Source organism: Rhodoferax saidenbachensis, from assembly GCF_031457975.1.
In the GTDB taxonomy this organism is placed as follows: Bacteria; Pseudomonadota; Gammaproteobacteria; order Burkholderiales; family Burkholderiaceae_C; genus Allorhodoferax; species Allorhodoferax saidenbachensis_A.
Genome location: NZ_JAVDXO010000005.1, coordinates 57,672 through 115,342, shown reverse-complemented (window position 1 = coordinate 115,342; position 57,671 = coordinate 57,672). Strand labels below are relative to the sequence as shown.

Genomic DNA, 57,671 nt, shown 5'->3' with positions numbered 1-57,671 from the left:
ACTGTGGTGGCGTGCCCCGCCGGGTGCAGTCTTCCCCGATGCGTCGGCGGAGCCCGACGCCAGCCTGGGTCTGCGGTTCATCACCACGCTGATCGCTCCCTTTGCGCCTGATGAGATGCTATAAAAACAGGAGCTGCTCGCGCAATGTTTGCGGGGGCTAGGGGTCTGAAAGGCTTATAGGCTGCCGAACGCCGCCGCCCACAGTGCCAGGCCGGCGGCACGCTCTTGCTGCACCGCTGCTTCGTCCACCTGGGTGGGCTCTTCGTTCAGCCGGGCCTTGTGCTGGATCTGGCGCAGCACCCGGTAGGCCTGGGCCGCGTTTTCCCCCACGGGCGCAGGCAGCAGGCCGCAGGCCTGGGCGCGCAGCAGCAGGGCGATGTTGCCCACGTTGTCCAGCAGCTCGGGGTGGTCGCAACCTTGTGACAGCACCAGAAACTGCACCGCAAACTCGATGTCCACCATGCCGCCGGGGCTGTGCTTCACGTCAAACTGTGCACCCTTGACGGGGTGGGCGCTGCGCACCTTCTCGCGCATGCTGCCAATCTCCTGGCGCAGCCCCGCCTCTTCGCGCACCGCACCAATCACGGCGGCACGCACCGCGTCAAAGCGGGCCTGCAGCGCCGGTGTGCCCAGCACGCAGCGGGCACGTGTCATGGCCTGGTGTTCCCAGGTCCAGGCGGTGTTGCTGCCGCGCTGCTGCTGGTAGTTGGCATAGGCGTCAAAGCTGGTCACCAGCAGGCCGGAGTTGCCGTTGGGCCGCAGCGCGGTGTCGATCTCGTAGAGGTCACTCTCGCCGGTTTTCACGGTCAGCCAGTTGATGAGCTTGCGCACCAGCGCGGCGTAGACCTCGCCGGCGCGCTCGTCGGCGTCGTCGTAGACAAACACAATGTCCAGGTCCGAGCCGTAGCCCAATTCCTTGCCGCCCAGCTTGCCGTAGGCAATGATGGAAAACTGGTGGTCGGGGCGGTGGCGGTTCTTCAGCCGCTCCCAGCACCAGCGGGTGGTGATGCGCAGCACGCTCTCGGCCAGCGCGCTCAGGTCGTCGGCCACCTGCTCCACGGTCAGCACGCCCTCCACATCGCGCGCCAGTGTGCGGAACACCTCGGCATGGTGGGCGCGGCGCAGCAGGTTCAGCAGGGCCTCATCGTCGTCCTCGGCGCTGCCCTGCAGCGAAGCCATGCGGCGCTCCAGGTCTTGCTCGAAGGCCGTAGCGTCAAAGCGCTCTTCCAGAATGGCGTTGCTGGCCAGTTCGTCAATCACGCCGGGGTGCTTGAGCAGGTAGCGCGCGGGCCAGCGTGCGGCGCCCAGCATGCGCAACAGGCGCTGGTGCACCTTGGGGCGCTCCAGCAGCATGGCCAGGTAGCTCTCGCGGCGCAGCAGCGGCTCCATCCAGTCCACCAGGCGCACGGCGGCGTCTTCGGCCACGCGGCCTTCGGCCAGCCACTGGCCGGTGCGCAGCACCAGGCGGCCCAGGCGCGCCCGCGATTCTTCTTTCAGGGCCAGCACGCGCGGGTGCTCGCGCCAAGAGGCCACGCGCTCCTTGAAAAGCCCTTGCAGCAGCTCCAGCACCGTGTCCAGATCGCTGGGCGTGGCGGCTGCGCCCTTGCCGCTGCAGCTGCCGCGGCATTCCGAGGGGGCGCCGCCCAGCAGGGCGTCAAACTCCTGCGCCACTAGCTCGCGGTGCAGGTCCAGCGTTTGCAGCAGGGCGCAGCCGTCGTGCAGGCCCAGGGTGTTGGCAATCCAGCGCAGGTCGGTCTCGTCGGTGGGCAGCACATGGGTTTGCTGGTCGTCCAGGTACTGGATGCGGTGCTCCACCAGGCGCAAAAACACATAGGCCTGGGCCAGGCCGTCGGCCGTGGCCTGCGGCATCAGCCCGGCCACCACCAGACGCTGCAGCGCGCTCACGGTGGGGCGGGTGCGCAGCTCGGGGTATTGGCCGCCGCGCACCACCTGCAGCAGCTGCACGGTGAATTCAATTTCACGAATACCGCCGCGCGACAGCTTCACATCGTTGCTGCGCTCGGGGCGGCCCGCGCTGCGCTTGGAGGCGTGGTCGCGGATCTGGCGGTGCAGGCCGCGCAGCGAGTCGAACACGTTGTAGTCCAGGTAGCGGCGGAACACAAAGGGCACGACTACGCCGCGCAGCTGCTGCGCGCAGCTGGAGCCAATGGCCTGCTGTGGCGCCACCACCCGGCTTTTTAGCCAGGCAAAGCGCTCCCACTCGCGGCCCTGCACGTGGAAGTACTCCTCCAGCGCGCCCAGCGACACGGCGGGCGGGCCCGAGTTGCCATTGGGGCGCAGCGCCAGGTCCACGCGGAACACAAAGCCGTGTTCGGTGGTGTCTCCCACCATCGCATAGATGGCCTTGACCATCTTGGCAAAAAATTCCTGGTTCGAGATGCGGCCCCGGCCCTCGGCATTACCCGTGGTGTCGCCGTCCTGGTCGTAGATGTAGATCAGGTCAATGTCGCTGGAGACATTGAGTTCGCGTGCGCCCAGCTTGCCCATGCCGATGATGCACAGTTGGCACAACTCGCCTTGCGGGGTCAGGGGTGTGCCGTGGATGGTCTGCAGGGCGGCAAAGCTCTCGTGGTAGGCCACTTCCAGGGCCCACTCGGCCAGTTCGGTCATCAACCGGGTCACGCTGGTCAGGTCGGCCTGGCCGCCGCAATCGAGCTCTACCAGGCGTTCCAGCACCAGCTGGCGCGTGATGCGCAGCGCGGTGGCGGCATCGGGTTGTTGTGCGCGCAGGGCCTGGTACAGCGCCTGTAGCGCGGCACGGTCAGGTACCCCGGGGGGAAGCAAGGAGAGTTGTGCCTCGTAACGGCGCCGAATGCGCTGGCCAAAGCGGGAGCCCTCCAACCAGGGGGAAGACTCAATGCGGGTCATAATTCCTGACATAGTCCCGATGCACGATGAATGATTTGACACCTGTCCCTTCGCCTTGGCTCAAAGCGCTTGCAGTGAGCGCGAAATGGGCGCTTCGCTTGCTTGCGTCAGCATGGATAGCGATGGTCTTGGTGTGGGGGGGATTGCATTTTCTGATTGTGCCGCGAATTGGCGAACTCCGCCCGTGGCTGGAGCAACGGGCCTCCACGGTGCTGGGTGTCACCGTGCGCATCGGTGCCATCGACACCAAATCCAATGGCCTGATTCCCTCGGTCGAGCTGACCGATGTGCGCCTGCTGGACCCGCAGGGGCGCGAGGCTTTGCGGCTGCCCTCTGTTATCGCGGCGCTGTCGCCCCACTCGCTATTGAACCTCGGGTTTGAGCAGCTGTATGTGGACGGCGCCGTGCTGGACATCCGCCGCGCGGCCGACGGCCAGGTCTGGATTGCCGGGCTGCCACTGCCTGCCAGCGATACCCATGACACGACCGCGACCGACTGGGTGTTTTCGCAGACCGAGGTGGCGCTGCGCCACGGCACTGTGCGCTGGACCGACGAGTTGCGCGGCGCTCCGCCGCTGGCGCTCACCAATGTGGATGTGGTGCTGCGCAACCGCCTGCACACCCATTCCATGCGCCTGGACGCCGACCCGCCCGCGCAATGGGGCCAGCGGCTCAGCGTGATGGGCGTATTCAAGCAGCCCCTGCTCTCGGCCGATGCGGGCGATTGGCGCGCCTGGACCGGCCAGCTGTACGCCAACCTCCCGCAGACCGATGTGTCGCTGTTGCGCCCCTATGCCGATGTGGGCGTGGACGTGGCCAAGGGCGTGGGCAGCCTGCGCGTGTGGGCCGATGTGGCGCGCGGCGACGTTCTCGGGGCCACGGCCGATGTGCTGCTGCGCGACGTGGAGGCCACGGTGGACCCCAAGCTGGGCGCGTTGAACCTGACCCGTGTGGCCGGGCGCCTGGGCGCGCGGCGCCTGGACGGAGGTTTTGAGGTGTCCACCGAGTCTCTGGCCTTTGACACCCAGGACGGCTTGCACTGGCCCGGTGGCAATGTGCGGCTGGCCCTGTTTGCAGCTGGCGCCAAGACCCCAGCCCGCGGTGAGTTTTCGGCCGACCGGTTGGACCTGGCGGCCATGGGCGAGATTGCCAAACGCCTGCCGCTGGATGAAGCCTTGCGCGCGCAGATGGGCTACTACAGCCCGCAGGGCCTGGTGGAGAGCCTGCAGGCCAGCTGGCAGGGCACGCCTGAGCAGCCCAGTGTCTATGCGGCCAAGGGGCGGGTGGTGCGCCTAGCACTCAATGCGGGCACGCTGAACGGCGTGCAGACCCAGGGCTTCCGTGGTGCCGACCTGGACTTTGACCTGAACCAGCTGGGTGGCAAAGCCAGTGTGGCCATGCACAAGGGCGAGCTGGACCTGCTGGGCCTGATGGACGAGCCCCTGGTCGCGGTGGACGAGCTCAGCGCCGCGGTGGAGTGGACGCGCAAGGGCGACGACTTGAAGGTGAGCATTTCCAACCTGCATTTCAGCAACGCCGATGGCCAGGCCGATCTGCAGGTGAAATGGCAAACCGCCGACCCCGGCCCGGTGGCCGGCAAGCCCCACAGCCGCTACCCCGGTGTGCTGGACCTGCAGGGCACGGCCAGCCAGGTGGTGGGCACGCGGCTGTACCGCTACCTGCCCAACGTCATCGAAAAAGACGTGCGCACCTACCTGCAAACCGCCATCGTGGGTGGCGTGGCCAATGGGGTGAAGTTCAAGGTCAAGGGCGACCTGGCCAAGTTCCCCTTCACCGATGCCAAGCAGGGCGATTTCCGCATTTCTGGCAATGTGCAAAACGCGAGCTTTGCGTTCGCCCCAGCGTTCCTGTTGCCCAAGGACAGCCTGCCTTGGCCGGTGCTGTCGCAGCTCTCGGGCGAGCTGGTGATCGACCACGAAACCCTGCAGGTCAATGGTGCCAAGGGCGGCTTTGCCAACAGCGCGGGCCTGCGCATCACCAAGGCCGATGCCACCATCAGCCACCTGTTCCAGGGCGCCACGCTGGCCGTGAATGGCGAGGCCACAGGCCCCGTGGCGGAGGTGTTGGGCATTGTGAATAGCTCGCCGCTGGGCGGCATGCTGGGCGGGGCGCTGGCCAAGGCCTCGGCCACCGGCAATGCGGACTACCGACTCAAACTGGGCGTTCCGCTCACCGATGTGAACCGCACCACGGTGCAGGGCCAGGTGACGCTGGCCGGCAACGATCTGCAAATCACCGCCGACACCCCGCGCCTGACGCGTGCGCGCGGCACGCTGGCCTTTACCGAATCGGGCTTCTCCGTTAGCGGTACCCAGGCCCGTGCGCTGGGCGGCGATGTGCGCATTGAGGGCGGTCTGAACATGCACAGCACGCCGCCCGTGCCAGGCTCTACGCGCGTGGCCGCTGCACCGGTACTGCGTATGCAGGGCACCGTTACCTCCGAGGGACTGCGCCAAGCCAAGGAACTGGGTCTGGCCACGCGCCTGGCCGGTTATGCCAACGGCAGCACGTCGTACACCGCGGTGCTGGGCCTGCGCAGCGGCGTGCCCGAGCTGCAGATCAGCAGCCCGCTGACCGGCATGGCCCTGAGCCTGCCAGTACCGTTTGCCAAGACGGCTGAAGCCACACTGCCGGTGCGCCTGGAGACTGCCTTGCTGCGCACCCCACAAGTCGCGGGCGCGCCGGTGCGCTTGCAAGACCAGCTGCAGCTCACCGTGGGCACCCTGGCCTCGGTGATTTACCAGCGAGACATTTCGGGTGCCGACGCACGCGTGCTGCGCGGCGCCATCGCGGTGGGGTTGGCGGCGGACGAATCTGCGCCCCTGCCCGATGAGGGCGTGGTGGCCAACCTGAACGTGTCCGGTGTGGACCTGGATGCCTGGACCGAGGTGTTGTCCCGTTCCACCGGCGAGAGCCCGGCCAGCGGCCCGGCGACGCCTGGCGCGTCGGCCTTCATGGGGTACATGCCTACGGTGATGGCGGTGCGCGCACGGGAACTGCGGCTGTCGGGCCGCAAGCTCAACAACGTGGTGGTTGGCGGCGGGCGCGACGGCCTGGTGTGGCGCGCCAACGTGGATGCCACCGAGCTCAGCGGCTACCTGGAATACCGCCAGCCCACCGGTAGCAATGCCGGGCGCCTGTATGCCCGCCTGGCCCGCCTGGCCGTGGGCCAGAGCACGGCGCAGGATGTGGAAAATCTGCTCGACGAGCAGCCCACCACCATCCCGGCGCTGGACATTGAGGTGGAAGACTTCGACCTGCGGGGCAAGAAGCTGGGGCATGTGGACATCGAAGCGGTGAACCTGGGCACCGCGGGCGCACGCGAATGGCGGCTGAACCGCTTCAACATCCAGACCCCCGAGGCCACCCTGACCGCCAGCGGCAACTGGGCCAATATGAACAGCGCAGCTGGAGCAGGCCGCAGTGCACGCGAACGCCGTCGCACCGTACTGAATTTCAAGCTCGACATCAACGATGCGGGCGAGCTCTTGAACCGTTTCGGCATGACCGGCGTGGTGCGCCGCGGCAAGGGCAAGATCGAGGGCCATGTGGCCTGGCTGGGCTCGCCCATCACCCTGGACTACCCCAGCCTGGCGGGCAACTTCAATGTGAATGTGGAGACCGGCCAGTTCCTCAAGGCCGATCCTGGGATTGCCAAGCTGCTGGGTGTGCTGAGCCTGCAGTCGCTGCCGCGCCGCCTGACGCTGGATTTTCGCGATGTGTTCAGCGAAGGCTTTGCGTTTGACTTCTTCCGCGGCGACATCGCCATTGAGCAGGGCATTGCGCGCACCACCAACTTGCAGATGAAGGGCGTGAACGCCGCTGTGCTGATGGACGGTCAGGCCGACATTGCCAAGGAGACGCAAAACCTGCGCGTGGTGGTGGTGCCCGAGATCAACGCGGGCAGCGCCTCGGTGATCGCTAGCATCATCAACCCCGTGGTGGGGCTGAGCACCTTTTTGGCCCAGCTGATTTTGCGTGGGCCGCTTGTCAACGCGGCGACCCAAGAGTTCACGGTGGATGGGACCTGGCTGGAGCCGCGGGTGACCAAGGTGGAGCGCCGTTAGGGTGCATGTGTTGTGTTGATAGCAGGAGGTGAGAGATGAAAGTTGCTGCCATTCAGATGGTGTCGTCCGGTGTGCTGGCCGACAACCTGGACCATGCGGGCGTGTTGCTGGCCCAGGCCGCCCAGGCCGGTGCCGAGCTGGCCGTGTTGCCCGAGTACTTTTGCCTGATCGGCCAGCGCGACGCGGACAAACTGGCGATCCAGGAAGGCTATGGCAGCGGCCCCATCCAGGACTTTTTGGCGCAGACGGCGCGTTCCCTCGGAATCTGGATTGTGGCTGGCACCCTGCCGTTGCGGGGAGACCAGCCGGACCGTGTATTCAACAGCTCCCTGGCTTACAACCCGCAGGGCCTGTGTGTGGCGCGTTACAACAAGATCCACCTGTTTCGCTACGACAACGGGGTGGAGAGCTACGACGAGTCGCGCGTGCTGGAGCGTGGCAGCACCCCCACCGTGTTTGCATTGCCGTCGCGTGACGGCCACACTTGGCAGGTGGGCATGAGCGTGTGCTATGACATGCGTTTCCCCGAGCTGTACCGCGCCTATGCCCAGCAGGGCGTGGATTTGATCTTGGCGCCCAGCGCCTTCACCCACACCACGGGCCAGGCGCACTGGGAGGTGCTGCTGCGGGCCCGCGCCATTGAGAACCTGTCGTTCGTGGCCGCGGCGGCCCAGGGCGGCGTACACCCCAGTGGGCGGCGCACCTGGGGGCAGACGCTGCTGGTCGACCCCTGGGGCAAGGTGCTGGCCGAGCAGGCGCAAGGCCCGGGGGTGGTGGTGGCCGAGTTGGACTACGCGCACCTGCAGCAGTGCCGGGCGCAGCTGCCGTCCCTGCAGCACCGCGTGTTGTAATGCAAATTGCTATTAAAAAAGGAGCTGCTTGCGCATATTCTGCGGGGGCTAGAGCCTTTATTGAGCCTTATCCTGCGGTGACGCGTCAGTGGACTTCTCTTCTGGGTGGGTGCCAGGCAGTTCACCGCCTTGGCGGCCCGAGAACATGGTCCACCAGATGATGGCGACAAAAATCAGCCCGGCTCCCAGGGCTTCCAGTAGTAGCAATGTCATGGTTCGTGTCCTGGCGTGGTGCGCAATGGCCGCCATTGTAGGAATGCTGGCGGCCTGTGGCAGTGTGCCTCTGCAGGAGCCCACGCCGGTCGAGACGCCGCGCGGTGCGGCGCCGCCAGCGGCCGCGGTGGTGCCAGGCACCTTGGCCCAGCCGCGCGCACGCTGGGTGCCCGTGCCGTGGGCCGAACTTCCAGGCTGGGGCCAGGACAACCTGTTCGAGGCCTGGAACGCCTGGATCAAAAGCTGCGAGAAGCCGCAGGCCCCGCTGGCGTCCCTGTGTTCCGAAGTGCGGCGCCTGAGCATTGGCACCCCCGACGAGCAACGCGCCTGGGTGCAGCAGCGCCTGCAGCCCTACCGCGTGGAGACCTTGCAGGGCGAGGCCACCGGCCTGTTGACCAGCTACTTTGAGCCCGTGATTGAGGCCAGCCGCGTGCCGACGGCCGCCTTTACGGTGCCGCTGTACCAGCCGCCGGCCACGCTGGCCCAGCGCAAGCCTTGGTACACACGGCAGGAAATCGACACCCTACCCGAGGCGCAGGCCGCGCTCAAAGGCCGGGCCCTGGCTTACATGGCCGACCCGGTCGATGCCCTGGTGCTGCAGATCCAGGGCTCGGGCCGCGTGCGCATCACCCAGGCCGATGGCAGCCAGCGCTGGGTACGCCTGGCTTACGCCGGCACCAACGACCAGCCCTACCGCAGCGTAGGCCGCTGGCTGCTGGACCAGGGGCTGGTCAAGGACGCGTCCTGGCCCGGCATCAAGGCCTGGCTGGCGCAGAACCCGGGGCGCCAGCAGGAGCTGCTGTGGAGCAACCCGCGCGTGGTGTTTTTCAAGGAAGAAACTCTCTCGGATCTGGAGGCCGGCTTTGGCCCCCGTGGTGCCCAAGGCGTGGCGTTGACGCCGGGCCGATCCATTGCGGTAGACCCCGGCAGCATTCCCTATGGCACGCCGGTGTGGCTGGCCTCGCCCGGGCCGCAAACCAGCCTGCAAAAACTGGTACTGGCGCAGGACACGGGCAGCGCCATTGCCGGTGCCGTGCGGGCCGACTATTTCGCTGGCTGGGGCGCCGAGGCCGGCGACCTAGCCGGCCGTTTGCGCCAGCCGCTGCAGATGTGGGTGCTCTGGCCGAAATAGGCCGGATGGCGTTACCATGGCGGCACATCAACATTGAAGCCTTCAACAGGACGGACCCCATGAGCAAAGAGATGCGCGAGATTGACGAGCGAACCAACCTGGCTGCCAACAGCATGTTTGAACTGCTGCTGTTTCGCTTGGGTGAGGCCGCCAACAGCGCCGAGCGCCGCGAGCTGTTTGGCATCAACGTCTTCAAGGTGCGAGAGATCCTGGTGATGCCCGAGATCACCGCCATGGTGAATTCGCCCCCCGAGGTCATGGGCGTGGCCAATATCCGCGGCCAGATGATCACCGTCATCAACCTGCCCATGGTGGTGGGTTGCAAGCCCACCAAGGGCTTGGGCATCCTGCTGGTAACCGAGTTTGCACGCACCACCCAGGCGTTTGCCGTGGAAGAGGTCAACGAGATCGTGCGCCTGGAATGGAAGCATGTGCTCTCGGCCGAGAACTCGGGCGGCGGGTTGGTGACCAGCATTGCACGCCTGGACGGTGCCGCCGAAAACACCCGCCTGGCTCAGGTGCTGGATGTGGAACAGATTCTGCGTGATGTGCTGCCCAAGGAAGTCAGCATGGAAGATGTCAAGGGGGTTCCGAAGGTGCGTTTGGACCCCGGCCAGGTCATTCTGGCGGCCGACGATTCGGCCGTGGCCCGCATGATGATCGAGAAGGGTTTCAAGTCCATGGACGTGCCCTACATCATGACCAAAACCGGCAAGGAGGCCTGGGAGCGTTTGCATACCCTGCACGCCGCCGCTACCGCCGAGGGCAAGCACATCAAGGACAAGGTGGCGTTGGTCTTGACCGACCTGGAAATGCCCGAGATGGACGGCTTCACGTTGACCCGCAACATCAAGCAGGATGGCCGCTTCAACCAGATCCCCGTCATCATCCACTCATCGCTCACCGGCTCCACCAACGAAAGCCATGTGAAGAGCGTGGGCGCCGATGCCTACATCGCCAAGTTTGTGGAAGAAGAACTGGCCGCGACGATTCGCGACGTGCTGCACCGCTAAGCGGCGCTTGGCGAGATGTAAAAAGGGGCCTGGCGGCCCCTTTCTACATGCGACATTGCACCAGCCGCGAACCGTGTTCCAGTACAAATTCGCGGAAGGCGCCATTCACGCCGCTGAGCGCGGAGTCGCGCCTGTGCAGCAGGCACCAGTCCAGCATCTTGGGCATGTCTTCCATGTGCAGCACGGCGAGCTTGCCCGCCTCGATCTCCACCTGGAAAGTGTGGGCCGACAGAAAGCTGATGCCCATGCCCGCCATCACCGCCTGCTTGATGGTCTCGTTACCCGACAGCTCCATGGTCACGCGCACCGGCAGCGACTGGGCCTGCAGCAGGTGGTCAAAAAATTGCCGTGTGGCTGAGCCGGGTTCGCGAAAGATGAAGGGCTCGTCGCGCAGCGCATCCCAGTGGATGCGACGTTTCTTGGCCAGCGGGTGGTTAGCCGCCGCCACCACACAGTGCGGGTTTTGTGCAAAGGTTTCGGCCTCTACATCGGCCTCCGACGGCGGGTAGCCTGCAATGGCCACATCGAGCTGGTGGTCCTGCAGCATGGCCAGAATGGTTTCGCGCCGGTCTACCGTCAGCTTGAACTTCACACCTGGCCAGTGCTCGGCAAACGCCATCAACAGCACGGGCGCAAAGTAGTGCGCCGAGGACACCACGCCCAGGTGCAGCAGGCCACCAACGCCGCCCTCGGTGTCGTGGAAGGCACCGAGGGCTTCTTCGGCCATGGTCACCTGGTTCAGGATGCGCCGCGCCTGGCGCAGCATCTCTTCGCCAGCCTGGCTCAGACTCACTTTTTTGCCGGCTTTCACCAGCAGCTGCAGGCCCAGCTCAGCTTCCAACTGCTGCACCTGCATGGACACGGCGGGCTGGGTCACACTCATCTGTTCGGCCGCGCGCGAGTAGCTCAGCTGCGTGGCCACGGCCTCAAACAGGCGCAGCTGGCGCAGCGTCAGATTCTTGAGCCGGTGGTCGCGTTTGCTGCTCTGCGGCTCGGATGCGGGGGTAGGACTTGTGCGGGATTTCCCTAGGGCTTTGCGTGTTGGTGCAGGGGCGGGAGATCGGGTTTTCATCGGTGTTTTCCCTAGGGATTCAACGGGTAGCCGCCCTGTGCCACCGGGGCGACGGGGGGCGTGTGCATGGGCCGGATCGCATTCTAGTGATCTATCAGGTTTTTTGATGCATTTGATAAAAAAGTCTGCGTTGTGCCTATAGCTCATGCTGTCTACAGTCACTCCAATTCCTCGTAACTGCACCGCACATGACCACTCGCTCCCAACCCGTCCCATTTCCTGTCTGGAACCAGGACCACGCCGCCAAGCTGGACGCCGCCAATCTGCTGCTGTACCGCTCCAACCTGCTGGGCTCCGACCTGCGCATCACCAACTACGGCGGTGGCAACACCTCCGCCAAGATCACCCAAAAGGACCCGCTGACCGGCAAAGACGTGTCGGTGCTGTGGGTCAAGGGTTCGGGTGGTGATGTGGGCTCCATGAAGCTGGACGGCTTCTCCACGCTCTACATGGACAAGCTCAACGCGCTGCAAGGCATTTACCGCGGCTCCGACTTTGAAGACGAGATGGTGGGCTACCTGCCGCACTGCACCTTCAACCTGAACCCGCGCGCTGCCAGCATCGACACACCGCTGCACGCCTACTTGCAGTTTGCGCATGTGGACCACATGCACCCCGATTCGGTCATCGCCATTGCGGCCATGGCCCACAGCGAAGCCATCACCAAGGAAGCCTTTGGCGGCACCATTGGCTGGTTGCCCTGGCGCCGTCCCGGCTACGAGCTGGGCCTGCAACTGCAACGCTACGTCGCCGCCCACCCCGGCCTCAAGGGCTTGGTGCTCGGTGGCCACGGCCTCTTCACCTGGGGTGACGATTCCCGCAGCTGCTACGAGAACACCGTGGCCGTGATCGAGCAGGCGCAGACGTGGTTGGCCGAACAGGCCCAGGCCCGCAAGGCCGTGCCCTTCGGTGGCGCCAAGGTCAACGCGCTGGATGTGGCGGCGCAAGACGAGGTCCTGGCTCGCGTGCTGCCCGTGTTGCGTGGTCAGGCCTCGCAAAGCGGCCACAAGCTCTTGCATGTGGATCGCCAGCCCGTGGTCATGGAGTTTGTGAACAGCCAGCAGCTCGAAACGCTGGCAGCCCTGGGCACTTCCTGCCCCGATCACTTCCTGCGCACCAAGATCAAGCCGTTGATCCTGGACGAATCGGTCTACCAGTTGGAAGGTGCCGAGCTATCCAAGGCCATTGCCGCCAAGCTGGCTGACTACCGCGCCGACTACACCGCCTACTACGAGCGCTGCAAGCGCGCCAACAGCCCGGCGTTGCGCGACCCCAATCCCGTCATCATCCTGCTGCCCCGCATCGGCATGGTGGCCATCGCCAAGGACAAGGCCACGGCCCGCATTGCCGGTGAGTTCTATGTGAACGCCATCAACGTGATGCGCGACGCCAACGCCATCGACACCTATGTGGGTCTGCCTGAACAGGAAGCGTTTGACATCGAGTACTGGCTGCTCGAAGAAGCCAAGCTGCAGCGCATGCCCAAAGCCAAACCCCTGGTGGGCAAGGTGGCGCTGGTCACCGGTGGCGCCGGTGGCATTGGCCGCGCGATTGTGGAGCGCCAGCTGCAAGAGGGTGTGTGCGCTGTGCTGCTGGACATTGATGTCGCCGCATTGGAATCCACCGTGGCCGAACTCTCCAAGAAGTTTGGCAAGGACGTGGTGCGCGGCGTGGTGTGTGATGTGACCAGCGAAGAGTCTGTCATCGCGGCGTATGCCCAGGCCGCCATCGAATACGGTGGCGTGGACATTCTGGTGTCCAACGCCGGAATTGCCTCTGCTGCGCCGCTGGAAGACACCACGCTGGCGCTGTGGAACCGCAACCAGAGCATTTTGGCCACGGGTTATTTCCTGGTCGGCCGTGAAGCCTTCCGCCTCATGAAGGCGCAGGCCGTGGGCGGCTCCATGGTCTTCATTGCCAGCAAGAACGGCATGGTGGCCAGCAACCAGGCCGTGGCCTACTGCGCCGCCAAGGCGGCCGAGATACAACTGTCGCGCAGCTTTGCACTCGAAGGCGCGCCGTTGGGTATCCGCTGCAACGTGGTGAACCCCGACGCCGTGATCCGCGGCAGCAAAATCTGGACCGGCACCTGGAGCCAGGAACGTGCTGCGGCCAACAAGGTGAGTGAGGAAGAACTCGAAGCCTTTTACCGCGACCGCTCCATGCTCAAGCGCAGCGTTTTCCCCGAAGACATTGCCGAGGCCACCTACTTTTTGGCCAGCGAACTCGCGGCCAAATCCACCGGCAACATCCTCAACGTGGACGCCGGCAACCTGGCTGCCTTCCCACGCTAAGACCACACGCATTCGAGACACACCATGACACAACAGATCAATACCGGACTGATCGCCGACCACAATGCCCAGGCCGCAGCGCGCGTGAACCTGGACTACGAAACCCTGGGCGAGCAACTGGCCCGCCGCGGCGTGGACATCGCCGTCCTCAAGGCGGACGTGGCGAAGTTCGCCGTGGCCGTGCCCAGCTGGGGCGTGGGCACCGGCGGCACCCGGTTTGCGCGTTTTCCCGGCCTGGGCGAACCGCGCCATGTGTTCGACAAGATCCAGGACTGCGGCGTGATCCAGCAGCTGGTGCGCTGCACGCCCACCGTGTCGCCCCACTTCCCCTGGGACAAGGTGAGTGACTACAAGGAGCTGCGTCAGCACGCAGAGGCGAATGGCGTGGGCTTTGACGCCGTCAACTCCAACACCTTCTCCGACCAGAAAGACCAGCCACTGTCGTACAAGTTTGGCAGCCTGACCCATGCCGACGCTGGCGTACGCGCCCAAGCCGTGGCCCACAACCTGGAATGCATCGAGATCGGCAAGCAGCTCGGCAGCAAGGCGCTGACCGTGTGGATTGGCGACGGTGCCAACTTCCCGGGCCAAAGCCACTTCCGCCGCCAGTTTGAGCGTTACCTGGACAGCAACCGTCAGATTTATGACGCACTCCCCGCCGACTGGCGCATGTTCCTCGAACACAAAATGTTCGAACCTGCGTTCTACGCCACGGTGATCCAGGACTGGGGCTCCAGCCTGTTGGCCGCCCAGACCCTGGGCCCCAAGGCACGCTGCCTGGTGGACCTGGGCCACCACGCGCCCAATACCAACATCGAGATGATCGTGGCGCGCCTGGTGCATGCCCAAAAGCTGGCCGGCTTCCACTTCAACGACAGCAAGTACGGCGACGACGATCTGGACAGCGGCAGCATCAACCCCTTCCAGCTGTTCCTGGTGTTCAACGAACTGGTGGACGCTGCACAAACCGGCGCGGCCGAGTTTGACCCGGCCTACATGCTGGACCAGTCGCACAACGTGACCGACCCCATCGAGAGCCTGATGACCAGCGCCGTGACCGTGCAGCGTTGCTATGCCCAGGCCCTGCTGGTGGACCGCAAGGCACTGACCGCCTACCAGGACAGCAACGATGTGCTGATGGCCGCCCAGACCCTGAAGCAGGCCTTCCACACCGATGTGACGCCCCTGCTGCAAAAGATTCGTATGGATGCGGGCGGCGCTGCCGACCCTGTGGCCGCCTACCGCGCCAGCGGCTACCGCAAACAGATGGCGGCCATCCGCCCTGCCAGCGGCCCCAGCAGCGGCATCGTTTAAGTGCCATTGCCCATGTGCAACGGTGCCTTCCCCATCGAACCCGGTTCACGCCGCCAGCCCCTGGTGTGTGCAGTCGGTATCGAGACCGGCCTTAGTGCCAATTTTTCCCACTAACAATTCCAGGAGACAACGCATGAAGAAACAACTCAAAACCCTGCTGACCATTGCCTTGAGCGCGGCGCTGGTCACACCCGCGTTTGCGGCGGACAAGATCGCCCTCGTGGTGAAGAGCCTGGGCAACGGCTTCTTTGACGCCGCCAACCAAGGTGCGCAAGAAGCCGCCAAGGAACTCAAGAACATCGAGATCATTTACACCGGCCCCGCCAAGGCGACTGCCGAAGGTCAGATAGAAATCGTGAACTCGCTGATCGCGCAAAAGGTCTCCGCCATCGTGATTTCTGCCAACGACCCCGACGCCCTGGCCCCCGTGCTCAAGCGCGCCATGGACCGCGGCATCAAGGTCATTTCGTTTGACTCCGGCGTGCGCAAAGACGGCCGCCTCATGCACCTGAACCCTTCCAGCAACCCGCTGATCGGCGAAAAGCTGGTGAAGATGACGGCGGACGCCATCGGCTCCACCGGTGAAGTGGCCGTGCTGTCCGCCACCGCCCAGGCCACCAACCAAAACATCTGGATCGAGGAAGCCAAGAAGGTGCTGGCCCAGCCCGCCTATAAGGGCCTGAAGCTGGTCAGCGTGGTCTACGGTGACGACCAGACCGACAAGAGCTACCGCGAAGCCCAAGGCCTGTTCAAGAGCTACCCCAATCTGAAGGCCATCATCGCTCCCACCACCGTGGGTGTGGCGGCAGCGGCCAAGGCCGTTCAGGATGAAAAGATGGTCGGGAAAATCTTCGTGACCGGCTTGGGTCTGCCCTCTGAAATGGCTGGCCACGTGAAGAGCGGTGCGGTCAAGTCCTTCGCGATCTGGAACCCCATCGACCTGGGCTACTCCTCCATCTACGCGGCCAGCCAGTTCATCTCTGGCAAGGTCACTGGCAAGGCGGGTGACAAGGTGTCTCTGGGTCGCGTTGGTACCGTGACGCTGGACGACAAGGGCGAAGCCGCCATGTCCGAGCCTTTCACGTACGATGCCTCCAACGTCGAGAAGTTCGCGAAGTTTTTCTAATGAGGCGGCGTGTGCCTGCGCCCCTCGGCGCAGGCCACTGAGGTCGACGGGGCAACCCTGCCTGGTTGGGGTGGCCCCATTTTTTTGGAATGTTGGATTCTCATCATGTCTGATGTATTGCTGAGCCTGCGGACCATCCACAAGCGCTATGGCGCAACCCATGCGCTACGCGGGGTGGACCTGGATTTGCGGGCCGGAGAAGTGCTGGCCCTGGTGGGCGAGAACGGCGCGGGCAAGTCCACGCTGGTCAAGATGCTCACCGGCGTGGTGCCGGTGGACGAAGGCGTGATCACGCTCAACGGCGTGGTGCAAAGTTTTGCTAACGCCCAGGCCTCGCAGGCCGCGGGCATCCTGGCGGTGCACCAGGAAACGGTGATGTTCGAAGAACTCAGCGTGGCCGAAAACATCTACGTAGGGCGCCACCTGATGCACGGCCCCTTTATCGACTGGTCGGCGATGAACACGCAGGCACAGTTGGTGTTGGACCAGATCGGTGCGCGCTTCAAGGCCACCACGCTGGTGAAAGACCTGAGCCTGGCCGAGCGGCATCTGGTGGAAATTGCGCGGGCCCTGTCACAAAAGGCGCTGGTGGTCATTCTGGATGAGCCCACCGCCGCCCTGTCGCAGGCCGAGATCCGCGACTTCTACGGCATCGTGCGCCAGTTGCGCGACCAGGGCGTGGGCGTGATCTTCATCACCCACAAGTTCGACGAAATTTTTGCGGTAGCCGACCGCTACGTGGTGCTGCGCGACGGCGCTGCCGTGGGCAGCGGCGCGATTGCCGATGCGACCGAGCAGGAGCTGGTCAAGCTCATGGCCGGGCGCGCCATTGACCAGATCTACCCGCACATCGCCTCCACCCCCGGCGAGGTGGTGATGACGGTGAAAAACCTGTCGCACCCCACCGAATTCAACAACGTCGCCTTCGAGCTGCGCCGCGGCGAGATTTTGGGCTTCTACGGCCTGGTGGGCTCGGGCCGCAGCGAGGCCATGCTGGCCATCATGGGCCTGAACCCCGCGGCACGTGGCGAGTTTGTGGTGTGCGGCCAGACGCTGCATGCCCGCCGCCCCGGCGACGCGATTGCGGCTGGCATTGCCTATGTGCCCGAAGAGCGCCAGCGCCAGGGCGGCATTCTGGGCTTCTCGGTAGAGCACAACATCAGCCTGGCCGGGCTCTCCCGCTTTGCGCGCGGCGTGTGGCTGTCCAAGGTGCGCGAGTCGGCGCTGTGTCAGCGCATGATCGAACGCCTGCGCATCAAGACCCATTCACCTGACACGCTGTTGTCGGGCCTGTCGGGCGGCAACCAGCAAAAGGTGGTGATCGCCAAGTGGCTGGGGCTGGACCCGCGCATCGTGATTCTGGATGAGCCCACCAAGGGCATCGACGTGGGCGCCAAGCAGGCTGTCTACCAGCTCATTGCCGAGATGGTGGAGCAGGGCTTGGCCGTGATTCTGGTGTCCAGCGAACTGCCCGAGGTGATGCACCTGGCGCACCGCACTATCGTGATGCGCCGTGGCGTGCAAGTGGCGGAATTTGACCGTGCCAACGCGCACGCAGAACAGATCGTGGCCGCGGCCTCGGGCCTGACCGCTGTGCCGGTGCCCCGTGTGGCCGAACCCGCAACGGCGCAGGAGGCGCTTGCAGCATGACATCCCTGAAATCGATACGGCGCGAATGGCTGCTCTTGGCCATCATCGTCGCCATTGCGCTGGCCGTGGGGGCCCGTGCGCCCGTGTTTTTGACCTGGCGCAATGGCATGGACATTGCCAACGACTCGGCCATCCTCGCCATCCTCGTCATGGGCCAGATGCTGGTGCTGTTGACGCGCGGCATTGACCTGTCGGTCGCGTCCAACCTGGCGCTCACCGGCATGGTGTGCGCCCTGATTGGCAAGGCCTGGCCTGGCGCATCGGTACCCGTGTTGCTGGTGTTGGCCTTGGGCGTAGGTGCCTTGCTGGGTGCCGTGAATGGCTGGCTCATCACGCGCTTTGAACTGCCACCCATTGTGGTGACGCTGGGTACCTTGTCGGCCTACCGTGGCGCCATCTTTGTGGCCAGCAAGGGCGCCTGGGTCTCCGACCAGGACATCCATGAAGTAATCAAAGGTTTGCCACGCGAAGTGTGGCTGGGCCTGCCAGCCCTGGTGTGGTTTGCCATGGCCGTGCTGGTGCTGACGGCCGTCTTCCTGAAGCTTCGCCGCGAAGGCCGCGAGATCTACGCACTGGGCGGCAACCCGCATGCGGCAGCCTACGTGGGCATCTCGGCCCGCAAGAGCCTCATGATGGTCTACACGCTGTCGGGCATGCTGGCCGGCCTGGCCGGGCTGCTGTGGGTGGGGCGCTACTCCATTGCCTATACCGAGCTGGCCGCGGGCTATGAGCTGACCGTGGTGGCGGCCTGCGTGATTGGTGGTGTGAGCATCGGCGGTGGCGTGGGCTCAGTCTTGGGCGCGGCACTGGGCGTACTGTTCATTGGCGTGGTCAACGGCGCGCTGCCGGTGATCCAGGTCTCGCCGTTCTGGCAGCAAGCAATTGCGGGTGCCGTGATTTTGATTTCGGTGACGGTGAACGCCCGTGCCGAGCGGCGCGCAGGGCGCCAGATTCTGGAACACAAGGCGACAACACATACAACCTCGCAAGGAGTCGCAGCATGAAGGCCTGGAACACATGGGAGCGGGTGCTGTTGGCCCTTCTGGTTTTGCTGTTGGTGGTGTTCGGGTTTGCGCAGCCGGGTTTCATGACGCCCGACGCACTGGCCGACAGCACGTTCAACTTCAGCGAGAAAGGCATCCTTGCGCTGGCGCTGGCCTTGCTCATCATCACCGGTGAGATTGACCTGTCCATCGCCGCCATCTTGGCCCTCAGTTCGCTGGCCATGGGCTACGCGATGAAGGCCGGTGCCGGCCCGCTGGGCATGACGCTGGCGGCCTTCGTGACGGGCGGTGTGGCCGGTGCTGTGAATGGTGTGCTGGTCACGCGCTACAAGTTGCCCTCCATCGTGGTCACCATCGGCACCTTGTCGCTGTACCGCGGCCTGGCCATGGTGGCGCTGGGCGACCAGGCCATCTCGGGCTACCCCGAGGTGTTCTCCACCTTGGGCAACAGCTATGTGGGCGAGGTGGTCGGCGTGCGCTGGCTCATCATCCCGATCGAATTTGCCATTCTGCTGGTGGGTGCCATCGCGGTGGGCGTCACGCTGCACCGCACGGTGCTGGGCCGCCGCCTGTATGCCATTGGCGCCAACCCCGTGGCCGCGCGCTTCTCGGGTATCGAGGCGGACCGGTATCGCATGGCCCTGTTTGTGTTTGCCGGGCTGATGGCGGCGTTGGCCGCGGTCATGCTGACCGGCCGCATTGGCAGCACCCGCCCCAACATTGCGATGGGCTGGGAGCTAGACGCCATCACGATGGTGATCCTGGGTGGCGTAGCGATTGAAGGTGGCCGCGGCAGCATTGTGGGCACCATGCTGGCCGTGCTGTTGCTGGGCCTGTTCACTTTCGCCATGGGCATGGCCAATGTGACCGGTATCGTGATGAGCATGGTGATTGGCGCACTGCTCATCGTCTCCATGGTGTTGCCGCGTTTGCTCAAGCGCCAGGGAGCGCATGTATGAGTGCAGCATCCACGGAGAAGTACGCGTTCCGTATGTTCCTGAATCCCGGCTGCGTGGCGGAGTACAAAAAACGCCATGACGCAATTTGGCCCGAGCTGTCCGCCTTGCTCAAGGACGCGGGCGTCAGCGACTACAGCATCTACCTGTACGAGGAGCACCACGTGCTGTTTGCCGTGCTGCGTCGCACGGTGGGCCACACCATGGACGCGCTGCCGAACCACCCGGTAATGCAGCGTTGGTGGGCCTATATGGCCGACATCATGCGCGCCAACCCCGATGGTTCCCCGGTAGCCGAGCCGCTGCCTTGCCTGTTCCACATGGAGTGAGGGCGGTGGCCGTGAACGATGCATTGACGCTGGTGATCGACATTGGCAAGAGCCACGCCAAGCTGCTGATGGTGGATGCGCAGGGCTCGGTGGTGGAGCGCCATGGGCGCGACAACGCCAGCGTGCCCTCGCCCCTAGGCTACCCCGCGCTGGATGTGCACGGTCTGGAAGACTGGATGGCGCAGACCCTGCGCGCATCTACCCATACCGCACGCTGTCGCCGCGCCATTGCCTCCACCCACGGCGCCGCGCTGGTGGCGCTGGGCGATGAGGGCCTGGCATGGGCTCCGGTGGACTACGAATTTGATGGCCTGGCGCAGCATCCCCTGTTGGCCCAGGCCTTTGATGCTGCGGCCGATGGCTTTGCGCAGACCCTGTCGCCCGACCTGCCCGCGGGCCTGAACGCCGCGCGCCAGCTTTGTTATGTGCAAAACCTGCACCCTGAGGCCTGGCGGCGTACGCGCTGTCTGTTGCCCTACGCGCAGTACTGGGCCTGGCGCCTGTGCGGTGAGCGGGCTAGCGAGGTCTCATCGCTGGGCTGCCACACACATCTGTGGCGCCCGCAGGAAGGTGGCTTCTCGGCGCTGGCGCAGGCCAAGGGCTGGTCTGCCTTGTTTGCGCCGTTGCGCTCTGCCTGGGAAGTGCTGGGCACCGTGAGCCCTGATATTGCCGAGGCCTGGGGCTTGCCCGCGCACTGCCAGGTGCATGTGGGCGTGCACGACAGTAATGCCTGCCTGGCGCGCTACCTGGATGCGTCTGCGGACCAAGCGTCCGCACTGACCGTGGTGTCGTCCGGCACCTGGACCGTGCTCATGGCGCCCGGCGCGCCCACGGCCAGCCTGCAAGCCGAACGCGACATGCTGGCCAATGTGGATGTGCTGGGCCGCGCCACGCCCACGGCCCGCTTTATGGGTGGGCGCGAATTTGCCGCGCTGCTGGACGGCGCCGCGCCCGATGCGGGCACGTTGGCGGATGTGCAGACTCTGGTGGACTCCGGCACCTTGGCCACGCCCTCGTTTGCCGAGCACGGTGGCCCGTTTATGGGGCGGCAGGGGCAAATCATGCGCGGAGGTCAGCCGCTTGCGGAGGCCTTGCCTGCCAGCCAGCGTGCTGCACTGGCTGCGCTGTATTGCGCGCAGACCACGGCGTGGTTGGTCGATCGCTTGTGGGACGGCGTCGACCTGTCGCGCACCGTGGTGCTGGAAGGGCCGTTGGCCCACAACCCGCTGTACCTGGCGTTGTTGCAGGCGCTGCTGCCGCAGGCGCGGTGTCTGGCCAGCCATGATGCGATGGAGGGCACGGCGCGAGGGGCTTGGCTGTTGTCGCGTTGGGGCAGTTCTGTTGTGTCTGAATTAGCGCCTTTGCAGGCTGCCCGGGTGTCGGGTTTGCAGGCCTACCATGCTCGGTGGTTGGCTGCGTTGTCGGTTTAAGTGGCTTTGTTTTTTAACACCCACTCCCCCAGCCCCTCGCCCCGTCGGCGAGGGGAGCCTTTAACAGCCGTATTTGGTTGCTTCGCGCCGAATACGGGCTACTTACGGTAGGTTGCCACTGCTACTTCACGCAACGGCCCGTGCCAACGGTTGTGGAACTTCGCAGAGAGCAGTGCACCCCGGCTGGCGGCTGCACCCGCCAGTGGCTCCGCGCCAACATCTTTGCTGTCACCCCCAACGCAGGCTTGCGCCGTGGAGATAAATAACCGCTCTAAAGCACCGCACGTAGCTACTCAGCCGACGCGACACAACAAGATATGGCTGTTAAGGCTCCCCTCGCCGACGGGGCGAGGGGCTGGGGGAGTGGGTGTTAAAGAACCTAACGCACCGAAACCCTAACCTGCACCTCAGTCCGCACGAGTCCACTCTGCCGCTGCCCCCCAGTCAACCCGCTTTCACTGGACTGCGAACTCTGCTCCGACTCCCCCACCGTCGTCCACTCATCCAGCGGCAGCGCCAACACGCTGCTGGCGCTGGATGAGGCCACGACGCCGGGAATTGCGTTCCCAGACCGCAGTGCCTGCTGCGCCGCCAGTTCCAGCTCCACCAGCGTGCCGCCGTCCCAGCGTGGCGTGGCGCTAAAACCCGTGCCGGCTTCCAGCAGCACCGTGCCCACGGTAGTGACCACACGGCCATTGCGCACAAAGCCCTGCAGCAGGCGGATGGGCGTGGTGGTTTGCAGGCCCAGACGCACCGGCCGGCCGTTCAGCACCAGCGCCTGCTGCGTGGCCGAGCCGCTGTTGCGCGACTGGTTCATTTGCACGCCACCCCGGTTGCCCAGCTCGACGCCGGCGCGCTGGCTGTCGTCGGACTGCACTTGGCGCACCTCGATGAGCAGGTTGCGCAGCGGCAGCGATGTCGAGTTTGCTATCGAATCAGGAGCTGCTTGCGCATATTCGACGCGGGCTAGAGGCCAGAATGATGCAAAAACCAGGGCGTGGCGGCGGTTCATGGGCGGCTCCGGGATGGGGTGGTGGCGGTGGGCTGGGGCTGCAGATGGCCCAGCGGCAGGGCGCTGCTGGCCTTCACCTCGCCCAGCGAAAAGCTGGTATGCACGTCTTTCACGTTGGGCAGGTTGATCAGCACCTCGCGCGCGAACTGGCTGAAGGTGTTGAGGTCGCGGCTCACCACCTGCAGCTCGAAGGTGCCGGTGCCGCTGATGTAGTGACAGCTGATGACCTCGGGGATCTGGCGGATGGCTTCTTCCAGCGCGTGCAGCACGTCGCCGCTGTTGCGGTTGGCGTCCAGCCGAACAAAGGCCAGCACGCCCAGGCCCATCTTCTGGCGGTTGATCTCGGCGCGGTAGCCGGTGATGAAGCCGCTTTCCTCCAGCGCCTTGACGCGGCGCCAGCAGGGCGCGGCACTCAGGCCCACGCGGTTGGCCAGCTCGGCGTTGCTCAGGCGCCCATCGTTTTGCAGTTCGTTCAGGATGGCGAGGTCAAATCGGTCAAGTGTTTCCATAAATAGCATTATGGAGAAAGATTCGTTCTTTGAAAGCCCTAATGAGGGCAAAGAACGCAAAGACATATCCGCCTTGCAGGCATACACTTTGCCGCAGCTATAACGGAGACAAGCACCATGAATGCACCCCTCAACCGCGACCTGCCCGAGCACATCCGCACGGCGCTGGCGACGGTCACCCTGGACGACAAATACGCGCTGGACTACGGCCGCGCCTTCATGAGCGGGGTGCAAGCCCTGGTCAAACTGCCCATGCTGCAGCGCGTGCGCGACCAGCGTGTGGGCAAGAACACGGCCGGCTTCATCAGTGGCTACCGCGGCTCGCCGCTGGGTACCTACGACCAGTCCCTGGTCAAGGCCGAGAAGTACCTCCAGGCCCACCACATTCACTTCCAGCCCGGCGTCAACGAAGAGCTGGCCGCCACCGCGCTGTGGGGCACGCAGCAGCTGGGCTTTGCCCCGCCCGGCAGCAACAAGTACGACGGCGTGTTCGGCATCTGGTACGGCAAGGGCCCGGGCGTGGACCGCTGCTCCGACGTCTTCAAACACGCCAACATGGCGGGTACCACCCCCTGGGGCGGTGTGATTGCGGTGGCGGGTGACGACCACATCTCCAAGAGCAGCACCGCGGCGCACCAGAGCGACCACATCTTCAAGGCCTGCGGCACGCCCGTGTTCTTCCCGGCCAATGTGCAGGAGATCCTGGACCTGGGCCTGCATGCCTTTGCCATGAGCCGCTTCTCGGGCGTGTGGGCGGGCATGAAGACCATCCAGGAAATTGTCGAGTCCAGCTCCACCGTGATGATCGACCCGGACCGTGTCATCACCCGCGTGCCGGCCGACTTCGAAATTCCCCCGGGTGGCCTGCATATCCGCTGGCCCGACCATGCGCTGGAGCAGGAAGCCCGGCTGATGGACTACAAGTGGTACGCCGCGCTGGCTTACATCCGCGCCAACCGGTTGAACTACAACGTCATCGAAGGCCCGCACGACCGCTTCGGCATCATCGCCAGCGGCAAGGCCTACAACGACACGCGCCAGGCACTGGCCGACCTGGGGCTAGACGACGCGACTTGCCAACGCATCGGCATCCGCCTGCACAAGGTGGGCGTGGTCTGGCCGCTGGAGGCGCAGCTCACGCGCGAATTTGCCACCGGCCTGCAGGAGATTCTGGTGGTGGAAGAAAAACGCCAGGTCATCGAATACCAACTCAAGGAAGAGCTGTACAACTGGCGCGCCGACGTGCGCCCCACGGTGCTGGGCAAGTTCAACGAGGTGGAAACGCCCGACCACTACGGTGCGGGCGGCGAATGGTCCATGCCCAATCCCATGGCCAACACGCTGTTGCGTGCGAATGCCGATCTCAACCCTGCCTTGATTGCGCGTGCCATCGCCCAGCGCATCAAGAAGCTGGGGCTGGACGCCGACACCAGCGCCCGCATCGACGCGCAAATGGCGATCCTGGAAGCCAAGGAACGCGCCATGCACGTGATTGAGCTGTCGGGCACCAAGGGCGCAGACCGCCAGCCCTGGTTCTGCTCGGGCTGCCCGCACAATACCAGCACCAAGGTGCCAGAAGGCTCGCGCGCCATGGCCGGCATTGGCTGCCACTTCATGACCATCTGGATGGACCGCAGTACCGACGGTTTCACGCAGATGGGCGGCGAGGGCGTGCCCTGGGTGGGCCAGCAGCCGTTCACCAACGAGAAGCACATCTTTGCCAACCTGGGCGACGGTACCTACTTCCACAGCGGCCTGCTGGCCGTGCGCCAGAGCATTGCGGCGGGCGTGAATATCACCTACAAAATTCTCTACAACGACGCCGTGGCCATGACCGGTGGTCAGCAGGTGGGCGAGCGGCCCGAAGGACACTCGGTAGTGCAGATAGCCCAGAGCATGCGTGCGGAAGGTGCTATCAAAATCGTAGTGGTCACGGACGAGCCCGAGAAGTACGACGACGTGGTGGGCCTGCCCGAAGGCATTGCGATCGAGCACCGCGACGCGCTGGACCGCATCCAGCGCGAGTTCCGCGAGATCGCGGGCACCACCGTCATCATTTACGACCAGACCTGCGCCACCGAAAAACGCCGCCGCCGCAAGCGCGGAACTCTGGTGGACCCTGCCAAGCGCGTGGTCATCAACGAGCTGGTCTGCGAAGGCTGTGGCGACTGCGGCGTGCAAAGTAACTGCATGAGCGTGGAGCCGCTGGAGACCGAGTTTGGCCGCAAGCGCCAGATCAACCAAAGCACCTGCAACAAGGACTTTTCCTGCGTCAAGGGCTTCTGCCCCAGCTTTGTCACGGTGGAGGGCGGTTCGCTCAAAAAAGCCGCCAAGCCCAAAGCGGGCGAGTCCCAGGTCGCCTCCTGGCCGGCCCTGCCCGAGCCGCAGATTCCTGACTTGGCCACGGCCACCGGCGGCGTCTGGGGCACTATCGTTGCCGGCGTCGGCGGCACCGGCGTCATCACCATCGGCCAGCTGCTGGGCGTGGCAGCCCACCTGGAAGGCAAGGGCATCGTCACGCAGGACGCCGGTGGCCTGGCGCAAAAGGGCGGCGCCACCTGGAGCCATGTGCTCATTGGTGCCAGCCAGGACGCCATTCGCACCACCCGCGTGGGCACGGCCTCGGCCGACCTGGTGCTGGGCTGCGACCCCATTGTGGTGGCGGGCAAGGAAACGCTGGTGCGCATGCGCCCGGGCCGCACCCATGTGGCGCTCAACACCAACAGCGCACCCACTGCAGCGTTTGTGAAGAACGCCAATTGGACCAACCCGGGCGAGCAATGCGTGGCCGACATCGCCAAGACCGTGGGGGAGGGCCATGTGGGCGTGTTCGACGCCGATGCCGCCGCCACCCATCTGCTGGGTGACAGCATCTACACCAACCCCATGATGCTGGGCTACGCCTGGCAAAAGGGCTGGATCCCGTTGGGGCTGGCCTCGCTTATGCGCGCTATCGAGCTCAACGCCGTAGCCGTGGCCAACAACAAGGCGGCGTTTGAGTGGGGCCGCCGTGCCGCGGTGGACTGGCCAGCCGTGCAGCGCGCCATCAACCCCGGCCAGGTGATTGCCTTTACGCCGCGCCAGCACCAGTCGCTGGATGCCTTGGTACATAAGCGCGTGGAGTTTTTGACCGGCTACCAGAATGCCGCCTACGCGCAAAGCTATGCCGATTTTGTGGCCAAGGTCCGCGCGGCCGAGGCATCCGCGGTGGGCGGCGACAAGCAACCTTTGGCAGAGGCTGTGGCCCGCTACCTGTTCAAACTCATGGCCTACAAGGACGAGTACGAGGTAGCCCGCCTGCACACCGACACGGCCTTCCGCGCCAAGGTGGAGGGCATGTTCGAGGGCGACTTCAAACTGGCCTACCACCTGGCGCCGCCCTTGCTGGCCTGCAAGAACGACCTGGGCGAGCTGCAGAAAGCGCGCTTTGGCAGCTGGATGCGCGTGGCCTTTGGGCTGCTCGCGCCGCTGAAGGTGCTGCGCGGCACGGCGTTGGACGTGTTCGGTTACAGCCACGAGCGCCGCGAGGAGCGCGCCCTGGTGGGCGAGTATCGCCAAGCTATCGAATCGTTGCTGCCCACGCTGGGCGCGGGTAACCGCGATGCCGCCGCGGCCTTTGCGCGCGTACCGGAGCAGATCCGCGGGTTTGGCCATGTCAAGGCGCGCCACCTGCTCGCAGCGCGCCAGCAATGGACGGTGTTGCTGGAAAAGTACCGCCAGACGCCCGCTGTCAAGCAAACCCAGGTCGCCTAGGGCCTTGCCCGCCCGGCTCGGGCGGGCCTTTCCCCCCGCTTACAATGACCGGTTGCCCACCTTGGGTCGGCATGGCCGTGCGCGGCCGCCCCTGAGGCGAAGGCGCTTTTGTATGTGGTCCATTTTTGTGGAGTTTGCCTGTGTTTATTTCTTCTGCTTTTGCCCAAACCGCCCCTGCCGCCGCCGGCGGTGACATGCAATCCACCCTGATGAGCATGTTGCCTCTGGTGCTGATGTTTGTGGTGCTGTATTTCGTGATGATCCGCCCCCAGATGAAGAAGCAAAAAGACCACCGCGCCATGATCGACGCGCTGGCCAAGGGCGACGAGGTCGTGACCGCCGGCGGCGTGCTCGGCAAGGTCAGCAAGATGGGGGACAGCTATGTGGGCCTGGAAGTGGCCAATGGCGTGGAAGTGCAAGTGCAGCGCAGCGCCGTGGTGCAAGTGCTGCCCAAGGGTTCCATCAAGTAATTTCTCTCAAAGCGACGCGCGATCATGAACCGTTACCCGGTGTGGAAGTACGCGATCATCTTGATCGCGCTCGTGGTGGGTGGCTTGTACGCCCTGCCGAATGTGTTTGGTGAATCCCCTGCCGTGCAGGTATCGGTGGCCAAGGCCAGCCTCAAGCTCGACACCGTGGCCCTTGCCAAGGTCGAAGAGGTTCTGAAAACGGCCGGTCTGGCGCCCGAGGCGCTGAGCCTGGATGGCACCTCCATCAAGGCCCGCTTCGCCGATACCGATGCCCAGCTCAAGGCCAAGGACGCGCTGCAAAAGGCGCTGAACCCCGATGCGGCCGATCCCGCTTATGTGGTGGCGCTGAACCTGCTGTCGCGTTCGCCTGCGTGGCTGACTTCGCTGCGCGCGTCGCCCATGTACCTGGGGCTGGACTTGCGCGGTGGTGTGCATTTCATGCTGCAGGTGGACATGCAGGCCGCGCTAACCAAGAAGGCCGAGTCGTTGGCCGGTGACATCCGCACCACCCTGCGTGAAAAAAATGTGCGCCATAGCGGCATCACCCGCAACGCCCAGACCATCGAAATCCGGTTCCGCGATGCGGCGACGGCCGAGGCCGCCAAGCGCATCATCCAGGACCAGTTTGCCGACCTCGACACTGTGGAAACCGCCGACGGTACCGACGTGAAGATGGTCGCCTCCATCAAGCCCGTGGCCGCTCGCGCCGTGCAGACCCAAGCGCTCAAGCAAAACATCACCACCCTGCACAACCGGATCAACGAACTCGGCGTGGCCGAACCCGTGATCCAGCAGCAGGGTCTGGACCGCATCGTGGTGCAACTGCCTGGTGTGCAGGACACAGCCAAGGCCAAGGACATTTTGGGCCGCACCGCCACGCTGGAAATCCGTATGGTGGACGAAGGCTCCGAGGCACGTGCTGCCGAGTCCGGCGCCGGCGCGGTGCCGTTTGGCTCTGAACGTTACCTGGAGCGCAATGGCCAGGGCGTGGTGGTCAAGAAGCAGGTCATCTTGACCGGTGAAAACCTGACCGATGCCCAACCCGGCTTTGACAGCCAGACGCAGGAACCCACGGTCAACCTGTCGCTGGACGCCAAGGGCTCGCGCATCTTCCGCGACGTGACGCGCGAGAACATCGGCAAGCGCATGGCCATTCTCTTGTTTGAAAAAGGCAAGGGTGAAGTGGTGACGGCACCGGTGATCCGCTCTGAAATCGGCGGCGGTCGTGTGCAAATCTCGGGCCGCATGACCACCGTGGAAGCGGCTGATACAGCCCTGTTGCTGCGCGCTGGCTCCCTGGCCGCGCCCATGGAAATCATCGAAGAACGCACGATTGGCCCCAGCTTGGGTGCCGAGAACATTGCCAAGGGTTTCCATAGCGTGACCTGGGGTTTCTTGGCCGTGGCGGTCTTCATGTGCGTGTACTACATGCTGTTTGGTGTGATTTCCAGTATCGCGCTGGCCTTCAACCTGTTGCTGCTGGTGGCCGTGCTGTCCATGCTGCAGGCCACGCTGACCTTGCCCGGCATGGCCGCCATGGCGCTGGTGCTGGGGATGGCGATTGACGCCAACGTGCTGATCAACGAACGCGTGCGCGAAGAGCTGCGCAACGGAGCCTCGCCGCAGGCCGCCATCCACGCCGGCTACGACCGCGCCTGGGCCACCATCATCGACTCCAACGTCACCACCCTGATCGCCGGTCTGGCCTTGCTGGCCTTCGGTTCTGGTCCGGTCCGCGGCTTTGCAGTAGTGCATTGCCTGGGTATTTTGACCAGCATGTTCTCCGGGGTCTTCTTCTCCCGGGGCGTGGTCAATTTGTGGTACGGTAGGCAAAAGAAGCTCAAGACTGTGTCGATCGGCACGGTGTGGCGGCCTGATTCCGGCAATCAGGTGACGACCAACTAAAGGGAAACGGGCATGGAATTCTTCAAAATTCGCCGCGACATTCCGTTCATGCGGAATGCCTTGGTGTTCAATCTGATTTCGCTGGTCACTTTCGTGGCCGCGGTGTTTTTCCTCTTTACCCGCCATCTGCACCTGTCGGTCGAATTCACCGGCGGCACCTTGATGGAGGTGAGCTACTCCCAGCCCGCCGACCTGAACGCGATCCGCAGTGCCGTGGACAAGCTGGGCATCAACGATGTGCAGGTGCAGAACTTCGGTACTGCCCAGGACGTGCTGATCCGCATGCCTGTGCAAAAGGGCAGCACCTCCAGCCAGCAAAGTGACAAGGTGCTGGAAGCGCTCAAGGCCAGCGACCCCTCGGCCACGCTGCGCCGCACCGAGTTTGTCGGTCCCCAGGTGGGGGATGAGTTGGCGGCCGACGGTCTCAAGGCTCTGGCCTTTGTGGTGGCCGGCATCATGATCTATCTGGCCGTACGCTTTGAATGGAAGTTTGCGGTGGCGGCCATCATCGCCAACTTGCACGATGTGGTCATCATCCTGGGCTTCTTCGCTTTCTTCCAGTGGGAATTTTCGCTGCCCGTGCTGGCGGCGGTGCTGGCGGTGCTGGGCTACTCGGTGAACGAATCGGTGGTGATCTTTGACCGGATTCGCGAGAATTTCCGGCGTTATCGCAAGATGAACACCGAAGAGATCATCGACAACGCGATCACCTCCACGATCAGCCGCACCATCATCACCCACGGAGCCACGCAGATGATGGTTCTGTCCATGCTGCTGTTCGGTGGTGCCACGCTGCACTACTTTGCCCTGGCGCTGACCATCGGCATTTTGTTTGGTATCTATTCTTCGGTTTTTGTGGCCGCGGCCATTGCCATGTGGCTGGGCATCCAGCGGGAAGACCTGGTCAAGGGCGGTCCCAAGAAGGAAACCGACCCCAACGATCCCAATGCAGGCGCAACGGTTTAAGCGATAAAAAATCATGGCAAGCGGACCCGCTTTTTCTCCCCGATTGCAACTCGCCCGCGCGGTGCGTGAGCGCTTTTTGGCGGAAGCGGGCAAAGCCGCGCTGGAAATTACCGGTGCCGTGCAGGAGCGTCTGACGACGTTGATGGACGAGTTGGCGAATGCCCGCGAATCCCAGACGCGCCGCGACACCTGGATGGCCTACAAGCGCTGCCGCCCCCTGTGGCTGGACGCGACCATGAAGGCCTGGCGCGAATGTCTGGATCCCGCTAAGCAGAAGAAAGCGGCCTCGCTGGAAAGTGCGGGCCTGGAGCTGGTGGGCACCGACGTGGTGGAGAACAAGATTCTGGCGTCTCGCCTGGTGCTGGCCGTCAATGAGAAAGTGCTGCCCCAGCTCGATGACCTGCGGGTGCGCATCAAGTACCTCGAAGGCACGGAAGACCTGGAAGGCAACGACCTGCTGCGCCCCGAGGTACTGGTGCTGCTGATGGTAGAGCAATGGGCGCAGTCTGGCATGCCCGGCGAGTCCTGGCCCATGGTGAACGATGTGGTCCAGAAGCTGCTAATCGAGCGGCTCGTGATTGCCTACAAGAATGCCAACGACGTACTGATCAGTAAGGGCGTGATGCCCACCATTGAGCTGAAAGACCGTGTCAAGGCGCCGGTGCGCCAGATGGGGGCCAACCGCCCTCGCCCCCCGGCACCGGGTGCCCAGCCGCAGCAACCCCAACCAGGAGAGATGGGGCCGAGCGGTTATGGCGATGTGGGCGGCTATGGCGGCGGTCCCCAGGGTGGTGGGTACCAGCAAGCCTATGCCCCCACAGGTCACGCAGGTCTGGATGGTGGCAATGGTGCTGCTCCAGCCTATGGGGGTGGCCATGCGCGTGCCGATGCCTCTGGTCCTGGAGCTGCCGGAGGCAGTGCGCCGCGTTCCGGTGGTGGTTTTTTTGGCGGGCGCCTCGGCTGGGGCGGTGGCGGCAATGCCGCTCCCGCTGGGCCGGCACAGGCAGCAGTGACTGGCCCGCAAGGCGTGACGCCTTCTACGCCCACGCCCTTCTGGCGCCAATCGTCAGGCTCCAACAGCATGCCGGGCCAGGCCTACGGCGCGTCGGAAGAAACCCGCATGCTGACCACCAACACGCCCATCGCCCGCGCCCGTAGCCGAGCGCAGGGCATGATTGGCCAGATCCGTCGGTTGTTTGTCAGCCATGGAGGCGGTGATTTTGTGGGCACGGCCCATCACACGCCTTCGCCCGCATTGGCTGCGGCCATGGCGCCGCGCATGGACGGTGGCGGTGGCATGTCCTATGCTGCTGGCGGCACGTTGTATGAAGATTACAGTCCCGCGGGCGTAGTCCGCGTGGCCAGCGACTTGCGTGAAAAGTCCGCTGAGCTGAAGAAAAAAGCAGAAACCAAGGGCGAGAAAGCCACGATCGAGATCGTGGCCCTGATGTTCCAGGCCATCTTGGCTGAGGAGCGCATTCCCCCCGGCATCCGCGTGTGGTTTGCGCGTCTGCAAATGCCGGTGCTGCGTGTGGCGCTGGAAGATCCGGACTTCTTTGGCACGGCCGACCATCCAGCGCGCCAACTGATCGACCGCATGGGTTCCGTGGTCATGGGCTTTGACGCTGCTGGCGTGCAGGGCAAGGCCATGGAAAACGAGATCAAGCGCATTGTGCAGGTGATCGAGCAGTACCCCGAGACGGGCAAAAAGGTCTACCAGATCGTGTTTGAGGAGTTCCAGAAATTCCTCTCCAAGTTCCTTACCGAAAAGGGCCCGACCCAGAAGGTGGTGAGCGTGGCGCAGCAGGTCGAGCAAAAAGAGACCCTGGCCATCCAGTACACCATTGAGATGCGCAACATGTTGAAAGACATGCCCGTGCGCGACGAGATCCGTGACTTCCTGTTCAAGGTCTGGGCGGAGGTGCTGGCCGTGGCCGCGGTGCGCAAGGGCCCGCAGCATGCCGACACGCTGGTGCTGAAAAAATCGGCGACCGACCTGATCTGGGCCGCTAGCGCCAAGCCCAACCGCGCGGATCGTGCCAAGGTGATTCAGGATCTGCCCAATTTGCTGCTGCGCCTGCGTTCCGGCATGACCCTGTTGGCCATGGCGCCCAGCGAGCAGGAGGGCCATGTGAAGCGCATCAGCGACACCTTGGCCGATGCCTTCATGTCCAAGACCCAGGCGATTCCACAGGCCAAAATCGATGCCATGGCGCAGCGCCTAGGCAATCTGGAAGACTTTGTGAGCGAAGACGGCATGGGCGACTTGCCGCTGGATGCCGAAAGCATCGAGATGATGCTGGGCATCGATGCCTCCGCGCTGGAGGTGGTGGCCAATGGCGGCTCCAAACCCACGGCCGCCATGCTGGCCTGGGCACAGGAACTGCAGCTGGGTTCGTGGTTCACGCTGGACCACAACAACCAAATCACCCAGGTGCAGTTTGCCTGGCGCAGTGACCGCAAACACCTGAACCTGTTTGCTGCGACTTCCGGCAAGAGCTTCCTGATTCAAGGTGGGCGGTTGGCGGCCTACCTGCAGGCCGGCTTGCTGTTGCCACAGGAAGAAGAAGCGCTGACCGTGCGTGCCACGCGCGACGCGCTGGCCAAGCTAGAAGCCAACCCGGAACGCTTGCTGGCTTGAGCGCCGCCCTGCGGGGCGCGCAAGCTAGTCAGTGCGCGACGCGGTCGCTGGGGTTGTCACACAACTCGTCGAGCACCAAAGCGTCGGGTTCCAATCCGAAGCTCCAGAACACCATCAAAATAATCGTTTTCAGGTCGTCCAGGGCCACCGGGCTGCCGGGTGCGGCCATGGCGCGGTCGATGACAACCTCGCGCATGTGGGCGGGCAGTACGCCGTTGGATTCCAGAAAACTGATGAAGCCCAGGCATTGCGGGCCCAGGTGGTTTTGCTCGTACTGCGGGTAGATGCGCACGCTGGAGGCCAGCGGCAGGCGCACCCAAGGATCCGCCGGTACGGTAGGCAGAGCCTCCGGCACTGGTCGGGCCCCGCGCGACGCGGTGCTCAGGCCATTGAGCCAGGCCATGGCCTCCTCAATTTCGTCGGCCTCAAAGCCCACCGCGCTGAGTTTGCGCTGGAGATGCGCCGGCTCGGGGTAGCCCTCATCGGCATAGTAGTTTTCGTAAACGAAGACAAGCACTTCAAACATGGAAGCCAATATAGCGCAGAAAAAACGGCTTCGCGTCAGCGGGTGAAACTGCCCCTCTTTTCTCTCGATTGAAGGCTTGGGCGGGGCTTGGCGGCTTAGGCCTGGCCCATGCGCTGGAACAGCCCACCCGGCAGGCGTGCCACCTGGCCCTGCAGCTCCAGGCCCATCAGCAGGGCCTGCAGGCTGGCGGTGTCCAGGCCGGTGCGGGCTTGCAGCGCGTCCAGACCGCTGGGGTCATAGCCCATGGCTTCCAAGAGGGAGTCTTCAGCACCATTTAGGGGGGTAGCCCCCGTGGAATCTGCGCGAGCAGCTCCTGAATTAATAGCGCCTGACAGGCCGCCGGGAAGTTGCAGTTCTTCCAGAATGTCCTGGGCGCACTCCACCAGCTTGGCGCCCTGCTTGATGAGCGCATGGCAGCCGCGCGCCTGGGTGGCGTGGATGGAGCCCGGGATGGCGAACACATCTTTGCCTTGCTCCACCGCCAGGCGTGCGGTGATGAGCGAGCCAGACTTGAGTGCGGCCTCCACCACCAGCGTGCCGCGTGCGAGCCCGGCAATGATGCGGTTGCGCCGTGGGAAGTTGGCGGACAGGGGCGGCGTGCCCAGCGGGTATTCGCTGAGCAGCAGCCCGCGCTGGGCAATGCGGTGCGCCAGGTCGAAATGGTCTTTGGGGTAAACCCGGTCTAGGCCGGTGCCCACCACCGCGATCGTGGCCAGTTGACCGTCGGCTGCACCGTCCAGCGCGCCCTCGTGGGCGGCACCATCCACCCCAAGCGCCAGGCCCGACACCACAGTCAGGCCGGCTTCCGCCAAGGCTTGCGAGAACTGCCGAGCATTGGCCCTACCTTGCGGCGTGGGGTTGCGGCTGCCCACCACGGCTATGCCAGTGGCGGCGCACTGGGCCAAACCCCGCCATTGCCCTGCAGCACCCATGGCATAGAGCAGCAGGGGCGGGTCTTCCATGTCCAGCAGTGCTTGGGGGTAGTCTGGATCGCCCAGAGTCAGCACCCGGCGTTGCGCGGGCTGGGCGGCCAGCCAGGCCAAGGTCGTTTGTAGTTGCTCCGCTAGCTCGGGCGGTTCCTGCAGCAGCCCCGCAGCCTGGCGGGCGCTCACACAGGCTTCGAGTACGGCGGGGGATTGGGCAAACACCTGCTGCGGCAGACCAAAGGCCGCCAGCAGCTTGCGCGCCGTGCCATTGCCCACGCCGGGGCTGAGCTGCAGGCGCAGCCAAGCGCTGAGTTCGTCGGGCTCCACGGCGTTAGCGGCCTGGTGCTGGTGTCTTGCTTCTTACTTGGGGTTGACCAGACGGTCACCCACACGCACGCTGTCGGTGATCTCCAGGATCAGCGCGTAGGACAGGCGGTCATAGGTGCGGAACACCATGAGCAGGCCGTTGCGCTCGTCGGGCAGCTTCATCAACGGGTGGGCGGGGTCTGATTTGTCGACCACGCGGGCGCCGTCTTTCAGGATGGCCAGCACATGGCCGGGTTCCATGCCGTCACGCTTGCCGCGGTTGATCGCGACGACCTGACTCTGGCCGGCATTGGCCACCGCGTTCCCGTAGACCGAAACGATGCGGCCCGTGGTCTGGGTACCGGGCGCGTGGGGCACGTAGGTGGTGAGTTCGCGCGGGGGCTCTGGCAGCATGCGGTCGCCGACGCGGATTTCTTCTTTGGCCGCGACGATATCGATGGTGGCGGGCACGATAGCGCTGACCGTCTTACCTTCTTCGCCCTCGACTTCGGCGGTGGTCTCGCCGCGCACCAAGGTGGCCTTGCCGACGTACTGGGCTTCGTAGCCCAGGATCTCGGCGGTGGTCGGGTCTTTGAGCGGGGTGGCGTTGCGGAACACGCGGAACAGCTGTTGTTCTTTGCTTTGGTCGTCCAGCAGCGGGCCGCCGTTGGAGCCGCGGGCATAGGCACGGTCACCGCGGGTCAGCAGCACGCGCCCTTCTTGGGCGGAGACGATGCGCGGCGCGGCCTTCAGGCCAGCTTCGTCGACCACGATGGGCTCGGCCAGAAAGGCTTCGATGATGCGGGACTTGAGCGTGGGCAGGGCCTGGTCGGCCAGCGATTCAAAACGGGTACGGGGGCTGACGCGTACCGTGTCGGTGGGGGCGTCGCCACCCGAGCCGGCCACCCGCAGCGTGGCCATGCCGTCTTTGCGCTCCAGCACCAGCACCTGGCCGGGGTAGATGCGGTGGGGGTTCTTGATGTCGTTGAGGTTCATGCCCCAGAGTTCGGGCCAGCGCCAGGGGCTCTTGAGGTAGAGGGTGGAGATGGCCCACAGGGTGTCGCCGCTCTTGACGGTGTAACGGTCGGGGGCGTTGGCGGCCAGTTCGCTCAGCGGTACACCTTTTTGGGCCACTTCGTTGGCGGTTTGCTTCTGGGCGGCAGAAATGGGAAAGTTCTGTGCCCAGGTCGCGTTGCCGGCCAAAGTGGCCAGTGCAGCCAGAGCGGCGATGGCCACGCTGGATTTCGCCTTGAGGTGTGTCGTCATAAGGTGCGAATCTGTGAAGGAACTTGATAATTTACGCGCGATTTTGCGCTCAAGCCCTTGATTCGGCAACGTTTTTAGCCCTTTGGTGCTGCGAGGGAACCCAAAAGTGGCGAAAATAGCCACATCTTTGAAGATCTTCCTATGGCTTTACTTCCGATTCTTTGCTACCCCGACCCCAAACTCCACACCGTGGCCAAGTCCATCCCGGTGGTGGACGCGCGCATCCAGCAGTTGGCCACGGACATGCTGGAGACCATGTACGACGCCAAAGGCATTGGTCTGGCGGCCACGCAGATCGATGTGCACGAACGCCTGATCGTCATCGACGTGTCAGAAGAGCGCGACCAGCCCATGGTGCTGATCAACCCTGAGTTTGTATGGACCAGCCCCACCACCCACCTGAATGAAGAGGGCTGCCTGTCGGTGCCCGGCATTTACGACGGTGTGACCCGCTTTGACGCGGTGCATGTGAAGGCGCTGGACGAAAAGGGCAACAGCCGCGTGATCGAGGCTGACGGCCTGCTGGCCGTGTGCGTGCAGCACGAGATGGACCATTTGCTGGGCAAGGTGTTTGTGGAATACCTGTCGCCGCTCAAGCGCAACCGCATCAAGACCAAGATGATCAAGGCCCAGCGCGAGGAATCGCGCTAAGTGACCCAGACCGTTGGCCCGGCAGCGCGGCCCCTGCGCGTCATCTTTGCCGGTACGCCGGAGTTTGCCCGCGTGGCGCTGGAGCGGCTGCACGCTGCAGGTCACACCGTCGCGCTGGTGCTGAGCCAGCCCGACCGCCCCGCCGGGCGCGGCATGAAGCTGCAGGCCTCGGCAGTCAAGCAGTTTGCAATCGAGCACGCCATTCCTGTCGCCCAGCCGCGCAGCTTGCGCCTGGACGGTAAATACCCCGAAGACGCCGCAGCGGCGCGCCAGGCGATTGCCGATGCGCAGGCCGACGTAATGGTGGTCGCTGCCTACGGCCTCATCCTGCCGCAATGGGTGCTGGATGACATGGCGGAAGCTGGCAAATTCGGCTGTCTGAACATCCACGGATCGTTGCTGCCGCGCTGGCGCGGCGCGGCACCGATTCACCGCGCCATCGAGTTGGGCGATGCCGAAACCGGTGTCACCATCATGCAGATGGACGTGGGGTTGGACACGGGCGACATGCTGCTCAAACAGAGCCTGCCGATTGCGGACAGCGACACCACGGCCACGCTGCACGACAAGGTGGCCGACCTGGGCGCCGACATGGTAGTGCAGGCGCTGGACCTAGCCGCGCAGGGCGCGCTGCGGCCTGTGAAGCAGCCCGATGTGGGCGTGACCTACGCCCACAAGATCGAGAAGCACGAGGCGCCCATCGACTGGCGCCTGGACGCTGCAGCTATCGTGCGCCGCGTGCGGGCCTTCAACCCGTTCCCGGGCGCCAGCACGGTACTGAATGGCGAAGTCATCAAGGTCTGGGGCGCCCACGTGGGCGAAGGCGGCTGCACTGCAGAATATGGACAAATAGTGGCTCTAGCCCCCGAAAGTATTGCGGTGGCAGCTATGAATTCCATAGCGGTTTTGACCGAGCTGCAGCGCCCCGGCGGCAAGCGCTTGCCCGCAGCAGAGTTCTTGCGCGGCTGCCCGCTGCAGGTCGGCCAGCGGTTTGAGCTGCCAGCGGCGCCCGAGGCTCCCTGATGTTTTTCCTGCGCAGCAACTACACGCACCCCGAGTTCCGCCGCGGCTTTACCGACATGCTCAGTGTGTCGCCCGGCATTGCGGCCTGGGGGCTGATGACGGGCGTGGCCATGGTCAAGTCCGGCATGAGTACGGTAGAGGCGCTGTTCATGGCGCTCACCGTGTTTGCCGGCAGCTCGCAACTGGCGGCGGTGCCGCTGCTGATGGCCGGGGCGCCCATGTGGGTGATTCTGGTGACCGGCTTCTGTGTGAACCTGCGCTTTGTGGTGTTCAGCGCGCACATGCGGCCCTACCTGATGCACTTGCCGCGCTGGCAGCGCCTGGTTACGGGCTACCTGTCGGCCGACCTGACGTATGTGCTGTTTGTCAAACAGTTCACCAAGCCCGCTACGGACGAGGCGGGCCGTACCGCGCAAATGGCCTACCTGGCGGGTAACGGTGGCATCAACTGGTTCAGCTGGACCGTTAGCAGCGTGCTGGGCGTGGTGCTGGCCAATTTTGTGCCTACGTCCTGGGGCCTGGGCTTTGCGGGCATTTTGGCGCTGGTGGGCATGATGGCTTCGTTGGCCACCAGCCGCTTGCGCTGGGTGTCGGCCGGGGTGGCAGGGGCTGCGGGTGTGGCAGCATTTGCGCTGCCGCTCAAGCTCAACATCCTGGTGGCGATTGCGGTGGCCGTGGCGGTGTGCCTGCTGCTGGACAAGCGCCCGGACACCTCGCACCCACCGCACCACCCCGCAGCGCAACCGCCCAAGGACCCTGCATGAACTGGGACACTTTCTTTGTGGGTACCACCGACGGCTGGACCCTGCTGACCACGCTGGGGCTGGCCTGCATCACCGTGATTGCGCGCTCGTTTTTCTTCATCACCGACAAGGACTGGTCGCTGCCCGCCTGGGCCCAGCGCGGCTTGCAATACGCGCCCATTGCCGCGTTGTCAGCGGTCATCGTGCCCGAGATCGTGATGACCAAGGGTGTGCCCATTCACACGCTGCAGGACGCGCGGCTCTACGCCGTGGCCGCCGGCCTGGCCTTCTTTGTCTGGCGCCGCGGCGCGGGCCAAGCGGTGCTCGGCACCATCGTGTCCGGCATGGCCGTCTACCTGCCCCTGCACATTGGCCTCGGTTGGTAGAGATAGTGCCCCCACGCTCCGCCGCTGCGCGGGTCGCTGCCCCCCGAGGGGACTAACTCGCCTTGGGGCGGCCCGGCGGCGAGTTCCGTTGCCGTTACGTGCGGTCCCTGTCCTGCGCCACTTCTACAATGCCGGGTGTTGCCGCACCCCGCGCGCGCTTTCTACTACCTGAGGTTTCCCCCATGCAAGTGATCCGTTTTTCTGACCTGATTGCCCAAGGCAAAGTCGCTGGCAAGCGCGTGTTCATCCGTGCCGACCTGAACGTGCCGCAGGACGATGCCGGCAACATCACCGAAGATACGCGCGTGCGCGCCAGCGTGCCCGCCATCCAGATGGCGCTGGACGCAGGTGCCGCCGTCATGGTGACCAGCCACTTGGGCCGCCCCACGGAAGGCGAATTCAAACCCGCCGACTCGCTGGCCCCCGTGGCCAAGCGCATGGGCGAGCTCATGGGCCGCGAGATTCCCGTGGTCGCCAACTGGACCGATGGCGTGGACGTGAAGCCGGGTCAACTGGTGATGCTGGAAAACTGCCGCGTCAACAAGGGTGAAAAGAAGAACAACGAAGACCTGGCCAAGAAAATGGCTGCGCTGTGCGATATCTTTGTGCACGACGCTTTTGGCACCGCGCACCGCGCAGAGGCCTCCACCTACGGCATCGCCCAGTTCGCCCCGATCGCCTGTGCCGGCCCGCTGTTGGCCGCGGAAATGGATGCCATCAGCAAGGCCCTGTTGGCCCCCAAGCGCCCGCTGGTCGCCATCGTGGCCGGCTCCAAGGTGTCCACCAAGCTCACCATTCTGAAGAGCCTGGCCGAGAACGTGGACCAGCTCATCGTGGGCGGCGGCATTGCCAACACCTTTATGCTGGCCGCCGGCCTGAAGATCGGCAAAAGCCTGGCCGAACCCGACTTGCTGGACCAGGCCAAGGCCGTGATCGAAGCCATGAAGGCGCGCGGCGCGGCCGTGCCCATCCCCACCGACGTGGTGACCGCCAAGACCTTCTCTGCCGACGCCGTGGCCACTGTCAAGGCCGCCACCGATGTGGCCGATGACGATTTGATTCTGGACATTGGCCCGCAAACCGCCCAGGCCCTGGCCGACCAACTCAAGAAGGCCGGCACCATTGTCTGGAACGGCCCCGTGGGCGTGTTCGAGTTCGCCGCGTTTGAGAACGGCACCAAGGTGATTGCCCAGGCGATTGCCGAAAGCAGCGCCTTCAGCATCGCTGGTGGTGGCGACACGCTGGCCGCCATTGCCAAGTACGGCATCGAGAAGCAGGTGGGCTACATCAGCACCGGCGGTGGTGCCTTCCTGGAAGTACTGGAAGGCAAAACCCTGCCTGCGTTCGAGATTCTGACAAAGCGCGCTGCAGGTTGATTTGCTATGAAATTGGGAGCTGCTTGCGCAGTTCCCACGGGGGCTAGAGTGGCATTGGTGCTGTATTCAGGCTGGCGTAGCGTACCTGGCCGCGGCCGCTGTGTTTGGCCTGTTGCAGCTGCTGGGTCGCCAGGGCCAGCAGGTCACCGGCCTGGCCGCTGTGCGGGCTCACGCGGGTGCCCAGGCCCACGCTGACCGACACCACATCGCTGCCATCGGCGCCGCCACGCGGCAACTTCAATTGGCGTACGCGACGTTCCATCTCTTGCGCCAGCGCCAGCGCATCCTCGTGGGAGGTGTCGGGCAGCAGGCAGGCAAATTCCTCACCACCAAAGCGCGCCACCACATCGGCCGGGCGGCGCAGCACGGCTTTCAGCGTGACCGCAATCAGACGCAAACAATCGTCCCCGGCCTGGTGGCCGTGGCGTTCGTTGTAGGCGCCAAAGTGGTCCACATCCAACAGCACCAACGACAGCGACAAGCCACTGCGCGCCGCACGCGCCCACTCGGTGGCCAGCTGCTGGTCAAAGTAGCGGCGGTTGAACACGCCAGACAACCCATCCAGCAGCACCAGTTTCTTCAGCAGGTCGGACTGGAACTTCAGCGTCAGGTGCGTGTGCACGCGGGCGCGCACCACGGCCGGGTTCACGGGTTTGGAGATGAAGTCCACCGCGCCCAGGCCCAGGCCATGGGTTTCCTGGCCCGCATCAGGCCGCGCGGTGACAAAGATGATGGGGATGTGCGAGGTGGACTCTTGCGCCTTGAGCTGGCGGCACACCGCAAAGCCGTCCATGCCGGGCATCAGCACGTCCAGCAGCACCAGGTCGGGCGGGTTGCTTTGGCATACGGCCAGCGCCTGTTCGCCCGAGGTGGCCATGAACACCTGGTAGTCCTCCGCGAACGCCTGCACCAGCAGTTGGATGTTGATGGGCTGGTCGTCCACCACCAACAGCTTGGGCTTGCCGTGCGTGCTGTCCAGCAGCGCAGCGGTGTGGGTGGCGGGGGCATTCATGGGAAATGGCAAGCAAGCGGGGGGCGGGGGAGCCATTCAACCACGGGCAGCGGTTTTGTGCCCTCGGGGCTAACCCCTGCTCGTCTTTTCTTGTGCCTGCCATGTAACCAAGGTACAAACAAGCATGTGAAAATAGGTAACTCACCCTAGGAGACAGTTTCATGCCCAGTCGCGCTACCAAAATCGTTGCCACCCTCGGACCCGCCTCCAGCGATCCCGCATTGCTGGAGCAAATGATCCGTGCCGGCGTCAACGTGGTGCGCTTGAACTTCAGCCACGGCAAGGCCCAAGACCACATCGACCGCGCGCGCCTAGTGCGCGAGGCCGCGCAGCGCGCTGGCCGCGAAGTGGCCATCATGGCCGACCTGCAGGGCCCCAAGATCCGCGTGGGCAAGTTCGCCGAAGGCAAGGTGTTCCTGGAGCCCGGTCAAAAATTCATTCTGGATGCGGCCCGTGTGGAGCTGGGCGACATCAACGCCGTGGGTCTGGACTACAAGGCCTTGCCTTCTGAAGTGAGTGCTGGCGATGTGCTCTTGCTCAATGACGGCTTGATCGTGATCACCGTGGACGCGGTGAAGGGCGAGCAGGTGCACACCACCGTCAAGCTGGGTGGCGAGCTGTCCAACAACAAGGGCATCAACAAGCAGGGTGGCGGCCTCACCGCCCCCGCGTTGACCGGCAAGGACATGGAAGACATCCGCACTGCGATGAGCTTCCAGGCGGACTATGTGGCCGTGAGCTTCCCCAAGAACGCCACCGACATGGAGATGGCGCGCCAGCTCTGCAATGTGGCCGCAGCCGAGTACAACCACAAGCCCGGCCTGATCGCCAAGATCGAACGTGCGGAAGCCATCCCCAAGTTGCTGGAAATCCTGTTGGCGTCGGACGGCATCATGGTGGCCCGCGGTGACCTGGCCGTGGAAGTTGGTAACGCGGCGGTACCCGCACTGCAAAAGCACATGATCAAGCTGGCCCGTGAGCACGACAAGGTCGTCATCACCGCCACGCAGATGATGGAATCCATGATCACCAACCCCGTGCCCACGCGCGCCGAGGTGAGCGACGTGGCCAATGCCGTGCTGGACGGTACCGACGCTGTGATGCTGTCCGCCGAGACCGCCGCCGGCAAGTACCCGCTGGAAACCGTGATCGAAATGGCCAAGATCTGCCTGGCCGCCGAAGGCAGCGAGCATGTGAAGCTGGATGCCGATTTCACCGGCAAGACCTTCACCCGCATCGACCAGTCCATCGCCATGGGCGCGCTGTTCACAGCCCACCACCTGGGTGCCAAAGCGATCGTGGCCATGACCGACAGCGGCAGCACTGCGCTGTGGATGAGCCGCCACCTGATCCATGTGCCCATCTACGCGCTGACCCCCAAGGTCACCACCCAGCGCAAGATGACGCTGTACCGCAATGTGCGCCCGCTCTTGATGGGTTCCAGCGCCGACCGCGATACCGCGCTGCTGGAAGCCGAAAAGCACCTGAAGACCCGTGGCATTGTGCAAAAGGGCGAGATCTACGCCATCACCTGCGGTGAGCCCATGGGCGCACCGGGTGGTACCAATATGCTGAAGATCTGCGCGGTGAACTAGACCCATTCAACGTTTTCTCAAGGGACCTGCGGGTCCCTTTTTTACGTCCAGACTCGGGTTAACCCTCGGGAGTTAGAATCCAGCAACGGTACAAGTTACCAAGCGGTTACCAAATCTGCCGCTGCGAGTTTTCAACTTCCTGGGGACATCCATGGCACTCGTTTCGATGCGCGAGCTTCTCGACCACGCGGCAACGCACAACTACGCGATTCCGGCGTTCAACGTCAACAACCTGGAGCAAGTCCAGGCCATCATGGAGGCCGCCAAGGAAACCGGCGCCCCCGTGATCATGCAGGCCAGCGCTGGCGCCCGCAAATACGCGGGCGAGCATTTTCTCCGGCATCTGATCCAGGCCGCGGTGGAAAGCTACCCGACGATTCCCGTGGTCATGCACCAGGACCATGGCCAAAGCCCCGCCGTGTGCCAGGGCGCCATTGACCTGGGCTTCAGCTCCGTGATGATGGATGGATCGCTGGAAGCCGATGGCAAAACCATCGCCAGCTACGAATACAACGTCGAAGTCACCCGCAAGGTGGTGGACATGGCCCACAAGTTGGGCGTGACAGTGGAAGGCGAACTCGGCTGCCTGGGATCGCTGGAAACCATGAAGGGCGACAAGGAAGACGGTCACGGCACCGACGCCACCATGACCCGCGAGCAGTTGCTGACCGACCCCGAAGAAGCCGCTGATTTTGTCAAGCGCACGCAACTGGATGCGCTGGCGATTGCCATTGGCACCAGCCATGGCGCCTACAAGTTCACGCGCCAGCCCACGGGCGACATCCTGGCGATTGAGCGCATCAAGGAAATCCACCGTCGCATCCCTAACACCCACCTGGTCATGCACGGCTCCAGCGCCGTGCCGCAAGACCTGCTGGCCGCTATCAACCAGTATGGCGGCAAGATGCCCCAGACCTGGGGTGTGCCTGTGGAAGAGGTGCAACGCGCCATTCCGTTTGGCGTGCGCAAGGTCAATATCGACACCGACATCCGCATGGCCATGACCGCTGCGGTGCGCAAGTTCCTGGTCGAAAACCCAGAAAAGTTTGACGCCCGCGAATGGCTCAAACCCGCCCGTGAAGCCGCCAAGCAGTTATGCAAACAGCGCTACATGGAGTTCGGCTGCGAAGGCCAGGCCGCCAGTATTAAGGGCCACAGCCTCCAGGTTGTGGCGGGGCAGTACGCGCGTGGAGAGTTGGCGCAAGTCGTCCAGTAACCCGTCGTTCCCGTAACTTGCGATAATCGAGGGCTCTGCCTCCCGGCGTGGGGGCAGAGCCCTTTTACTTGTTGGATGCCATGACCTCTGCCTTGCACACCTCTGCCCTGTCCCTTCCCCTGCTTGCCCGTGGCAAGGTGCGTGACAACTACGCCGTGGGCGACGACCGCATCCTCATGGTCGCCAGCGACCGCCTCTCCGCGTTTGACGTGATCATGGGGGAGCCGATTCCCGGCAAGGGCGCGCTGCTCACGCAGATGGCGCTGTTCTGGTTCGAGAAGCTGGGCCCCAACGGCGCCAACATCTGCCCCAACCACTTGACTGGCGATGCGCCCGAAAGCGTGGTGCTGCCGTCCGAAGTGGCCCAGGTCACCGGCCGCTCCATGCTGGTCAAACGTCTCAAGCCTTTGCCGGTGGAAGCAGTGGTGCGCGGCTACCTGGCCGGCAGCGGCTGGAAGGAATACCAGGAAAACGGCGCCGTGTGTGGCGTGAAGCTGCCCGCAGGCCTGAAGAACGCCAGCAAGCTGCCCGAACCCATTTACACCCCCGCTGCCAAGGCTGCGGTGGGCGACCACGACGAGAACATTACCTTCGAGAAGACCGTAGAAATGATTGGTTTGGACCTGGCCACGCAAATCCGTGACCTCAGCATCCAGATTTACAAGGCCGCGGCAGAAATCGCGCTGACCAAGGGCATCATCATTGCCGACACCAAGTTCGAGTTTGGCCTGGACAAAGACGGCACGCTGACGCTGATGGACGAGGTACTGACCCCTGATTCCAGCCGCTTCTGGCCACAAGAGAGCTACCAGGAAGGCACCAACCCGCCCAGCTACGACAAACAGTTTGTGCGTGACTGGCTGGAGCAGGCGCTGGTGGACGGTAAGCCCTGGAGCAAGACGCCCCCGGCCCCCCGTGTGCCCAACGAGGTGATTGCCAAGACCGCCGCCAAATACCAGGAAGCGCTGACCCGTCTGACGGCCTGAGCGGAAGCCCCTCCAGGCCGTATGCGTCGCACGCCCTTGGCAGCCCAGCGCCCCGCTTCAGGCTGGCGCTGCCTGTTCCTGTGATGCCGATGCTTCTTTGGGGGGATGCCTCCTTTCTGGCCAACCCCTACCCGGCCTACCAGGCCTTGCGCGAAGCAGGCCCGATCCACTGGAGCACCGAATTTTTTGGCGGAGCTTGGCTGCTCACCCGCCATGCGGATGTGGAGCAGGTGCTGCGCGACCCACGCTTCTCGGCCCAGCGCACCGGCGGCTGGGTCACCGGCCGCGAGCAGGCGCGTGGCGAACTGGCTGGCTTTCAGCAGCTGTTTGCGCGCGCCATGCTGTTTCTGGATGCACCCGACCACGGCCGCATCCGCAAGGTGCTGAACGCGGGCTTCAAACCCGCGGTGCTGCAGGCCCTGGCGCCTTTTATCGAAGACACGGTGGTCGAGCTGCTGGATGCGGTGCAGGGGGCGCCATCGTTTGACGTGATGTTGGCCCTGGCCCGGCCTCTGCCCACTCGCGTCATTGGCCACATGATGGGCATTGAGGATGCGGCCAACGCCGACTTCGCGGTTTGGTCCGACGACCTGGCCAGCTTCATTGGTGCCCCACTGCCCACCCATGCCCAAGCGCGTCGCGCCCAGGCCAGCCTGCTGGCCATGGGCCGCTATTTTGAAGACCTTCTGGCACGTCGCCGCGCGCAGCCCGGCGATGATTTGGTGAGCCGCCTATTGCAGGCCGAAGCGGCCGGCGAGATTCATAACCATGCAGAACTGCTGGCCCAGTGCGCCATGCTGCTGTTCGCGGGCCACGAGACCACGCGCAACCTGCTGGGCAATGGCCTGCAGGCCCTGCTAAGCCACCCGGACCAGTGGCAGCGGCTGCAGCAGGAGCCCGCACTGCTGCCAGGTGCCGTGCGTGAGCTGCTGCGCTTTGATAGCCCGGTGCAGTACACGGGCCGCCGCGTCACCACCACGCTGGTGCTGCACGGCCAGACCCTGCGCCGCGGCGACCTGGTGGTGCCGCTCATCGGTGCGGCCAATCGCGACCCAGCGCGCCACCCGCAGCCAGACCGGCTGGACATTGTCGGGCGCGATGGCGGTTCGGTGTCGTTTGGCTCGGGCCCCCATGTGTGCATAGGCGCCATGCTCACCCGCATGGAGACCGAAATCGCCTTTCGCCAACTGCTGCAGCGCTTGCCCGGCCTGCGCCTAGCTGACGCGCAGCCCCAGTGGGCCGCCAACCCAGCCTACCGCGGCCTGAACCATTTGCATGTAGTAACCGGCTAACACCCACCACCGCGCGGCGGCGCCAACAATGGCCTCCCCAACACAATGAGGAGACTGACATGGCGGGCAAGAAAATTTTGATGATTTGCGGTGACTACTGCGAAGACTACGAAACCATGGTGCCGTTCCAGGCGCTGCTGGCCGTGGGCCACACCGTGCATGCGGTGTGCCCCGACAAAAAGGCAGGCGACCACATCAAGACGGCCATTCACGACTTTGAGGGCGCGCAGACCTATAGCGAGAAGCCCGGCCATAACTTCACGCTGAACGCCAGTTTTGCCGATGTGAAGCCGGAGGCCTACGACGCGCTGGTGATCCCCGGTGGCCGCGGCCCCGAGTACCTGCGCACCTATCCTGCGGTGGTGGCTGCCGTGAAGCATTTTTTCGACGCCAACAAACCTGTGGCCGCGGTGTGCCACGGTGCCCAATTGCTGGCGGGGGCTGGTGTGCTGCAGGGCCGCACCTGCTCGGCCTACCCGGCTTGCCGGGTGGAGGTGGAGATGGCGGGCGGCACCTATGCTGACATTGCCATCGACGCGGCCCACACCGACGGCAACCTGGTATCGGCGCCGGCCTGGCCGGCACACCCTGCCTGGATCGCACAGTTCCTGGCGCTACTGGGTACGCGTATCTCCCATTGACGGTCTGGGGGTTGGCCCGCACCATGCAGATCAGCCTCTTGAGGAGACAGCCCATGTGCCAAGTGTTCATCAGTGCCGACCCCACGCTTTATGAGAGCCGCACCCGCTCGGTGCGGCTGCACGGCGTGGCCACCAGTATCAAACTTGAGAACCTGTTCTGGCAGGTGCTGGACGAGATCGCCACGCGCGACGGCATGAGTGTGCCGCAGCTCTGCACCAAGCTGTATGACGAACTGGTGGAGGAGCGTGGCGAGGTGGACAACTTCGCGTCCTTCTTGCGCGTGTGTTGCGGCCGTTACATGGCGCTGCAGCTCAGCGGCGGCATTCCGCAGGACGTGGACATTCCCATCCGCAGCCTGAACGCTGAGCGCGTGCTGGCCACTGAGCGTTATCCCGCTGCCAGCGGGGCGCCGCACCGCCAGGCCGCCTGACAGATTCTTGACCCAGCGCAAACGCGGGCAGGAACCTTGGCCGTCCAATGCGGTCTATCCCACAGGCCGCAGACCCGCACGCTGGTCACACCATGGCAGCCAGTGGCGACACGTCGCCTTCCAGCGTAGCCTATGAAGCGGCCAATACCAAGATGCACAAGGACATGTCGGTGGCCCTGACGGGTGACGCAGACCGCGACTTTTGGGCTGGAATGATTCCTCACCACCAGGGTGCCATCGACATGGCCGAGGTGGTACTGCAGTACGGCAAAGACCCCAAGGTGAAGCAACTGGCCCGCAACATCATTCGCGCGCAAAAGCAGGAGATTGCGATGATGACCGCGTGGTTGAAGGCGAAAGAGGCTGCCAAGTAGTCCTGCTACTCCAGAGGAACGGCGGGCGCACGCAGCGGCAGGGTAATGTCGAAGTGGGCCCCTTGGCCCACCTGGCTGCGGACTTCGATTTTCCCACCCAGGGTGTGTTCGACCAGGCTGTGGGTGATGCTCAAGCCCAGGCCGGATCCACCCCGGCCAAAGCGGGTAGAGAAAAATGGATCGAACACGCGTTGGATGTTCTCGGGGGCGATGCCCACGCCGTCGTCTTCCACCGCCAGCCGAACCCAACCCGGTGACTGCATGTGGGCTTGAATGCGGATGTGCCCCTGCACCCGTCCGTCCAGCCCGTGGATCACCGCGTTGTTGATCAAGTTCATGAGCACCTGCTCCAGCGCCCCAGGGTGGCTGTGCAACTCTATGTCGTCGGGGATGGTGCGTTCCAGCGTCACCGCGGTCTTTTTCAGGGTGGGGGAGAGCAGCAGCAGCGTTTCCTCCACCACCGACGCCAGCAAAAAATTGCGCGGTTGAGAGCTCGACTGGTCGATTGCCACCTGCTTGAAGCTCGAAATCAAATGTGCTGTGCGCACCAGGTTGCGCTCGACCAGGTCTGAGCCGTTGCCAATGGCATCGAGAAAGTGCTGCAGGTCCGTGCGCGTGATGCCCTTGCTGACTTGTTCTGCAAAGGCAAGGCATTGATCTTTCAGGGTCGTGGCGGCCAGCATGGCATTGCCGATGGGGGTATTGAGCTCATGCGCCACACCTGCCACCAGCGCGCCCAGTGCGGCCATCTTTTCCGAATTCACCAGCATGCGCTGGTTCTCCAGCAAGGCCTGGTTGGCACGCTCCAGATCGGTGGTGTGTTGCTCCAGCATGGCCTCTGCACGGGTGCGTTCCGTAATGTCATCGGCTACGCAGAGAATGTAGGCGGGCTGGTGCTGCTCGTCGTAAATCGGAATTTTCCGGGTGTGCAGGTACCGGATCCCGAAGCCAGGCACCTCGGTTCTTTCGACAGGTATCTCCAGTGGAATGCCGGATTCCATCACCGCACGGTCTTCCAGCCAATACCGTTTGGCGTCTTCTTCGCCAAACAGGTCAAACACCGTTTTGGCCAGGTGTTGGTCGCGTGGGACGCCTAGCCAGGCCTCGCGGGCCTTGTTCACACGGATGTACCGGTAGTCCTTGGCCTCCTTCACGTAGAGCATGGTGGGGATGTTGTCCACCAGCGTCTCCAAAAACGCGTTGCTTTGCTTTTGCTCCTGGTTGCGGGTGACCAGATCCTGGGTGATGCTGGGAAAGATGCTGAGTGCGCGCAGCGCCGCATCGCCCAAGTTTTCGGGCAGGATGATTTCCGTGTCCAGCACCACCTGGTGGTTCTGCGGTCTAATGCCTTGGACCATCTGCAGCGCAGCCTGGATGGCTGTCTCGGCCATGCGGCCCAGCGGCTGGTGAACCGAGGCATGCATGCGGCCTTGGGCGATGGCCACCAGCCCTTCGGGCATGGCGTCGAAGCCCGTGACCAGCACCTTGTGGACCAGGCCCGCTTGGATCAGCACCTCGTTGACGCCCAGTGAAGCCTCGTCGCTGGTGGTCAGGATGGCGACGAGGTCGGGGTGCTGGGCCAAGGCCTCGCGCGCCAGGGCCATGCCCTGGGTGCGCAGGTCGGTTTCCGAACTCCAGTCCAGCGCGCCATCAAACACCAGACCAATGTTCGGGTACTTCTTCAGCGCGCTCAGAAAGCCTTGGGTGCGCAGGCGCCCGGCTTCCATGCGCTGGTCGCCCTGCAGGTAAGCAATCTTGCCTTTGCCCTCCAAATGCCTGCACACATAGTCCGCCATGGCGAACTGGCCCGCAAAGTTGTCGGCGCTGATGGTTAAAAAAGGGTCTTCTCCGCCCGGGGAACCGTCCACGGCAATCACATGCATGCCCTGCTTGCGTGCCTCCTGCAAAACCGCAATCAGGTCAGGTTGCTCGGTGGCAACGGGTCGCACGATGAGGACCTGGATGCCCTCCTGCAGCAGCTGTCGGATTTCTGCGATCTGACCCTGCAGAGAGCGAACAGGCCGGTTCAGCAGCTCAATGCCCAGCGGCTTGCTGCAGATCTGCAGGTGGTAATGGAAATACGTCCAGCACAGGGCATTGAGGTGCACAAAGCCGATACGGACAGGTGGTTGCATCGAAGGAGAGCAAGGGGATGCTGTGGTGTGCGAAATGCCTGATGAACCGTACTGCAAATCTGCCCCTTTCGCAACAGGGTGCCCCCGGGGGGACACCATCTCGGGCTTAGTTCAGCGCCATGCTGAGCTTGCGCCGGTAGGTGGCTACCAACTGGGCCTGCGGGTCGGTCTCTGCCACCACTTTGCCCACCACCTCAATGCCACCGGCGGTCTTGCCCGCATCGGCCGGGTTGGCCTTGGGTTTAGGCGGGGTCAGCAGCTCCAGGATGGCCACAAAGGTCTTGCGCGGCACAGCATCGCCCCAGGCCTTGTCACGCATGATGATTTCCAGCAGTTCGTCCATGGCGCCAGTCCAGTCGCCCGCCACCATGAGCACGCGGGCCTTGGCCAGGCGGGTGTCGAAGTCACGCTTGTTGGTGGCAATCAGGGCGTCAAACTGGTCGGGCGTCCACAGGCCACGGTCGTCGGTGACCACGAACTTGATGGCATCCAGAAACTGGCCCAGCGCTTCAAAGCGCAGCTGGCGCGGAATCTCGGTGAGCTTGGGCGCCAACGCGGCCTCGGCATCTTCCAGCAGGTCGTTTTCGATCAGCAGCTTCACATAGTCGTAGCGCGCGTCGTCATTGCCGGGGTTGATGGTCAGCGCCTCCAGCAGCTTGTTCAACGCGGCTTGCGGATCACCGGCAGCCGCCAGGGCCTGGGCGTCTTCGGCGTCGGCCTCGGCTTCCAGCGCTGCCTCAGTCGGCACATGTTTGTCCAGAAACTCCTTGATCTTGCTCTCGGGAATGGCGCCCATGAAACCGTCGGCCGGCTTGCCGTTGACCATGAGTACGCAGGTGGGAATGCTGCGGATGCCAAAGGCCTGGGCCAGTTGCTGTTCCTGGTCCGAATCAATTTTGACCAGTTTGAAGCGGCCAGCGTACTCTTCTTCCACTTTTTCGAGCAGCGGGCCAATGACCTTGCAGGGACCGCACCAGGGTGCCCAGAAGTCCACCAGAACGGGGATCTGGTGGGAGGCCGCGACGACTTCGGCCTCAAAGTTTTCGATGGTGACGTTGATCATTTGGGGTAGCTCGGGGTGAAAAAGTAAAATTCAATTCTGGCCAAGTGCGCAAACCCTGCGCCGCCAGCCCACCTGGCGCTCTGCAAAGCGCATTTCTGCACTATGAAAACCATTCAAATCGGCGTCGTCATGGGTTCCAGCTCCGACTGGGACACCATGCAGCACGCAGTCGATATTCTCCAGCAGTTTGGCATTGGCTTTGAAGCCAAGGTGGTTTCTGCCCACCGCATGCCCGACGACATGTTCGCCTACGCCGAACTGGCTGCCGAGCGCGGCCTGCAGGCGATCATCGCCGGTGCCGGTGGTGCCGCCCACCTGCCGGGCATGCTGGCGGCCAAAACCACGGTGCCCGTGCTGGGCGTGCCGGTGCAAAGCAAGGCGTTGTCGGGTGTGGATTCGCTGCACAGCATTGTGCAAATGCCCAAAGGCATCCCCGTGGCCACCTTTGCCATTGGCCCTGCCGGTGCGGCCAACGCGGCGCTGTTTGCCGTGGCCATGCTGGCGGTGAACAACGTCGACATGCGCATGGAGCTGGAGGCTTTCCGCCGTGACCAGACCCAAAAGGCGCAGAGCATGACCCTGCCGATTACGGGCAGCGAGCAATGATGGAGAAGTCCGACATCTTGGCATTGGGCGGGCCCAAAGAGGTGACGCTGGGCGTCATGGGCGGCGGCCAACTGGGCCGCATGTTTGCCCACGCCGCGCAGCAAATGGGTTTTTTCACCGCGGTGCTGGACCCGGATGCCAACAGCCCGGCGGGCCGCATCAGCCACCACCACATTCAGACGGAGTACACCGACCCCGCGGGTCTGGCCCGGCTGGCCGAAGTGTCGGCCGCCATCACCACTGAATTCGAGAACGTTCCGGCCCAGGCACTGCAGCAACTGGCGCACACCCGCCCCGTCGCCCCCAGTGGCGCAGCCGTGGCCATTGCCCAGGACCGTGCGGCCGAGAAGGCGCACTTTGTGAAGTGCGGCGTGCCTTGCGCGCCCTATGCGGTGATTGAAACGGCGCAGCAATTGGCGGCCGTGGATGCGAACCTGCTCCCTGGCATCCTCAAGACCGCCCGCATGGGCTACGACGGCAAGGGCCAGGTGCGCGTGAAGACGCCGGCCGAGCTGGCCGCCGCCTGGGCGGATCTGGGCGGCGTGTCCTGCGTGCTGGAGAAGATGCTGCCGCTGGCCCTGGAGTGCTCGGTCATCGTGGCGCGTGCGTCCGACGGCAGCTGCGTGAACCTGCCGGTGCAGCGCAATTTGCACCGCGACGGCATTCTGGTGGTGACTGAGGTGTATGAAGGAAATCTGCCTCCAGCCCTCGTGGAACGTGCGGTGGCTGCTGCAAAATCGATAGCAAAAGGCGTGCAGTACGTCGGCGTGTTGTGCGTGGAATTCTTTGTGCTGGACGAGTCGCACCCCGCATCTGCCGGCTTGGGTGGCCTGGTGGTGAACGAGATGGCGCCGCGCCCGCACAACAGCGGCCACTACAGCATGGACGCCTGTGATGTCTCGCAGTTCGACCTGCAGGTGCGCACGTTGGCGGGCCTGCCGCTGGTGCAGCCGCGCCAGCACAGCCCGGCCATCATGCTGAACCTGCTGGGCGATATCTGGCCGAATGAAGGGCGTGATGGGGGAGTGCCGGACTGGGCCGCCGTGCTAGCCCTGCCCGGCACCCACTTGCACCTGTACGGCAAGCTGGACGCCAAAAAGGGCCGCAAGATGGGCCACCTGAACATCACCGGTGCCACGGTGGCACAGGTGCGTGCCACGGCGCTGGAGGCGGCGCGCATTCTCGGCATCGCCGCGTTCTGAGCCACCAGCGCCATGATTGTTTCGGCCTACCTGTTCGCTGACGGCGTGGAGCTTGCTCCTGATTCCATAGCTGCTGGCGCAGAGGTTGTGCGGGCTGGCGGCTTAATGGGCATGCCAACCGAGACGGTGTATGGCTTGGGCGCCGATGCGTCCAACCCCGTCGCCGTCGGCAAAATCTTTGCCGCCAAGGGCCGGCCGGCTGACCACCCGCTGATCGTGCATGTGGCCGCGTTTGACGGTGGCATGGGCGGCGTGGCGCACTACTGCACCAAGGTGCCGGCCTTTGCGCAGCAACTCATGTCGGCCTTCTGGCCCGGCCCGCTGACGCTGATCCTGCCGCGCCGCGATGGCGTCGGCGAGGCTGCCGCGGGCGGGCAAAACAGCATCGGCCTGCGCTGCCCGGCGCACCCGGTGGCGCAAGCGCTGCTGGCGGCGCTGCGCAAGCCAGCAGAGGGTGAAACAGAAGTCTGGGGCATTGCCGCACCCAGTGCCAACAAGTTTGGCCGCGTGAGCCCCACCACGGCCGAGCATGTGCACGCCGAGTTTGGTGACGATTTGCTGATCCTGGACGGCGGCCCCTGCGAGGTGGGTATCGAATCCACCATCATTGACTGCACGCGCGGTGCACCGGTGTTGTTGCGCCCGGGTTCCATCACTGCGGCGCAGGTGGAGGCCGCGTGCGGCCGCCAGTTGCTATCAAAAGAGGAGCTGGACGCACAGAGTCAACCTGGGCCACGGGCCTCTGGGACACTGGAGTCGCACTACGCCCCCAGTGCCACCGTGCGGTTGATGGATGCCAAAGCGCTGCAGGCCGCGCTGGACCTGCTGGCCAGCGCCCAGGCGCCTGATGCCCGTCCCACCATCGCGCTGTACCACCGCAGCCCGCTCAAGGTGCGCTCGCCCTTGGTCAGCACGCACCGCATGCCCAACCACGCTCAACCCGCGGCGCATGAGCTGTTCGCAAAGCTGCGAGAAATGGACGCCCAGGGCGTCAAACTGATCTGGGTGGAGACGCCGCCGGAGAGCCCTGAATGGGACGGCGTGCGCGACCGACTTACACGCGCAGCAGCGCATTGAGGTCCTCCTGCAACAGTCAGCACGCCGCTTCAGCTTGCCACGGCGCATGATTTACGTCACATTGCGCGTATCCATGAAATCGACACTGAAATCTTTGTTCAAGACCGATAGCCCCGACGTTACAGAGTTGCTGAAGGCCATTCAAGCGAATCCCGCAGATGATTCGATGGCGCGGTTCATGCCAGAGCCTGCCTGGCAGGTGTTGGCTGGGTATCTGGATGTGGAAAGTATCCAGCGCGGCCATATCCTGACCGCCATGGGCGCCCTGGATCGCACCGTGTATTTTCTGGAGTCCGGCACCCTACGCATTCACTACAGTAAAGATCCGGGACAGGTGGTGGTTGCCACCCTTCGTGCTGGCAGTGTGGTGGGAGAGGGCGCATTCTTTTCCCAGTTGGAGCGCAACGCCACGGTTCAGGCCATGACCCTATGCCGGGTATGGAGTCTGACCCCCGCGCGCTTTGAGGATCTGCGCAAACAGAATGTTGATGTCGCGCTGTCCCTGGTGATGGCTTTGGGGGCCGCAGTGGCTTCCCGCATGCTGGATGTGACCAAACGGGCTGTTGTCACCTGAGTCGTCGCGGTTATTCGGTTGGTGGTGGGCCGGTGGGAAGGGTGGCGCTTTGGCCCAACGCCTCATCGGTCAATAACTCCGCCACCAACCCAACCCACCAGTCACGACGTTTTTGGGCTGCTTGGATGGCATGGTCATCCATCTCGGAAAACAGGGTTTTGATGCTCAAACCCTCACACACTTCCAGAAAATCGGTCGAGGCCTGTGCCAATTGTTCTGGGCGCATGCGCCGCAGTACGGACAGCAACATGGCAGAGTCAATGGCGACGGTCATGCGCAGGCTGGTGAGATCCGTCCGAAGTTGGGAGACCGTGTCCATGGCAATACCTTGTGAAATCTCAGGGGCCCTGCATCATCGATGCGCAGGTTTGCATATGCATACCTGTACCCGCAAGTGTGGCTCAAGAGTCGCCATACTGCGCTTCCCACACGCGCCGTCGCAAGTCCTTCGACTTCAGGGTGCTGATAAATCCATCTCTGTAGAGTTCCAACGCATCGCCTTCTATGGACCGCGCAGGCGTCTGCTCCCACCCGGAAGGAATGCGTATATTGCTCAAGTCCTGGGCCAATCCGGCATCCAGTGCGCTTAGTTCGGTGAACCAGCCCTTGAGGGCATCCGACGCTGGTCCATAGCAATACTTATTGCCTCGGCAGCTATGGGCATGGTTGGTGCTCGCCACAAACTTCTTGACGGCTTCCTCGGCCAATCCGGTGTAGTTCTCTGCAGTCATGGACATTTCGTTGGCGATTGCGACGAACTCTTCAAAGAACTGTCCTGTACGGTTGCTGTACTTGGCGGTCACACATTTCATGTGCATCAGGAAAGCCCCGTATAGCTTGTCGGGGAAGCTGGCTTGCTCCAGGGTCTCGTGCGCTTGCTCCCACTCCTCCAGATTGGCGATGTAATCGTCGATCTCCTTTTTGGCAAAGGTCCGCAATGTGCCAATACGTTCGCCCACAGATTGCTGACGCATGCCTGTGAGGCCTAGCGTTTTGCCGGTTGCCAACTTATGTTCGTTCCAGGCTGCATTGGCTACTTCCAGCGCGACTTTGACCACCGCCGTGGCAATCATCATCCCGTGCTGTGCCGTAAAACCTTTGGAAAACGTGAGGGGGTCCAGCAGACTTTTTGCCGTGTCCTGATTGCCCTGCGCATTCGTCTGGTTGGCAGCCTTGGCAAGATCTTCGGCATCGGCGCCCGCATACTTGATTTGCCATGCCTCTGACTGGGTTCCATTCAAAAAGCTGGTGAGATAAGCGCTACCAACGGTAATGCCTACCCCCTTTATCGTTGATCCCGCAGTAACCGCGGCATCGCCCCACGAGCTTGGAACGTCAGGAATAGCAACGACGGCGGCCAGATATTCCTTGGACATATCTCTTGTGATCTCATAGCCAGCTTGCAGATAGGCCCTTTTCTGCTCGGCAATGTATTTCACAACGACGTCATTTTTGACTTTCTCGAATTTGTCCTTGTTGGTGCGCCGCAGAAGTTCCAGCGCCATATCCGTCTGCAGGCCGACGGGCCACGCGTCCTTGATGTAGTCCGGGATCATTTGATAGATCCATTCCGCGTAGTCCTTGGTATGCCCTAGGCGTCGTCCTGCGTAGTGTTGAATGCCTTCATTCTTGATGGCGGTGTTAAAAGCGTCGTAGATTGCCTTGCAGTTAACCTGATTGTTCGCCGTATGGTTTCTCTGGATGAGCTGCCAGGCTCCCTTAAGCAGTTTTCGTTCATCCGCTTCATACTGGCTTGTGACCAGCGCGGTATACATGATGAATTCGTCCACCATGGCGGCTGTTTCGCGCAGGGTCTCAAAGCGGTTGTCGACGAGCTTCATGGTTTCCCACAGCTCCACCGCATCGTTGCAATGCAGCAGGCGGACGTGGCCAGTTTCAGGCCCCTGACTTTTTGCCCGCGTGGGGCCGAAGGTTCCTTGCGTCCAAGCGCTGTCAACTTTGGGGGAATTGATGAATTTCTTGAGCCGCAAGAAGTCGACATCCAGATTGGCCAGGGCGTTGTAGACATCGGTCAGCCCCTGTTTGGACAACATGTTCTTGACGTCGCCAACGACCTCGGAATACCCTTCATTGAGTTTTTTGGACTCAAAGGGGTCTGGGGTCCCGTCGCTCTTGCTGCCCTGGATGGTTTCGGTCGTCATCAGGGTCAGTCCGGCTTTCTTCTTCTTTTCGTACTTGCCTTTGGATCGGCTCCTGGACCATCGGTCCCAGGCCGTGCTGAGCCCTAGACCGACCACACTGCCGGCCAGAGCCACCGCCGCCGCAATCGGTCCACCCAGCACTGCGATGGTGGCGGTCAGTATGAATGTGGTGGCATTCATCGCCATGAATCGCTTTTGTGTGTCGAGGTAGCGCCCAATGCGCCTGGCTGTGTCGTGCCGTCCAATCGTGATGGATTGGCCTGCTTTTACCTTTTCTTCCACACCATGTGTAAGTGTTGTGAAGCGTATTTCGTCTGCTGGGGTTGGCATTCCGCCCTCCAAGTGCGTCAGCGGGGCACTTTAGCATTGGATATACGCGAGTGGAATAGAAAATCGACGGAGTATTGAGCGCTTTTGCGATCGAATTTGCAGCATTCGGCCTTGTTACAGATGCTGCATGATGTTTTAATAGTTACTATTAGTTGCATAGCAAGGAAGAGTGGTGTACAAAGCCTCTCCTCGGATGCTGCGTTTTTGCGCTTCATTTTGTTGTGGTGACGATTGCGGTCCCTTGTGACTACGTTTTTTAACCTTTTTGAGGGGAATCTATGTCTGATAGTTTGCAAAATTGGGTGGGTCGCAACCGTCCACCACGGGTCCAAATCACCTATGACGTTGAAATTGGCGACGCGGTAGAAAAGAAAGAGCTGCCCATGGTGGTGGGCTTGCTGGCCGACCTGTCTGGTCAGCCAGCCATTGCCCTGCCCAAGATGAAGGACCGCCGATTTGTCGAAATCGACCGTGACAACTTCAACGGCATCATGGCCAAAATCGCACCCCGGCTGGACCTCTCCGTTCCCGATGCGATGAAGGGTGAAGGCAATATCAAGGTCGAACTCAATTTCAAAGAGTACGACGATTTCCACCCGGAAGCCATTGTTCGCCAGGTTCCCCGTCTGGCTAAATTGCTGGAAGCACGCCAGCAATTGCGCGACTTGCTGGCCAAACTCGACGGCAACGATGAGCTCGACAGCCTCCTTGAAAACATCGTCCAAAGCACGGAAGAGCTCAAAACGATCCAGTCCCAGGCCAATGCCGATGCACCAGCGTCGGACGCCTCTTCGTCTTAACAGCTTTTAGGTTCGTGCAAGCGCACGTGCTTCAACATTTGGAACGGTGATTGACATGGCAACTACACAAGAAACGGGTGGCGCAGGCGCCGCCGGCACCACCAGCGAACTGGGTCTTCTGGACCGCATCGTGGTGGAGGGCAATATGGCGGTGGAGCCTTCCCAAAACCCCTACGCAAAGAAATTGATCGGCCAGTTTGCCTCGCAGATTCTGGACGAAGGCATGAAAACCAGCCCGGACAAGGGCGTGGTCGCAATGATCAACGAGCGGATTGCAGAGATCGACACGCTGCTGTCTGACCAGCTCAATGCCATCATGCATGACAGCGCATTCCAGAAATTGGAAGCCTCGTGG

At 63.5% G+C, this 57,671-nt stretch carries 49 protein-coding genes (2 of these 49 cut by a window edge); 36 read left to right on the top strand and 13 right to left on the bottom strand.

Annotated features, from left to right (window positions below; translation table 11 throughout):
* Positions 1-124 carry the final stretch of a phospholipase D-like domain-containing protein gene (locus tag J2X15_RS12295; RefSeq protein ID WP_310343231.1) on the top strand. It extends 1,544 nt beyond the left edge of the window, so 124 of the gene's 1,668 nt are visible here — the last part of the coding sequence; its start codon lies off the left edge, out of view; it ends in the stop codon at positions 122-124.
* A 50-nt stretch (positions 125-174) separates the two neighbouring features.
* Here the strand turns inward: J2X15_RS12295 and glnE are convergent, their stop codons facing one another.
* Positions 175-2,889 (bottom strand): bifunctional [glutamate--ammonia ligase]-adenylyl-L-tyrosine phosphorylase/[glutamate--ammonia-ligase] adenylyltransferase, encoded by a 2,715-nt coding sequence (glnE, locus tag J2X15_RS12290; protein WP_310343229.1) that lies wholly within the window; start codon positions 2,887-2,889, stop codon positions 175-177.
* Positions 2,890-2,915: 26 nt separating this feature from the next.
* Here glnE and J2X15_RS12285 point away from each other — a divergent pair, with 26 nt between their 5' ends.
* A complete protein-coding gene (locus tag J2X15_RS12285) occupies positions 2,916-6,977 on the top strand; it encodes a YhdP family protein (RefSeq protein ID WP_310343228.1) in 4,062 nt (1,353 codons plus the stop codon).
* Between the two features lie 35 nt (positions 6,978-7,012).
* On the top strand, positions 7,013-7,828 hold the full coding sequence (locus J2X15_RS12280; RefSeq protein ID WP_310343226.1) for a carbon-nitrogen hydrolase family protein: 816 nt from the start codon (positions 7,013-7,015) through the stop codon (positions 7,826-7,828).
* Positions 7,829-7,885: 57 nt separating this feature from the next.
* On the opposite strand, the gene J2X15_RS12275 is transcribed toward J2X15_RS12280, so the two are convergent.
* Positions 7,886-8,041 carry a hypothetical protein gene (locus tag J2X15_RS12275; RefSeq protein ID WP_310343224.1) on the bottom strand — a complete coding sequence of 52 codons (156 nt, stop codon included), beginning with the start codon at positions 8,039-8,041 and terminating at the stop codon, positions 7,886-7,888.
* Between J2X15_RS12275 and mltA the strand changes: the two genes are divergently transcribed.
* Entirely contained in the window at positions 7,974-9,173 is a 1,200-nt protein-coding gene (mltA, locus tag J2X15_RS12270) for a murein transglycosylase A (RefSeq protein WP_310343222.1), read from the top strand. The two genes, J2X15_RS12275 and mltA, sit on opposite strands and share 68 nt — an antisense overlap.
* A gap of 59 nt (positions 9,174-9,232) precedes the next feature.
* The gene (locus tag J2X15_RS12265; RefSeq protein ID WP_310343219.1) at positions 9,233-10,186 is read left to right on the top strand and encodes a chemotaxis protein; all 954 of its coding nucleotides are present in this window, start codon (positions 9,233-9,235) and stop codon (positions 10,184-10,186) included.
* A 43-nt stretch (positions 10,187-10,229) separates the two neighbouring features.
* Here J2X15_RS12265 and J2X15_RS12260 read toward each other — a convergent pair whose 3' ends face one another.
* Positions 10,230-11,258 carry a LysR substrate-binding domain-containing protein gene (locus J2X15_RS12260; protein ID WP_310343217.1) on the bottom strand — a complete coding sequence of 343 codons (1,029 nt, stop codon included), beginning with the start codon at positions 11,256-11,258 and terminating at the stop codon, positions 10,230-10,232.
* A gap of 188 nt (positions 11,259-11,446) precedes the next feature.
* Here J2X15_RS12260 and J2X15_RS12255 point away from each other — a divergent pair, with 188 nt between their 5' ends.
* The 8 genes from J2X15_RS12255 (at position 11,447) to J2X15_RS12220 (ending at position 21,361) form a co-directional block, all read left to right on the top strand.
* Positions 11,447-13,552: a bifunctional rhamnulose-1-phosphate aldolase/short-chain dehydrogenase gene (locus J2X15_RS12255; protein WP_310343214.1), complete on the top strand. Its 2,106-nt coding sequence runs from the start codon at positions 11,447-11,449 to the stop codon at positions 13,550-13,552.
* 24 nt (positions 13,553-13,576) lie between these two features.
* Positions 13,577-14,866 (top strand): L-rhamnose catabolism isomerase, encoded by a 1,290-nt coding sequence (gene rhaI / locus J2X15_RS12250; RefSeq protein ID WP_310343212.1) that lies wholly within the window; start codon positions 13,577-13,579, stop codon positions 14,864-14,866.
* 133 nt (positions 14,867-14,999) lie between these two features.
* A complete protein-coding gene (gene rhaS / locus J2X15_RS12245) occupies positions 15,000-15,992 on the top strand; it encodes a rhamnose ABC transporter substrate-binding protein (protein ID WP_310343210.1) in 993 nt (330 codons plus the stop codon).
* Between the two features lie 105 nt (positions 15,993-16,097).
* Positions 16,098-17,642 (top strand): sugar ABC transporter ATP-binding protein, encoded by a 1,545-nt coding sequence (locus tag J2X15_RS12240; protein ID WP_310343208.1) that lies wholly within the window; start codon positions 16,098-16,100, stop codon positions 17,640-17,642.
* Positions 17,639-18,646, top strand: a complete 1,008-nt coding sequence (locus J2X15_RS12235; RefSeq protein ID WP_310343207.1) for an ABC transporter permease — start codon at positions 17,639-17,641, stop codon at positions 18,644-18,646. Before J2X15_RS12240 ends, J2X15_RS12235 begins: the two co-directional genes overlap by 4 nt.
* A complete protein-coding gene (locus tag J2X15_RS12230; protein ID WP_310343205.1) occupies positions 18,643-19,605 on the top strand; it encodes an ABC transporter permease in 963 nt (320 codons plus the stop codon). Before J2X15_RS12235 ends, J2X15_RS12230 begins: the two co-directional genes overlap by 4 nt.
* Complete coding sequence (gene rhaM / locus J2X15_RS12225) at positions 19,602-19,931, top strand: L-rhamnose mutarotase (protein ID WP_310343202.1); 330 nt, start codon at positions 19,602-19,604, stop codon at positions 19,929-19,931. The genes J2X15_RS12230 and rhaM overlap by 4 nt, the downstream gene beginning before the upstream one ends.
* 11 nt (positions 19,932-19,942) lie before the next feature.
* A complete protein-coding gene (locus J2X15_RS12220; protein WP_310343199.1) occupies positions 19,943-21,361 on the top strand; it encodes an L-fuculose kinase in 1,419 nt (472 codons plus the stop codon).
* Positions 21,362-21,740: 379 nt separating this feature from the next.
* Here J2X15_RS12220 and J2X15_RS12215 read toward each other — a convergent pair whose 3' ends face one another.
* Positions 21,741-22,373: a hypothetical protein gene (locus J2X15_RS12215; RefSeq protein WP_310343197.1), complete on the bottom strand. Its 633-nt coding sequence runs from the start codon at positions 22,371-22,373 to the stop codon at positions 21,741-21,743.
* Complete coding sequence (locus tag J2X15_RS12210) at positions 22,370-22,882, bottom strand: Lrp/AsnC family transcriptional regulator (RefSeq protein ID WP_310343195.1); 513 nt, start codon at positions 22,880-22,882, stop codon at positions 22,370-22,372. The genes J2X15_RS12215 and J2X15_RS12210 overlap by 4 nt, the downstream gene beginning before the upstream one ends.
* Before the next feature lie 117 nt (positions 22,883-22,999).
* Between J2X15_RS12210 and J2X15_RS12205 the strand changes: the two genes are divergently transcribed.
* The 5 genes from J2X15_RS12205 to J2X15_RS12185 all read left to right on the top strand — a co-directional run bounded on the left by J2X15_RS12205 (position 23,000) and on the right by J2X15_RS12185 (position 32,617).
* On the top strand, positions 23,000-26,635 hold the full coding sequence (locus J2X15_RS12205; protein WP_310343192.1) for an indolepyruvate ferredoxin oxidoreductase family protein: 3,636 nt from the start codon (positions 23,000-23,002) through the stop codon (positions 26,633-26,635).
* Between the two features lie 140 nt (positions 26,636-26,775).
* Positions 26,776-27,105, top strand: a complete 330-nt coding sequence (gene yajC / locus J2X15_RS12200) for a preprotein translocase subunit YajC (RefSeq protein ID WP_310343189.1) — start codon at positions 26,776-26,778, stop codon at positions 27,103-27,105.
* A gap of 24 nt (positions 27,106-27,129) precedes the next feature.
* On the top strand, positions 27,130-29,010 hold the full coding sequence (gene secD, locus J2X15_RS12195) for a protein translocase subunit SecD (RefSeq protein WP_310343187.1): 1,881 nt from the start codon (positions 27,130-27,132) through the stop codon (positions 29,008-29,010).
* Positions 29,011-29,022: 12 nt separating this feature from the next.
* On the top strand, positions 29,023-29,976 hold the full coding sequence (gene secF, locus J2X15_RS12190; RefSeq protein WP_310343185.1) for a protein translocase subunit SecF: 954 nt from the start codon (positions 29,023-29,025) through the stop codon (positions 29,974-29,976).
* Positions 29,977-29,989: 13 nt separating this feature from the next.
* Positions 29,990-32,617 (top strand): DUF1631 family protein, encoded by a 2,628-nt coding sequence (locus tag J2X15_RS12185; RefSeq protein ID WP_310343182.1) that lies wholly within the window; start codon positions 29,990-29,992, stop codon positions 32,615-32,617.
* 28 nt (positions 32,618-32,645) lie between these two features.
* On the opposite strand, the gene J2X15_RS12180 is transcribed toward J2X15_RS12185, so the two are convergent.
* From J2X15_RS12180 to J2X15_RS12170, 3 genes are all read right to left on the bottom strand, one after another.
* Positions 32,646-33,143, bottom strand: a complete 498-nt coding sequence (locus tag J2X15_RS12180; protein ID WP_310343181.1) for a Smg family protein — start codon at positions 33,141-33,143, stop codon at positions 32,646-32,648.
* Positions 33,144-33,238: 95 nt separating this feature from the next.
* The gene (gene dprA / locus J2X15_RS12175) at positions 33,239-34,396 is read right to left on the bottom strand and encodes a DNA-processing protein DprA (protein ID WP_310343178.1); all 1,158 of its coding nucleotides are present in this window, start codon (positions 34,394-34,396) and stop codon (positions 33,239-33,241) included.
* A gap of 33 nt (positions 34,397-34,429) precedes the next feature.
* Positions 34,430-35,641 (bottom strand): LysM peptidoglycan-binding domain-containing protein, encoded by a 1,212-nt coding sequence (locus J2X15_RS12170; protein WP_310343176.1) that lies wholly within the window; start codon positions 35,639-35,641, stop codon positions 34,430-34,432.
* Between the two features lie 141 nt (positions 35,642-35,782).
* Between J2X15_RS12170 and def the strand changes: the two genes are divergently transcribed.
* The 5 genes from def (at position 35,783) to J2X15_RS12145 (ending at position 39,820) form a co-directional block, all read left to right on the top strand.
* Positions 35,783-36,292: a peptide deformylase gene (def, locus tag J2X15_RS12165; RefSeq protein ID WP_310343174.1), complete on the top strand. Its 510-nt coding sequence runs from the start codon at positions 35,783-35,785 to the stop codon at positions 36,290-36,292.
* A 33-nt stretch (positions 36,293-36,325) separates the two neighbouring features.
* Positions 36,326-37,315: a methionyl-tRNA formyltransferase gene (fmt, locus tag J2X15_RS12160; RefSeq protein ID WP_310343599.1), complete on the top strand. Its 990-nt coding sequence runs from the start codon at positions 36,326-36,328 to the stop codon at positions 37,313-37,315.
* Complete coding sequence (locus J2X15_RS12155; RefSeq protein ID WP_310343172.1) at positions 37,315-38,079, top strand: AzlC family ABC transporter permease; 765 nt, start codon at positions 37,315-37,317, stop codon at positions 38,077-38,079. Before fmt ends, J2X15_RS12155 begins: the two co-directional genes overlap by 1 nt.
* Positions 38,076-38,444 (top strand): AzlD domain-containing protein, encoded by a 369-nt coding sequence (locus J2X15_RS12150; protein ID WP_310343170.1) that lies wholly within the window; start codon positions 38,076-38,078, stop codon positions 38,442-38,444. The genes J2X15_RS12155 and J2X15_RS12150 overlap by 4 nt, the downstream gene beginning before the upstream one ends.
* 182 nt (positions 38,445-38,626) lie before the next feature.
* The gene (locus J2X15_RS12145) at positions 38,627-39,820 is read left to right on the top strand and encodes a phosphoglycerate kinase (RefSeq protein ID WP_310343169.1); all 1,194 of its coding nucleotides are present in this window, start codon (positions 38,627-38,629) and stop codon (positions 39,818-39,820) included.
* 43 nt (positions 39,821-39,863) lie between these two features.
* Here the strand turns inward: J2X15_RS12145 and J2X15_RS12140 are convergent, their stop codons facing one another.
* A complete protein-coding gene (locus J2X15_RS12140; RefSeq protein ID WP_310343166.1) occupies positions 39,864-40,832 on the bottom strand; it encodes a diguanylate cyclase domain-containing protein in 969 nt (322 codons plus the stop codon).
* Positions 40,833-40,993: 161 nt separating this feature from the next.
* On the opposite strand from J2X15_RS12140, the gene pyk reads away from it, so the two are divergent.
* The 7 genes from pyk (at position 40,994) to copM (ending at position 47,367) form a co-directional block, all read left to right on the top strand.
* Positions 40,994-42,427, top strand: a complete 1,434-nt coding sequence (pyk, locus tag J2X15_RS12135) for a pyruvate kinase (RefSeq protein ID WP_310343163.1) — start codon at positions 40,994-40,996, stop codon at positions 42,425-42,427.
* A 151-nt stretch (positions 42,428-42,578) separates the two neighbouring features.
* Entirely contained in the window at positions 42,579-43,643 is a 1,065-nt protein-coding gene (gene fba / locus J2X15_RS12130; protein WP_310343162.1) for a class II fructose-bisphosphate aldolase, read from the top strand.
* An 80-nt stretch (positions 43,644-43,723) separates the two neighbouring features.
* Positions 43,724-44,629 carry a phosphoribosylaminoimidazolesuccinocarboxamide synthase gene (locus tag J2X15_RS12125; RefSeq protein WP_310343160.1) on the top strand — a complete coding sequence of 302 codons (906 nt, stop codon included), beginning with the start codon at positions 43,724-43,726 and terminating at the stop codon, positions 44,627-44,629.
* 83 nt (positions 44,630-44,712) lie between these two features.
* Positions 44,713-45,921, top strand: a complete 1,209-nt coding sequence (locus J2X15_RS12120) for a cytochrome P450 (protein ID WP_310343159.1) — start codon at positions 44,713-44,715, stop codon at positions 45,919-45,921.
* Between the two features lie 59 nt (positions 45,922-45,980).
* Entirely contained in the window at positions 45,981-46,562 is a 582-nt protein-coding gene (locus J2X15_RS12115; protein WP_310343158.1) for a DJ-1/PfpI family protein, read from the top strand.
* A 53-nt stretch (positions 46,563-46,615) separates the two neighbouring features.
* On the top strand, positions 46,616-46,993 hold the full coding sequence (locus J2X15_RS12110; protein WP_310343157.1) for a ribbon-helix-helix domain-containing protein: 378 nt from the start codon (positions 46,616-46,618) through the stop codon (positions 46,991-46,993).
* Between the two features lie 92 nt (positions 46,994-47,085).
* Positions 47,086-47,367: a CopM family metallochaperone gene (gene copM, locus J2X15_RS12105; protein WP_310343156.1), complete on the top strand. Its 282-nt coding sequence runs from the start codon at positions 47,086-47,088 to the stop codon at positions 47,365-47,367.
* A gap of 5 nt (positions 47,368-47,372) precedes the next feature.
* On the opposite strand, the gene J2X15_RS12100 is transcribed toward copM, so the two are convergent.
* A complete protein-coding gene (locus tag J2X15_RS12100; RefSeq protein WP_310343154.1) occupies positions 47,373-49,502 on the bottom strand; it encodes a substrate-binding domain-containing protein in 2,130 nt (709 codons plus the stop codon).
* A gap of 106 nt (positions 49,503-49,608) precedes the next feature.
* A complete protein-coding gene (gene trxA, locus J2X15_RS12095; RefSeq protein WP_310343152.1) occupies positions 49,609-50,565 on the bottom strand; it encodes a thioredoxin in 957 nt (318 codons plus the stop codon).
* 102 nt (positions 50,566-50,667) lie between these two features.
* Here trxA and purE point away from each other — a divergent pair, with 102 nt between their 5' ends.
* Genes purE through J2X15_RS12075 form a run of 4 tightly spaced genes read left to right on the top strand, consistent with a single transcriptional unit; the run spans position 50,668 to position 54,024 of the window.
* Positions 50,668-51,171 (top strand): 5-(carboxyamino)imidazole ribonucleotide mutase, encoded by a 504-nt coding sequence (gene purE, locus J2X15_RS12090; RefSeq protein ID WP_310343150.1) that lies wholly within the window; start codon positions 50,668-50,670, stop codon positions 51,169-51,171.
* Positions 51,171-52,373 carry a 5-(carboxyamino)imidazole ribonucleotide synthase gene (locus tag J2X15_RS12085; RefSeq protein ID WP_310343597.1) on the top strand — a complete coding sequence of 401 codons (1,203 nt, stop codon included), beginning with the start codon at positions 51,171-51,173 and terminating at the stop codon, positions 52,371-52,373. Before purE ends, J2X15_RS12085 begins: the two co-directional genes overlap by 1 nt.
* A 12-nt stretch (positions 52,374-52,385) precedes the next feature.
* The gene (locus tag J2X15_RS12080) at positions 52,386-53,450 is read left to right on the top strand and encodes an L-threonylcarbamoyladenylate synthase (RefSeq protein ID WP_310343148.1); all 1,065 of its coding nucleotides are present in this window, start codon (positions 52,386-52,388) and stop codon (positions 53,448-53,450) included.
* 46 nt (positions 53,451-53,496) lie between these two features.
* Positions 53,497-54,024, top strand: coding sequence for a Crp/Fnr family transcriptional regulator (locus J2X15_RS12075; protein ID WP_310343146.1), 528 nt, complete (start codon positions 53,497-53,499; stop codon positions 54,022-54,024).
* Between the two features lie 10 nt (positions 54,025-54,034).
* Here J2X15_RS12075 and J2X15_RS12070 read toward each other — a convergent pair whose 3' ends face one another.
* Positions 54,035-54,343, bottom strand: coding sequence for a hypothetical protein (locus tag J2X15_RS12070; RefSeq protein ID WP_310343143.1), 309 nt, complete (start codon positions 54,341-54,343; stop codon positions 54,035-54,037).
* An 82-nt stretch (positions 54,344-54,425) separates the two neighbouring features.
* Positions 54,426-56,516, bottom strand: a complete 2,091-nt coding sequence (locus tag J2X15_RS12065; RefSeq protein WP_310343141.1) for a hypothetical protein — start codon at positions 56,514-56,516, stop codon at positions 54,426-54,428.
* Between the two features lie 278 nt (positions 56,517-56,794).
* Here J2X15_RS12065 and tssB point away from each other — a divergent pair, with 278 nt between their 5' ends.
* Both tssB and tssC read left to right on the top strand, forming a co-directional pair.
* Positions 56,795-57,316, top strand: a complete 522-nt coding sequence (tssB, locus tag J2X15_RS12060) for a type VI secretion system contractile sheath small subunit (protein ID WP_310343140.1) — start codon at positions 56,795-56,797, stop codon at positions 57,314-57,316.
* A 55-nt stretch (positions 57,317-57,371) separates the two neighbouring features.
* On the top strand, positions 57,372-57,671 hold the 5' end (the start) of the coding sequence (gene tssC, locus J2X15_RS12055) for a type VI secretion system contractile sheath large subunit (RefSeq protein WP_310343137.1). It continues 1,191 nt past the right edge of the window; only the first 300 of its 1,491 coding nucleotides appear in the window; the start codon lies at positions 57,372-57,374; its stop codon lies beyond the right edge, outside the window.

Coding starts and splice junctions, on each gene's coding strand:
- purE (WP_310343150.1), top strand. CDS start 50,668: ATGAAAACCATTCAAATCGGCGTCGTCATGGGTTCCAGCTCCGACTGG.
- J2X15_RS12235 (WP_310343207.1), top strand. CDS start 17,639: ATGACATCCCTGAAATCGATACGGCGCGAATGGCTGCTCTTGGCCATC.
- rhaM (WP_310343202.1), top strand. CDS start 19,602: ATGAGTGCAGCATCCACGGAGAAGTACGCGTTCCGTATGTTCCTGAAT.
- J2X15_RS12255 (WP_310343214.1), top strand. CDS start 11,447: ATGACCACTCGCTCCCAACCCGTCCCATTTCCTGTCTGGAACCAGGAC.
- J2X15_RS12180 (WP_310343181.1), bottom strand. CDS start 33,143: ATGTTTGAAGTGCTTGTCTTCGTTTACGAAAACTACTATGCCGATGAG.
- J2X15_RS12285 (WP_310343228.1), top strand. CDS start 2,916: ATGAATGATTTGACACCTGTCCCTTCGCCTTGGCTCAAAGCGCTTGCA.
- J2X15_RS12070 (WP_310343143.1), bottom strand. CDS start 54,343: ATGGACACGGTCTCCCAACTTCGGACGGATCTCACCAGCCTGCGCATG.
- J2X15_RS12170 (WP_310343176.1), bottom strand. CDS start 35,641: ATGACGACACACCTCAAGGCGAAATCCAGCGTGGCCATCGCCGCTCTG.
- trxA (WP_310343152.1), bottom strand. CDS start 50,565: ATGATCAACGTCACCATCGAAAACTTTGAGGCCGAAGTCGTCGCGGCC.
- J2X15_RS12085 (WP_310343597.1), top strand. CDS start 51,171: ATGGAGAAGTCCGACATCTTGGCATTGGGCGGGCCCAAAGAGGTGACG.
- J2X15_RS12120 (WP_310343159.1), top strand. CDS start 44,713: ATGCCGATGCTTCTTTGGGGGGATGCCTCCTTTCTGGCCAACCCCTAC.
- J2X15_RS12110 (WP_310343157.1), top strand. CDS start 46,616: ATGTGCCAAGTGTTCATCAGTGCCGACCCCACGCTTTATGAGAGCCGC.
- J2X15_RS12205 (WP_310343192.1), top strand. CDS start 23,000: ATGAATGCACCCCTCAACCGCGACCTGCCCGAGCACATCCGCACGGCG.
- J2X15_RS12280 (WP_310343226.1), top strand. CDS start 7,013: ATGAAAGTTGCTGCCATTCAGATGGTGTCGTCCGGTGTGCTGGCCGAC.
- J2X15_RS12240 (WP_310343208.1), top strand. CDS start 16,098: ATGTCTGATGTATTGCTGAGCCTGCGGACCATCCACAAGCGCTATGGC.
- J2X15_RS12215 (WP_310343197.1), bottom strand. CDS start 22,373: ATGAACCGCCGCCACGCCCTGGTTTTTGCATCATTCTGGCCTCTAGCC.
- J2X15_RS12115 (WP_310343158.1), top strand. CDS start 45,981: ATGGCGGGCAAGAAAATTTTGATGATTTGCGGTGACTACTGCGAAGAC.
- J2X15_RS12265 (WP_310343219.1), top strand. CDS start 9,233: ATGAGCAAAGAGATGCGCGAGATTGACGAGCGAACCAACCTGGCTGCC.
- glnE (WP_310343229.1), bottom strand. CDS start 2,889: ATGACCCGCATTGAGTCTTCCCCCTGGTTGGAGGGCTCCCGCTTTGGC.
- J2X15_RS12140 (WP_310343166.1), bottom strand. CDS start 40,832: ATGAATGCCCCCGCCACCCACACCGCTGCGCTGCTGGACAGCACGCAC.
- copM (WP_310343156.1), top strand. CDS start 47,086: ATGGCAGCCAGTGGCGACACGTCGCCTTCCAGCGTAGCCTATGAAGCG.
- rhaS (WP_310343210.1), top strand. CDS start 15,000: ATGAAGAAACAACTCAAAACCCTGCTGACCATTGCCTTGAGCGCGGCG.
- secF (WP_310343185.1), top strand. CDS start 29,023: ATGGAATTCTTCAAAATTCGCCGCGACATTCCGTTCATGCGGAATGCC.
- fba (WP_310343162.1), top strand. CDS start 42,579: ATGGCACTCGTTTCGATGCGCGAGCTTCTCGACCACGCGGCAACGCAC.
- J2X15_RS12210 (WP_310343195.1), bottom strand. CDS start 22,882: ATGGAAACACTTGACCGATTTGACCTCGCCATCCTGAACGAACTGCAA.
- J2X15_RS12065 (WP_310343141.1), bottom strand. CDS start 56,516: ATGCCAACCCCAGCAGACGAAATACGCTTCACAACACTTACACATGGT.
- J2X15_RS12150 (WP_310343170.1), top strand. CDS start 38,076: ATGAACTGGGACACTTTCTTTGTGGGTACCACCGACGGCTGGACCCTG.
- J2X15_RS12080 (WP_310343148.1), top strand. CDS start 52,386: ATGATTGTTTCGGCCTACCTGTTCGCTGACGGCGTGGAGCTTGCTCCT.
- def (WP_310343174.1), top strand. CDS start 35,783: ATGGCTTTACTTCCGATTCTTTGCTACCCCGACCCCAAACTCCACACC.
- mltA (WP_310343222.1), top strand. CDS start 7,974: ATGGTCCACCAGATGATGGCGACAAAAATCAGCCCGGCTCCCAGGGCT.
- J2X15_RS12185 (WP_310343182.1), top strand. CDS start 29,990: ATGGCAAGCGGACCCGCTTTTTCTCCCCGATTGCAACTCGCCCGCGCG.
- J2X15_RS12275 (WP_310343224.1), bottom strand. CDS start 8,041: ATGACATTGCTACTACTGGAAGCCCTGGGAGCCGGGCTGATTTTTGTC.
- J2X15_RS12155 (WP_310343172.1), top strand. CDS start 37,315: ATGTTTTTCCTGCGCAGCAACTACACGCACCCCGAGTTCCGCCGCGGC.
- rhaI (WP_310343212.1), top strand. CDS start 13,577: ATGACACAACAGATCAATACCGGACTGATCGCCGACCACAATGCCCAG.
- tssB (WP_310343140.1), top strand. CDS start 56,795: ATGTCTGATAGTTTGCAAAATTGGGTGGGTCGCAACCGTCCACCACGG.
- J2X15_RS12100 (WP_310343154.1), bottom strand. CDS start 49,502: ATGCAACCACCTGTCCGTATCGGCTTTGTGCACCTCAATGCCCTGTGC.
- J2X15_RS12260 (WP_310343217.1), bottom strand. CDS start 11,258: ATGAAAACCCGATCTCCCGCCCCTGCACCAACACGCAAAGCCCTAGGG.
- J2X15_RS12145 (WP_310343169.1), top strand. CDS start 38,627: ATGCAAGTGATCCGTTTTTCTGACCTGATTGCCCAAGGCAAAGTCGCT.
- J2X15_RS12075 (WP_310343146.1), top strand. CDS start 53,497: ATGATTTACGTCACATTGCGCGTATCCATGAAATCGACACTGAAATCT.
- secD (WP_310343187.1), top strand. CDS start 27,130: ATGAACCGTTACCCGGTGTGGAAGTACGCGATCATCTTGATCGCGCTC.
- pyk (WP_310343163.1), top strand. CDS start 40,994: ATGCCCAGTCGCGCTACCAAAATCGTTGCCACCCTCGGACCCGCCTCC.
- J2X15_RS12230 (WP_310343205.1), top strand. CDS start 18,643: ATGAAGGCCTGGAACACATGGGAGCGGGTGCTGTTGGCCCTTCTGGTT.
- J2X15_RS12125 (WP_310343160.1), top strand. CDS start 43,724: ATGACCTCTGCCTTGCACACCTCTGCCCTGTCCCTTCCCCTGCTTGCC.